At 58.6% G+C, this 54,460-nt stretch carries 43 protein-coding genes and 1 tRNA gene; 30 read left to right on the top strand and 14 right to left on the bottom strand.

Features of this window, described 5'->3' with window-relative positions; all coding sequences use genetic code 11:
- Nucleotides 1–116: 116 nt before the first annotated feature.
- Together VG146_12160 and VG146_12165 are read right to left on the bottom strand one after the other, a co-directional pair.
- Nucleotides 117–1,250 (bottom strand): alpha-amylase family glycosyl hydrolase, encoded by a 1,134-nt coding sequence (locus tag VG146_12160; GenBank protein HEV2393102.1) that lies wholly within the window; start codon nt 1,248–1,250, stop codon nt 117–119.
- A gap of 38 nt (nt 1,251–1,288) precedes the next feature.
- Complete coding sequence (locus tag VG146_12165) at nt 1,289–1,699, bottom strand: hypothetical protein (protein HEV2393103.1); 411 nt, start codon at nt 1,697–1,699, stop codon at nt 1,289–1,291.
- A gap of 182 nt (nt 1,700–1,881) precedes the next feature.
- Between VG146_12165 and VG146_12170 the strand changes: the two genes are divergently transcribed.
- A complete protein-coding gene (locus tag VG146_12170) occupies nt 1,882–2,322 on the top strand; it encodes a CHAP domain-containing protein (GenBank protein ID HEV2393104.1) in 441 nt (146 codons plus the stop codon).
- Nucleotides 2,323–2,552: 230 nt separating this feature from the next.
- Here the strand turns inward: VG146_12170 and VG146_12175 are convergent, their stop codons facing one another.
- The 6 genes from VG146_12175 to VG146_12200 form a co-directional block, all read right to left on the bottom strand.
- Entirely contained in the window at nt 2,553–3,638 is a 1,086-nt protein-coding gene (locus VG146_12175; GenBank protein HEV2393105.1) for an adenylate/guanylate cyclase domain-containing protein, read from the bottom strand.
- A 5-nt stretch (nt 3,639–3,643) separates the two neighbouring features.
- Nucleotides 3,644–4,042 (bottom strand): response regulator, encoded by a 399-nt coding sequence (locus VG146_12180; protein HEV2393106.1) that lies wholly within the window; start codon nt 4,040–4,042, stop codon nt 3,644–3,646.
- A complete protein-coding gene (locus VG146_12185; GenBank protein ID HEV2393107.1) occupies nt 4,002–6,200 on the bottom strand; it encodes an MASE1 domain-containing protein in 2,199 nt (732 codons plus the stop codon). The genes VG146_12180 and VG146_12185 overlap by 41 nt, the downstream gene beginning before the upstream one ends.
- 477 nt (nt 6,201–6,677) lie before the next feature.
- Nucleotides 6,678–9,407, bottom strand: coding sequence for a DUF2341 domain-containing protein (locus VG146_12190; protein ID HEV2393108.1), 2,730 nt, complete (start codon nt 9,405–9,407; stop codon nt 6,678–6,680).
- Nucleotides 9,408–9,794: 387 nt separating this feature from the next.
- Nucleotides 9,795–11,447, bottom strand: a complete 1,653-nt coding sequence (locus VG146_12195; GenBank protein ID HEV2393109.1) for a DUF2341 domain-containing protein — start codon at nt 11,445–11,447, stop codon at nt 9,795–9,797.
- A 12-nt stretch (nt 11,448–11,459) separates the two neighbouring features.
- Nucleotides 11,460–14,504 carry a LamG-like jellyroll fold domain-containing protein gene (locus tag VG146_12200; GenBank protein ID HEV2393110.1) on the bottom strand — a complete coding sequence of 1,015 codons (3,045 nt, stop codon included), beginning with the start codon at nt 14,502–14,504 and terminating at the stop codon, nt 11,460–11,462.
- A gap of 126 nt (nt 14,505–14,630) precedes the next feature.
- On the opposite strand from VG146_12200, the gene VG146_12205 reads away from it, so the two are divergent.
- The 16 genes from VG146_12205 to VG146_12280 all read left to right on the top strand — a co-directional run bounded on the left by VG146_12205 (nt 14,631) and on the right by VG146_12280 (nt 34,332).
- Nucleotides 14,631–18,701 (top strand): two-component regulator propeller domain-containing protein, encoded by a 4,071-nt coding sequence (locus tag VG146_12205; GenBank protein HEV2393111.1) that lies wholly within the window; start codon nt 14,631–14,633, stop codon nt 18,699–18,701.
- A 116-nt stretch (nt 18,702–18,817) separates the two neighbouring features.
- A complete protein-coding gene (locus VG146_12210) occupies nt 18,818–19,444 on the top strand; it encodes a response regulator transcription factor (GenBank protein ID HEV2393112.1) in 627 nt (208 codons plus the stop codon).
- Between the two features lie 77 nt (nt 19,445–19,521).
- A complete protein-coding gene (locus VG146_12215) occupies nt 19,522–21,546 on the top strand; it encodes a tetratricopeptide repeat protein (protein ID HEV2393113.1) in 2,025 nt (674 codons plus the stop codon).
- Between the two features lie 181 nt (nt 21,547–21,727).
- Nucleotides 21,728–22,831, top strand: a complete 1,104-nt coding sequence (locus tag VG146_12220) for a DUF748 domain-containing protein (protein ID HEV2393114.1) — start codon at nt 21,728–21,730, stop codon at nt 22,829–22,831.
- An 11-nt stretch (nt 22,832–22,842) separates the two neighbouring features.
- A complete protein-coding gene (locus VG146_12225; protein HEV2393115.1) occupies nt 22,843–23,559 on the top strand; it encodes a group 1 truncated hemoglobin in 717 nt (238 codons plus the stop codon).
- A 180-nt stretch (nt 23,560–23,739) separates the two neighbouring features.
- Nucleotides 23,740–24,171 carry a hypothetical protein gene (locus VG146_12230; GenBank protein HEV2393116.1) on the top strand — a complete coding sequence of 144 codons (432 nt, stop codon included), beginning with the start codon at nt 23,740–23,742 and terminating at the stop codon, nt 24,169–24,171.
- Nucleotides 24,172–24,581: 410 nt separating this feature from the next.
- Nucleotides 24,582–25,148: an RNA polymerase sigma factor gene (locus VG146_12235; protein ID HEV2393117.1), complete on the top strand. Its 567-nt coding sequence runs from the start codon at nt 24,582–24,584 to the stop codon at nt 25,146–25,148.
- 23 nt (nt 25,149–25,171) lie between these two features.
- Nucleotides 25,172–25,633: a hypothetical protein gene (locus VG146_12240; GenBank protein ID HEV2393118.1), complete on the top strand. Its 462-nt coding sequence runs from the start codon at nt 25,172–25,174 to the stop codon at nt 25,631–25,633.
- 14 nt (nt 25,634–25,647) lie between these two features.
- Nucleotides 25,648–27,258, top strand: a complete 1,611-nt coding sequence (locus VG146_12245) for an RDD family protein (protein ID HEV2393119.1) — start codon at nt 25,648–25,650, stop codon at nt 27,256–27,258.
- 93 nt (nt 27,259–27,351) lie between these two features.
- A complete protein-coding gene (locus VG146_12250) occupies nt 27,352–28,134 on the top strand; it encodes a segregation/condensation protein A (GenBank protein HEV2393120.1) in 783 nt (260 codons plus the stop codon).
- Between the two features lies 1 nt (nt 28,135).
- Nucleotides 28,136–28,867: an SMC-Scp complex subunit ScpB gene (scpB, locus tag VG146_12255; protein HEV2393121.1), complete on the top strand. Its 732-nt coding sequence runs from the start codon at nt 28,136–28,138 to the stop codon at nt 28,865–28,867.
- Complete coding sequence (pheA, locus tag VG146_12260; GenBank protein ID HEV2393122.1) at nt 28,864–29,925, top strand: prephenate dehydratase; 1,062 nt, start codon at nt 28,864–28,866, stop codon at nt 29,923–29,925. The genes scpB and pheA overlap by 4 nt, the downstream gene beginning before the upstream one ends.
- Before the next feature lie 2 nt (nt 29,926–29,927).
- Nucleotides 29,928–30,899, top strand: coding sequence for a KpsF/GutQ family sugar-phosphate isomerase (locus VG146_12265; protein HEV2393123.1), 972 nt, complete (start codon nt 29,928–29,930; stop codon nt 30,897–30,899).
- A 10-nt stretch (nt 30,900–30,909) separates the two neighbouring features.
- Nucleotides 30,910–31,677 (top strand): prolyl oligopeptidase family serine peptidase, encoded by a 768-nt coding sequence (locus VG146_12270; GenBank protein ID HEV2393124.1) that lies wholly within the window; start codon nt 30,910–30,912, stop codon nt 31,675–31,677.
- A gap of 422 nt (nt 31,678–32,099) precedes the next feature.
- Nucleotides 32,100–33,482: a Gfo/Idh/MocA family oxidoreductase gene (locus VG146_12275; protein HEV2393125.1), complete on the top strand. Its 1,383-nt coding sequence runs from the start codon at nt 32,100–32,102 to the stop codon at nt 33,480–33,482.
- A 181-nt stretch (nt 33,483–33,663) separates the two neighbouring features.
- Nucleotides 33,664–34,332, top strand: a complete 669-nt coding sequence (locus VG146_12280; GenBank protein ID HEV2393126.1) for a carbohydrate-binding family 9-like protein — start codon at nt 33,664–33,666, stop codon at nt 34,330–34,332.
- Nucleotide 34,333: 1 nt separating this feature from the next.
- On the opposite strand, the gene VG146_12285 is transcribed toward VG146_12280, so the two are convergent.
- Complete coding sequence (locus VG146_12285) at nt 34,334–35,152, bottom strand: phosphatidylinositol-specific phospholipase C/glycerophosphodiester phosphodiesterase family protein (protein HEV2393127.1); 819 nt, start codon at nt 35,150–35,152, stop codon at nt 34,334–34,336.
- 118 nt (nt 35,153–35,270) lie between these two features.
- Between VG146_12285 and VG146_12290 the strand changes: the two genes are divergently transcribed.
- On the top strand, nt 35,271–36,170 hold the full coding sequence (locus tag VG146_12290) for a PIG-L family deacetylase (protein ID HEV2393128.1): 900 nt from the start codon (nt 35,271–35,273) through the stop codon (nt 36,168–36,170).
- An 18-nt stretch (nt 36,171–36,188) separates the two neighbouring features.
- Here the strand turns inward: VG146_12290 and rpmB are convergent, their stop codons facing one another.
- Nucleotides 36,189–36,458, bottom strand: coding sequence for a 50S ribosomal protein L28 (gene rpmB / locus VG146_12295; GenBank protein HEV2393129.1), 270 nt, complete (start codon nt 36,456–36,458; stop codon nt 36,189–36,191).
- A gap of 322 nt (nt 36,459–36,780) precedes the next feature.
- Here rpmB and VG146_12300 point away from each other — a divergent pair, with 322 nt between their 5' ends.
- The 4 genes from VG146_12300 to VG146_12315 all read left to right on the top strand — a co-directional run bounded on the left by VG146_12300 (nt 36,781) and on the right by VG146_12315 (nt 41,329).
- On the top strand, nt 36,781–38,208 hold the full coding sequence (locus VG146_12300) for a sigma 54-interacting transcriptional regulator (GenBank protein ID HEV2393130.1): 1,428 nt from the start codon (nt 36,781–36,783) through the stop codon (nt 38,206–38,208).
- A gap of 287 nt (nt 38,209–38,495) precedes the next feature.
- The gene (locus VG146_12305) at nt 38,496–38,789 is read left to right on the top strand and encodes a hypothetical protein (GenBank protein ID HEV2393131.1); all 294 of its coding nucleotides are present in this window, start codon (nt 38,496–38,498) and stop codon (nt 38,787–38,789) included.
- Nucleotides 38,790–39,127: 338 nt separating this feature from the next.
- Nucleotides 39,128–40,348 (top strand): threonine synthase, encoded by a 1,221-nt coding sequence (locus tag VG146_12310; GenBank protein ID HEV2393132.1) that lies wholly within the window; start codon nt 39,128–39,130, stop codon nt 40,346–40,348.
- Between the two features lie 12 nt (nt 40,349–40,360).
- The gene (locus tag VG146_12315) at nt 40,361–41,329 is read left to right on the top strand and encodes a hydroxyacid dehydrogenase (protein ID HEV2393133.1); all 969 of its coding nucleotides are present in this window, start codon (nt 40,361–40,363) and stop codon (nt 41,327–41,329) included.
- Between the two features lie 30 nt (nt 41,330–41,359).
- Here VG146_12315 and VG146_12320 read toward each other — a convergent pair whose 3' ends face one another.
- On the bottom strand, nt 41,360–42,385 hold the full coding sequence (locus VG146_12320; protein HEV2393134.1) for a Gfo/Idh/MocA family oxidoreductase: 1,026 nt from the start codon (nt 42,383–42,385) through the stop codon (nt 41,360–41,362).
- 280 nt (nt 42,386–42,665) lie between these two features.
- Between VG146_12320 and VG146_12325 the strand changes: the two genes are divergently transcribed.
- Nucleotides 42,666–44,087, top strand: a complete 1,422-nt coding sequence (locus VG146_12325) for an NAD-dependent succinate-semialdehyde dehydrogenase (GenBank protein HEV2393135.1) — start codon at nt 42,666–42,668, stop codon at nt 44,085–44,087.
- Nucleotides 44,084–45,052, top strand: a complete 969-nt coding sequence (locus tag VG146_12330; GenBank protein HEV2393136.1) for a hypothetical protein — start codon at nt 44,084–44,086, stop codon at nt 45,050–45,052. Before VG146_12325 ends, VG146_12330 begins: the two co-directional genes overlap by 4 nt.
- 2 nt (nt 45,053–45,054) lie before the next feature.
- Here VG146_12330 and VG146_12335 read toward each other — a convergent pair whose 3' ends face one another.
- Nucleotides 45,055–46,392, bottom strand: a complete 1,338-nt coding sequence (locus VG146_12335) for an MFS transporter (protein ID HEV2393137.1) — start codon at nt 46,390–46,392, stop codon at nt 45,055–45,057.
- A gap of 107 nt (nt 46,393–46,499) precedes the next feature.
- Between VG146_12335 and VG146_12340 the strand changes: the two genes are divergently transcribed.
- The 5 genes from VG146_12340 to rpoD all read left to right on the top strand — a co-directional run bounded on the left by VG146_12340 (nt 46,500) and on the right by rpoD (nt 52,632).
- Complete coding sequence (locus tag VG146_12340; GenBank protein HEV2393138.1) at nt 46,500–47,024, top strand: hypothetical protein; 525 nt, start codon at nt 46,500–46,502, stop codon at nt 47,022–47,024.
- Nucleotides 47,025–47,175: 151 nt separating this feature from the next.
- A complete protein-coding gene (locus VG146_12345; protein ID HEV2393139.1) occupies nt 47,176–49,299 on the top strand; it encodes a serine/threonine protein kinase in 2,124 nt (707 codons plus the stop codon).
- A 64-nt stretch (nt 49,300–49,363) separates the two neighbouring features.
- Nucleotides 49,364–50,371, top strand: coding sequence for a DUF1080 domain-containing protein (locus tag VG146_12350; protein HEV2393140.1), 1,008 nt, complete (start codon nt 49,364–49,366; stop codon nt 50,369–50,371).
- 103 nt (nt 50,372–50,474) lie between these two features.
- A tRNA-Ser gene (locus tag VG146_12355) sits at nt 50,475–50,567 on the top strand.
- A 202-nt stretch (nt 50,568–50,769) separates the two neighbouring features.
- On the top strand, nt 50,770–52,632 hold the full coding sequence (gene rpoD / locus VG146_12360; protein ID HEV2393141.1) for an RNA polymerase sigma factor RpoD: 1,863 nt from the start codon (nt 50,770–50,772) through the stop codon (nt 52,630–52,632).
- A gap of 41 nt (nt 52,633–52,673) precedes the next feature.
- Here the strand turns inward: rpoD and VG146_12365 are convergent, their stop codons facing one another.
- On the bottom strand, nt 52,674–53,039 hold the full coding sequence (locus VG146_12365) for a response regulator (protein ID HEV2393142.1): 366 nt from the start codon (nt 53,037–53,039) through the stop codon (nt 52,674–52,676).
- A gap of 278 nt (nt 53,040–53,317) precedes the next feature.
- Between VG146_12365 and VG146_12370 the strand changes: the two genes are divergently transcribed.
- Nucleotides 53,318–54,217, top strand: a complete 900-nt coding sequence (locus VG146_12370; GenBank protein HEV2393143.1) for a hypothetical protein — start codon at nt 53,318–53,320, stop codon at nt 54,215–54,217.
- A 135-nt stretch (nt 54,218–54,352) separates the two neighbouring features.
- Here VG146_12370 and VG146_12375 read toward each other — a convergent pair.
- Nucleotides 54,353–54,460, bottom strand: a 108-nt coding sequence (locus VG146_12375) for a hypothetical protein (GenBank protein ID HEV2393144.1), incomplete at its 5' end; no start/stop codon positions are given.

The following is a 54,460-nucleotide window of genomic DNA, read 5'->3' on the forward strand; positions in this document are numbered from 1 at the left end:
TGGACGGTCTTGGTGCATAACCTCTGGGTGCTGGCGCGGCTCCAGCCAGCGGAAATGGCACAGGCAGAGTCAGAGGCGGCCTGAACCCCGCCGAAAGGATTTTTCCGGCGCAGTAATCACCCGCGCGGTGTGTACTGGACAAGCGGATTTCGACATGCTAACGAGGTGAATTGGCACTGATGCCTAGTGTAGCTTATCATTACGAATACATTCATTAGTTGCATTTCCATCATCGCCAAAAACCCCGCTTTTGGGACAGGCTCTAGATAGAGATAGCTCAGCAGGAGCCGCACATTGGCAAAGCGTTGCCACTCGTCTCCTGGCATTCTGGCCAGAATCGAATTGTGGCCTGGCAGGACGAGTTGGTGCGATAGCGGCAGCACAAAGCGCTCGCTAAAGACATCGCCGGCGCGCTGGGTCAATTTATTGTGGTGAAACTTGCGGTAACAAGGCTCGTGACTGAAGTAATCGAGTGTCTGGTCGATAAAATGCTGGTCCCATTTAGAACTAAACCCTGCGCCGCCGCTCTGAGCAGGATGAGTGAGCATGGGCCAGGCGGTGGTTTCCTGAGCTATGCGCAGGACATCCGGGAAGCGCTGGCTGACCTCGGTGTTTAAGCGCTTGAGGAAATCCAGGCCCGCCAGGTTCTCGCGTCCACCATGGGGATTGGGGACCCATTGGCCGCTTTGCAGGGCGAAATCGAGAAAGAGCATGACCTCCAGCGAGTCGAGTCGCAACCCATCCGCATGGTACTTTTCCAGCCAGAACAGGGCGTTGCTCAAAATAAAACTGCGCACCTGCCCGCGCTCGTAATCGAAGCTGCACGCGCCGGGGTCTTCTGCCAAAGCCAGCCGGCAAAAACCCCGTTCATATAACTGCGTCCCGTCAAAATAAGCCAGGCCCGGCTCCTCGGCGGGGAAATGGGCAGGGACCCAATCCAGGATGACGCCGATAACGTGTTGGTGGAGATGATCGATCAGATACATCAAATCCTGCGGCGCCCCGTGGCGGCTGTCTGGGGCAAAATAGCCCGTGATCTGGTAGGGGTGTCCGGGTGGATGCTCCATGACGGGCATCAACTGGAGATGGGTAAAGCCCATTCGCATGGCGTAGTCAGCTAGTTTGGGGGCTAATTCGCGGTAGGTCAGGGGACGATTGCCTTCCTCTGGCACGCGCATCCAGGAGGCGAGGTCCACTTGATAAAATGCCAGAGGTGATTCGGTTTGATGGCGCTGAAGCCGGTGGGCCATCCAATCCTGGTCCTGCCACTGATAGTCCAGGTTGCAAACTAACGAGGCCTGCTGCGGCTGTTTTTTTGACGGAAACCGAGCGGGTCAAATCGGTCCAGCTCATAGCCGTGATGCCGCGAAATGAGATGGTAGCGGTAAGCCGCGCCGGGGCCGGCGTGCGGGATGAATCCTGACCAAATGCCGCTTTGGCCTAAGGGCCCGAGCGGGTGAGTGCGGTTGTTCCAGCCGTTGAAATCTCCCGCAACAAAGACACGCTGCGCGTTAGGCGCCCACACGGCGAAGTGAGTGCCCTCCGTTCCATTCACCGCAACCGGCTGGGCGTCGAGTTTTTCGTGAAGTTGCACGTGAGTCCCTTCATTAAAGAGGTGCAGATCGAATTCGCTGAGGAGTCCGGCCCCCTCAGCATTCATCGATGTTTGCTGCACCTCCCTGTACACGCTGCTTCCCATTCAAGTTTTTCCAACACCCGAGGCGCCCCCGCCCGGTTAGTGGCGGGCGAGGGTCCTTTTCGGAGATAAATCTCGCCGCGCTTAAAAGCGATGTCAATTCAACGTGCCTGGGATAAAACCCGATGCACTATTCGCCCGGTTGACGTGGTCACTGGCATGGAATTCCAGTTTTCGATAACGGCGTGCTTTTCTTCCGTAGTCACGGCAGGAATTATGCGCCCGATGGTTATTACTTCGGCCAGAAGTGGCAATGCGTGGAGTTCGTCAAACGCTTTTACTACATTGCCAAACACCACAAAATGCCGGATGTGATGGGACACGCGAGGAGCTTTTTCGATGAGGCGGTGCCTGATGGTGGATTGAATGGGCGACGTGGTTTGGTTCAATACCGCAATGGCTCAACTGACAGACCGCGGCCCGATGACCTCGTGGTGTTCACCGACACGAAATATGGGCACGTCGGCATCGTGACGGAGGCAGGGGAAAGCGCCGTGGAAATCATCCAGCAAAACATTCTTGGGCACACCAGGCAGCGGCTCTCTCTGACAGTGACCAATGGGCATTATTTCATCGCTTCACCACGAACACCCGCAGGTTGGTTACGGCTGCCCAATCGTCCATAGTTCTCAATCTGGCCCTTGGTTTTTCGCCTTGTTCCCGTTGCATGCTTGGTTTCAACGCAATGTCATTCCGTTAGGGAATATCGCCAACTGCGTAGAATTAATGTGAAACCCAGCTTCAGCCGTCCCTCCGGGACTAAGGGCTGCAGCATCACCCCCAACGCTGAAGCGTTGGGCTATTGTCGGATGTCCCTCCGGGACAGCCGGTCCCCTGGCTTGGGGACTCGCGGAACTCACCCCTCCGATGCGCGTCCGACAAGGTTGCAGACCACCATGGGGCCGCAGCCTTTTACGTCCAAGGCGCGTTGGTTATCAAAGCGGAAGAGGCCCTTGAGGCGCTGGGAGGTGGCCTGGGAGACCTGGATGCTGCCGGGCTGGGCCATGGATTCGAGGCGGCAGGCCACGTTGACGGTATCACCCCACAAATCATAGGCGAACTTTTTGCGCCCAATCACGCCCGCAATGACCGGGCCGGCATTGAACCCGATTCGGATTTGGATGGAGGTATCGTATTGGGTATTGAATTCTTCGAGGGCCAGCCGCAATTCCAGGGCGAACTGCGCGACGGCCTCGGCATGGTCGGGGCGCGGCGAGGGCAAGCCCGCGGCAACCATGTAGGCGTCGCCCATGGTTTTGATTTTTTCGAGGCGATGTTTTTCGGCCAGCAGATCGAAGGTGGAAAAGATTTCGTTGAGGAGGGAAACGATTTCCTCGGGGGCAACGTGCGAGGTCAAGGCGGTGAAGCCGACGAGGTCGGCGAGCAGGACGGTGACGTCCGGGTGATGATCGGCGATGGAGGTCTGGCCCTTTTTCATGCGCTCGGCGATGGGGCGCGGGAGGATGTTGAGCAAGAGGCGCTCGGAATTTTCACGTTCGAACTGGAGCTTGTCGAAGAGATGTTTGGCATAGACGGCGTTGGCGACGCGCAGGATCAGGTCCTGCATATCGACCGGCTTGGCCAGGAAATCGTTAGCGCCCGCTTCGATGCCCATCAGGCGCTCTTTACGCGCGGAGAGGGCGGTAATCATGAGGATTGGGATGGGGGCGGTCTGGCGGTCGCGTTTGAGGCGGCGGCAGAGCTGGAAGCCATCCATGCCGGGCATCATGACATCCAGGAGGATGGCATCGGGGGGTGAGGTGGCGATGAGGCGCAGGGCCTGGAGACTGGAGTCGGCTTCGAGGACTTCGTAACCGCGAAGAGCGAGGGAATCGCGCAGGAGAATCCGGTTGGGCTCCTCGTCATCGACGAGAAGGACACGGCCTAACCCGCGCTGAGGCAGGGCGATACCAGGTTTTTCGTTGAGGGCAGTGGTTTCCATGGTGATTAATGGGAGAGTTGGACATTGCTGACAGGCGATGTTCGCCGGGCTTGGGCAGCGGCGATGAACTCGCCGACGCGCCCGGCGAAGGTGCGTGTGTCGATAGGTTTGGTAAAGTAGCCATCGCAGCCGGCGGCGGCGGCGAGGTGGTCATCCCCGCGCATGGCGTGAGCGGTGAGGGCGACGACAGAGATGTGAGCGGTGGCGGGGTCGGATTTGAGGTTTTGAGTGGCGGAGAGGCCATCGAGGCCGGGGAGGCCGAGGTCCATGAGGACGATGTCGGGCATGGCGGCGCGGGCCAACTGGAGGCCTTCCTCGGCCGAGTGGGCCTGAAAGACCGTGAACCCGTAGGCTTCGAGGAGATCAGTGGCCAGCTCCAGATTCAACTGGTTGTCCTCGATCACCAATACTCGATGGTTGTGCGTTGGCATCTTTCTTAATAAAGCCGGTGTCACCCTGGCGGTGGAGATTGCTGGCCGGGTGGGATTCGACGGTTAAATCAGGGGGAGGTTCTTTGAAGGGGATGAAAAAGCTAAAGGAGCTGCCGCGCCCCTCGATGCCTTCGCTCTCGACCCAAACGCGACCGCCATGGAGTTCAATGAGCCTCTTGGTCAAAGCCAAACCCAGGCCGGTGCCCTGCTGCTGGCGGCCATAGGAGGAATCGACCTGCTCGAATTCGACGAAGATGCGCTGCTGGTCCTTGGGATGGATGCCGATGCCGGTATCGGTGACGGAGACGATGAGGCAGTCGCCGGCATTAGCCATGTGCGATGACCCGTTAGCTGGCGCATCGGCAGTGTGGCGAGCGGCGGTAATGGTGACGCGGCCATGGTCGGGGGTGAATTTAATGGCGTTGCTGAGCAGGTTGTACATGATCTGCTTGAGCTTGGCTTCATCGGCAAAGAGGGGCGGCAGGTCGGGGGCGGTCTGGACATCGAGGATAATGGATTTTTTGTAAGCGAGAGTTTTGACGATGGCGTGGACGTTTTGCAGGGCTTGCGGGACGCTGAAGAGGGTTCGAGAAAGCTCGACACGGCCAGCCTCGACTTTGGAGAGGTCCAGGATGTCATTGATAAGCTGGAGCAGATGGCGCCCGCTGGTGAGGATGTGGTTGGAGTATTTGACCTGGCGGGGGTTGAGTTCGCCGAAGGTTTTATCGGCGAGGATTTCTGAGAAGCCGATGATAGCGTTGAGGGGGGTGCGCAGTTCGTGGCTCATATTGGCCAGGAACTGGCTCTTGGCGCGGTTGGCGGCTTCGGCGGCTTCTTTGGCGTGCTGAAGGGCATCTTCGGCCCGTTTGCGATGGGAGATGTCCTGGATGACGGCCTGAAATTCAAACGTATCGCCTTGTTCGGCGAAGAGGCGCCGAACGGTATATTGTTGCCAGGTGACCTGGCTGTCCGGGCCGGTGAGGCGGTGGTCGAAAGTGATAACGGGCTTTTCCTTGGGCAGGGAGTTGAAGTGGCTGAGGGGCACATCGGCGTCCTGGGAAGAGAGGGTGTGAAAGAAATTGGAGCCCAGGAGTTGTTCGCGGGTTTTGCCGCGAAACCGGCAGTAGGCGCCATTAACGAAGGTCAGGGCGCCGTCTGGGGTGAAACGGCAGATGAGGTCCGTTTGGTCCTCAACAACGGCGCGGAAGCGTTTTTCGCTGGCGGCGACGGCGCGTTCGGCGGTGCGGCGCTCGGCAGCGGCGGCAGCCAGGAGCATGTTAGTAACGGCTAGAATTCCGATATAACTGCCGATGAGCATCAAGCTGTCGGCCTCGGTATTGGCCAGGAAGGGGCCGCGCCGCTGCAAGAGGGAATAAATGGCCAGGCCAGTGACGAGCAAGGTGCCGGTGGTGGCGCCGCGCTGGCCGAAGCGCAAGGCCCCCCAGACCAGGAAGGGGAAGGGCAGATAGGCTAACGGGTAGTTCTGGATGCCATAAACGAACCACGAATCAAAGGAGATGAGGGTCCCGAGCACCAGGCCGGTTGCGCAAATAACGGCCTCAGCGATGAGTTTGGGATTCCAGCGGAAAGTGGCAGGGGTGGCCCAGACAACAATGAACGGGGCGACGACCAAGCCGGCGAGGGCGTTGGGGACCCACCATTCGAGGACTTTGGGGAAGAGTGCATCCCAGGAGATGGTGCCTGAATAGATAAGGCTGACGACGTTAAAGGTGGCGTTGACGGTGGTGCCGAGGAAGGCGGCCAAGCCGATGAAGGCTGTTACGTCGCGGGTGCGCTCCATGCGGTTATCAAAGGAAGCCAGGTTCTTAAGGAGGAAGGTGCAAACGATGGCGCCAATCGTATTGCCAATAGCCGTGCCGAAAGTGAAAAAGCCCAGGGGCACGCCGTCCATAAGGGCAAACATGACCGCGCCGAGGGCGACGCCGGGCCAAAACCGGTAGCCAAACAGGAGGATGGCGGCCAAAGCGATGCCGGAGGGCGGCCAGACCAGGGCGATGCTGCCCGAAAGGAAGGAGGATTCTTTGCCGAGGAGGCCGCCGAGGAAATAGACAGCGGTGAGGATGACCACTCGGGTGAAGGTCGTCAGGCGTCTTTGTGATGCTGGTGCCACGCTATTAAAAATTCGATTGTTGCGACAGGCGTGGGAGCCGGTGTGGTCCTGGCCCGATACTGCGGCAACAACCACCCGAAAGGCTCCAAGCGCCGAAACTGCAAAAACTCAATACTGCAAGGCTTATGCCAGTTTGGTGGACAATGAATGGGAATGGCGTTTCTCGCGTTTAACGGGACCGGGAAAAAGAGGGTGAGGTTCGGAGGATGCGGCGGGTGTCCTGATCCGGGACAGGAGACTTTAGAATTTTGATTCTCGATTCCCGACAGGTTGAACAGGAGACAACAGAAAAAACGGAGGCCGTGAACAGGAAGCCAAAGCTGTGTCTTGCACCCTTGTGGCTGGTCACTGAATGGTGAGGCCCCGTTTGCGCCTCAGTTGCCCACAAAAGTGCCTCAAGAATCTCCAGAATCCAGAATCTCCGTTTCCTCTTGTTTCTTTCTGCATGTTTCCGCTACGCTCGGCCGCCAGACTCCTTCACTCTTGCAGGCGGAAGAAAGCCGAAACGTTGGTATCGGCAGGAATCTGTGTCTGCCATTGGTTATTGCTAAGGACTGGTTGAATGGGCGCGGGCATCCAATTGAGGGGCGGGGTGAGGTTGGTGGCAGTGTAAAGAGTGAAGCCCACAGCGCTGGCAGGCCATTGAAGGACGATGTTACCGCTACCGGCCACCAGGGACAACAAGGGGGCCAGTTGTTTGATGGCGGAGTAGGTGGCCAAACCCGTATTGGCGGCGCCGGTCATCCAACTGGCCCATGCCCAATTGGAAGAGCACGCCCCCGCCTGGATTCGGGCCTCGTCCATGGCGCCTTGCCAGTATAGGGAGCTGTTGGTAAAGCGAGCCAGGTTGATGCCGGTCTGGTTGGGGAAATCGGTGCGGATGCTGCCGGATTGGGTCTCATCGGCCCCATCGACGTAGAGATGGGCTGTGCCGGCGGCCTCATCAATGGCGGCGGCGACGTAGTGCCAGCCGTTAGTCGTAACGGCATAGCTGGTGGTAGAAGCGGCCAGCCCGAGGGTGCCGTTACCGGTCTCAAGAGTCAATTTTCCATCGGCAGTCTGGTAGCTATTGACGAACAGCGCGAAGCCGGGGGAGTTATAGCCTCCGGGCTTATTAGCCCAGATGGTCTGGATGTTGGTGGCTGCGGGGTCGAGTTTTACCCAGGCCGAGAGTGTGAAAGCGCTGCCGAGGTTGACGGGGCCGGCGTCCAGATACTGGGAGACCCCATCGAACTGGACCCCGCGTCCGACCAAGCCGGGAGTGGAAAGGGGCTTAACGCCGGTTTGGGCCGGATGTTGCTGGGCGCTATCGGCATAAGGGAAGCCATTCTCCTTGAGATGCCACACCAGGTCATAACCTGGGGACCACACGGCGCCGTTGGTGGATGAAGCCTCGGGGCTGGCTGCCAGGGGATTGCCCCAATATGCCCAGATAAAGTCTGTTGGGCCTGAGAGTTGGGGTACCTGGACCCAAACATACGAGGCGCCGTTGGTGTTCCATTCATCGATCTCATGGGGAATGACCATCAGACCGCCGGCATCGGTAAAGCGCAGGTCACCGCCTGTGGGTGAAGCGAAATGGCGATAGGAAAAGCCGGGGAGATTAGTGCTGAGAGTCACGAGCACAGGAAATTTCAGAAGCGCCTCGCCCCGAGCATATCCGGAGAAAGTAATCCGAAAGCGACTCCCATAATCTTGCGGGTTCAGGATGCTGGTGGTGAAAGAGGCGGAGGCGGGCGCCCAGGATTCCGCTGCGGAATTGGTGGCATAAAAGCGGAAGTAATAATTGGTTTGAGGAACGAGGTTGGTCAGGACAGTGGAGAACGTCGCCGGGTTGAAGTGGGTGTTTACTCCCAAAAACCGGCCCTGCTCCCAGGCTGCTCGCGTGACGCCACCATCCTGGCGGCCCCAAAAAACCCAGACGTCGGCCTGATCATCGCCATAAATTCCCTGGGCCAACGTGCCGCTAACCGATGCGGAGGACGGGTCCAGGAGTCGAGCCGGCGCATTGGAGAGGCTGAGGCGGACGGGGGGCGGCAGGGGCTGGTTCAAAAGGGGGATGGTGAACGAGGCGAATTCCGAATCATTGGGCAATTGGCCATGGGTTTCTTTAAACTGGGCAGTGAGCAGGCGGGCATCGTTGATGAACCGTTGGTGGAGGTAATAGGAAGCTACTTTGACATTGTTGGAATCGATGAGACAGTAATTCTTGTTGGTTTCGTTATCATAAATTTCCCAAAACAGGATAAAACGCAGAGGCCCCCAGGCGAGCAAGCGCTGGATGTACGCGCGGGTAAGGGGCTCCTGGGCAGCGGTCGAATAGCTTCCCCCCCAGCCATATTCGCCTATCCAAATGCGCTGGCCAGGCACAACGCTGGCCTTGTTGGTTGGCAGATTGGACTCGATGAAATTGAGGTCAGAATCCAATGTGGCAGCGCTGGCGTTCATCACGTCATAGGAGGAATAGGAGAGATAATCGAGATTCGTGACATAGGGAATGACCTTGTTGATCATGCGCTGGTTGATATTTGTGTTGCCGCTCAGGGCGTCGAGCACGCGAACGACCTCGGCGTAGCCAAAGACGTTGACGTTGGTATATTGAACGGCCTTTTTGGCATCATCAATGGCCTTTTGCCGGTTATTGAGCCAGTTAATCATGCCCTCAATGGCGATGGGGCTCGGATTGGTCGAGGTATTGTAATTGGGCAGCAGGTACCAATCCCCCTCCCAATGGCCGAGGTAAAAGGTTTTGCCGGAGTTGTTGTAGTTGGTCAGGAAGTAACAGGTCAGGTCGAACATTTCCTTGTAATCATCGGCGGCCTCGCTGGCGGAGTAACCGTCGAACGGCCAGGAATTGCCAAAGGGATAGGCCCAGAGGACAAAATGGCGGAAGGGCATATCGAGCATCTGATGGCAGGAGGGTTCGTCGCGTGCCAGCGTCAAGAGATTCGTCACGTTGGATGGCAAGTTGATGTGGTACTGCTTTGAAAAATCGCTTCCGAGATAGCCCTTGATGATGTCGCTCCCCAAACCCTCAATGGCCTGGGCGGTTTCGACCAGGAGCGTGTTTGTGGTGAACTGGTACAGGCCGGCGAAGGTCTGCGTGCCGACATGGACGTTGTATGAGTCCACGGCGGGATCGGAGAGTGTTCCCGCGCGCGCCAAAGGGAGCGTTAGAAAAAGGAGAGCGAATACTTTGGTTGCCAAACGCCAACTTGTACTCGGGCCCGTCGGCGATTGGGGCAACTGGCCTGCCCTCCTTGAAATCAACAAACGATCAATCATCGAAGTATCCTATACGATTTATGTGAATAATGCACATGCGAGCGCCGATCGCGGGGGGGCGAGCTCCTGCGCTAATAGGGCAGGTCCCAGAGCCTGTTTTAAAAATAGAATTGCCGCCATTCGTCCTCGTCCTCGAAAAACTGGAAAATCGAGGACGAAGGACGAGGACGAGGAGGAACGGGAGCCGTCCATTTTCAAAACGCGCTTTCAATATCGGCCCTGCGGGAGCTCGTCCCTCTCTGAGTAAAAAAGCGGCCGGGAATTGTTTCCCGGCCGCTTGAGTTCAACTGGTCCAAAGGTTGGCGGGTTCTACTTGACTAGAACGCGGAAGAACTGTTGCGGGCCGGTCATCTGCACGGGCCATGGCGAGGTAGCATTGGGCACATTGTTATAAGGTCCTTGGGCCTGGCTGGCCGACTGGAGTGTGCCTTGAGGCCAGCTCAGAGTGAGGGCCTGGCCCGAGCCCTGGCCGCTGAGAACCACGGCCGAACTGCTGAGCCCGGTATAATTCTCGAACGTGCTGTTCTGGGCGACGGTCATGTAACTGGCCCAGGCCCAGTTGACGGAGTTTGTGCCCTTCTGAACGCGGGCTTCATCGATAGCGCCGTGCATATAAAGGGCGTTGTTTGTGAACGCACCGAGGAAGAGATCGACGTCATTGGCAAGCGTTGGCACAGCGACCGTGTTGCCTGGCACATTGGCGCCGTCCATAAAAAACAGCACGCTTCCTGCGTTCAGGTCCACCGAGGCGCTGAGCAAATGCCATTGGCCGAAGCTGACGGTTCCAGCGGCGGTTGTCGCCTCGTTGCCTGCGGTGCCATCGCCGCTTGCGAAGTCGATCTTCTGGTCGGTGTTGCCGTAGGTATTGACGAACAAGGCGAAACCGGGCGCGCCATAACCCCCGTGTTGGTTGGCCCAAGTGGTTTGGATGCTGGCGGCGGTGGGGTCGATATTCACCCAAGCCGAGAGGGTAAAGGCCTGACCGAGGTTGACGACACCTGCATCGAGGTAGGAAGCGCCCGAGAACAGCCCAGCCGTCCCAATAATGCCAGGGGTAGCCGCCGGGGCAACGCCGGTCAGAGCCGGGAACTGAGCCGTGCTGTCGGCAAAAGGCAGTGCCCCTTCTTTCATGTGATAAACCACATCGAAAGGAGCGCTGCCGGAGACCGGGACCCAGACTTCGCCATTGGTGGTCCAGGCCAGCGGGGTAGTAGCCGCTGCGTTGCCCCAATACATGTTAATGCTGTCAGTGTTGGTTGCCAATGACGGCACTCGGACCCAGATGGACGAAACGCCGTCCGGATGCCACTCGTCGATCTCGTGTGGAATCTCACGCGTGCCGCTCGAGTCGGTGAACCGGATGTCCCCGCCGTCCGGCGAGGCTAATTGCGAGTAGGAGAATCCGGGCAGATTGGTGCCAATCTCGACCAGGGAGGGGAAGTTGAACAAGGCTTCACCGCGGTCATAGCCGGCGAAGGTGATCTTGAGATGATACGTGTAATCGCCCGGGTTGAGAGTCGGGACCGGAAGCCCGACCAGTTCAGCAGTGCTTGAAGGGGCCGAGCCGTGGGCATTGCTAACGGTGACCATGAAATAGTTGGTGCCGACGGGAGTTCCGACCGTCAAGCTGGCGTTGGTGGCGCCCGGGATTGGCGAGCCGTTCTCAGTCCATACATAAGTGAACGGGGCGGAGCCGCCGGGCACGACAGTATAAGTCATAGGCGTGCCTTGGGTGTTTGTAGCCGTCAGGGGCGAGATGTCCGTCGCGATGAACGGCGGCCCTTGCACGACAAATATCTGGGCCTCAACGCTGGTAGCCTGGCCATAGAGATTCGTCACGACGGCTTCGTAATAATCGCCGGTGGCATTGACGCTGATATTGCTGATCGTCAGCGTGGCATTGGTCTGCCCTGCGAGCGCCACAGGCGAACCGCTGGTCATATCATACCATTGGTAAGCCAAAGGCGGGGTCCCTCAGACACCGAGGAAAAGCTGGGCAGTGGTGTCTTCGTTTACGACGGAATTGGTGGGTTGCACAGTGATGAGCGGAGCGACGCCCGAGCCGTAGTAATGGGCCTGGACCTGGCTGGAACTCAGGGCGTAACTATACACTGCCACATCGTCGATGCTGCCAGTGAACTGGCTGTCGTGAGGCGTGCCTGCCCCGGATTGGCGCGACCCGATGCTCAGCGGGGTGCTGGAGGCGAGCAAGCCGACGTTGGTCTTGATGCTGGTGCTGGCGCTCAGCACCCCGTCCACGTAGAGTCGCACCGAGCCATTAGGCTCGTCGCAAACGCCAACGACATGGTGCCATTGATTGTCATTGGGCGCGCTATTTGCCGTCGCCGCATAGACGTTGCCGCCGGCGTCCCGGACGAAGAAGCGATAGTCGTGCGCCGGGTCTTTGCCGCCGGTATCAAGATTGAACTGCTCGCCGCCGTTGCCGTAGCCCAGGGTGATGATGCCCGCATCCAGGCTTTGGCCATAGCCTCCATTAACCCAGCCTTCAATCGAGAATTCGGCGCTTTGGTTGGTTGGGGTGGAAAAGTTCAGATACGAGGGGACTTGGCCGACGAAACTATCCACGGGGTTCAAGCTGCCGAAGGTAGCGGCCAATTGGCTGGGTTCATTGGTGCTATAACCGGCCTGGCCGAGGAGCACATTGGTGTAGGCGCCGTTGAGGCCGCCGGCATAGTCGTAAGCGGTCGTGCCGCTCGTTTCGTCGAGGCGGAAATAATCCATCGGATGATCGTTTAGAACCGTTCTTGGGTACCGGGCCAGGGGGTCTGCAAGTACCGTCATCGAGATACCAGCGATGGGAGTTGATCCATACGAATTCTGCACGGTGCATCCATAGGTGCCGCTGGTTTGGGCATTGGCAACGGTGTAGGTCGAAGCGGTCGCCCCACTAATGGGGGAACTGTTGAAGGTCCAAGCATACGAGAGAGAAGGACCCGCGGCATTGACATGGAGCGTGGGGCTGGCGCCGGCAAAAATCTGCATTGTTGTGGGGCTTTGTTCGAGAACGATCGGCGTGCTGAAGACCGACACCTGGGCGACCGTGCTCGTCACGGAGCCGTAGGTGCTGTTGGCAATAACGTAGTAGCTGCCGGCATTGGCCGGGACGAGCGGTGAAAAGGCCAAACCCGAGCTTGTGGCGCCGGAAATGGCGGAGCCGTTTTGGTACCATTGGTAAGTGGCGCTCGTGCCGCGGGTGGTGACGCTCAGGCTGCCCGGCGAGCCGGCATTGTTGGTAAATGACACCGGTTGCTGGGTGATGTAAGGAGGAACGCCCGCAGCGGAATAAATCTGGCCAATCTGCGCTGCGCTCAGGGCATTGGTAAAGAAGGCGACCTGGGCGACCTGTCCGTCAAAATTCCGGATGGTATTTGCTGAGGAAGCGCTGGCGACCGTGTATTGGGGATCGCCGCCCAAGAGCAGGTCGTTTGTGGAACCGACAATATCGATGCCATTTGCCGTTGCCGCGGTCTTGGCGAGCAGGCCGTCGAGGTAAAGGTATTCATTTGTCCCATCCGAGACGCCGGCGGCCATATGCCATTTGCCGTCATTGAAGGCAAAACCGTTTGTGGCAACGTCCGGAAGGTTGGCGAACTGCAACTCGGGTCCTGGACCTGGGTTGAAATGGATGTCAGAAGCCCCCTGGCCCAAACCAAAACGGAAAGAACTGTCGCTGTGGCCGAGGATTTCCTGGAAACGAGCGGGAGAATCGGCTGGGTTAGCGCGGAACCAACTTACGACTGTCAGGGGTGCTGTGCTGGTGGGGTTTAATTCAGCCGGGAGATTCCCCCCGCCAATATCGACTGCGCCGTAAAAACCGTTCAAGGCGACGGCCTTCGTCGAGGTCCCGAACCCGGCGTAAGGCGGGCCGTCCACGCCCGGCGTAGTGCCCGGCTGATAAACCCCGCCGGCGCTGGCCCCCAGGGTGCCGAGATTACTGGCGGCCGGGAAGGTCGTGCTGGGGTAGCCCGAGTTGGCCGGACTGATCTTATCATTCAGTCGATAATAGAGAATCGGGGAATCAGCCAGCACGGCGTTGGTATAAACGTTGCCGTAGGTAGCGTTTGTTCCATAGGCGGTTTCGATGTGGGCCTGAATGCTCGACTGTGGCAGAACTTCAGGATAGATAGCAACTTCGTCCAGCACGCCGGAGAAGGGACTCATGCCGGAGGAAACCGAGACATCATTGCCGTTGCCGATCATCAACGGGGTCGTCGGGTCAGGGACATACTTCAAACCCGCTCCGTTGGCAGAAAGGTTCTTCGTGCCGGCCAGGACACCGTTGGTCCAGACTTGCTCGGTGCTGCCGTCAAAGGTGGCAACGACATGAACCCATTCGCCAAGTGCAAAGCCCGCATGCGCATTATAGCCGCTGGTGTCCAACTCGGAGGACTTATTTCCAGTTGCGTTGGTCGCGAAGCAACTAAAATACACATAATCCTGATACTGACCCAGGGCGAAGCCTGCCCAGCCCGTGGTCTTGCCGCCGTAGTAGGGATTGCTGGGGTCCGAACCGCCCACAATAACGGGTACCTGGCCCTGGCTAACCAGGGTGCGATTGGCGCCGTTATTGGCTTGAAACTGGGCCCACACCTCAATCGTAAAGGGGGGGACAAGGGTCACGGCCGGATTCGGGACGCCGTTTGTGTTGCGGGGCACGATGACGTACTGGCCGGGCTGCTGGAGGCAGTTTAATCCCACGTCGCCGTCATTGGCGAAGGTGATGCCGTTTGCTTGAGAAATGTTGTTGGTGATGTAAAAGGAGCTGCCCGAGGGCTGATACCAAGCGCCGTAGTAACCATTACCGGCGGGGCCCAGCGAGCCCATGTTGGTCGCTATAATGTTGAGGGGGGCTGGGGGCTGGACGGTTTCGTTGAGGGGCCAATAGCCCGCAGGATTGAGCGCCTGAACGGCGTTCTGATAAGGTTGAGCCTGGCCGCTCTGGGCGGCCAGCAGCGCGAGGCATGCAAACGCTGCACCGAAGATGGGACTTTTACGCATGAGCTTTAATTAAAGTTGAGGCACTTTTCGCGCACAGGATGGCAGAAGCTGTCGAAGGGCATAATCATATGTTTATATGGGTAAACACTTGGCATGAGCCGGCCTCCTCTGTAGCCTGTGATGCTGATGAGTCGGCAGGTTTTCCTCCTTTTGTTGCTGCTGGGCCTCGCCAGCCGCGCTGCCGCGGACCCTCGCACCGCCCAGCCGGTCGTCGGGAGAAATGCAGACGGGTATCTCGAGGTCTTTAGTGTCGGGCCGGATGGTCAATTGCGCCATCGCTGGCAACGGGCTTCCAACGGCGACTGGTCTTTCTGGTTGAGTCTGGGCGGGCCGTTTTTGCCGGGCCTCGCCGTCGCCACCAACCGCAATGGCCAATTAGAGGTTTTTGCCGTTGAGCGAATTCGTCACACCCTTAGGCAAATCACCCAAACCATGCCTAACAGCCGCGACTGGACCACCTGGAAGGATCTTGGCGGGCCTGTCGGCGCGCCGATTGCCGCCACCCATGACCTGGACGGGAGGTTGGAGGTTTTCGCGCCGGATGTTCAAGGGAGCGGCGTCAAACATTTGTGGCAAACCCAGGAGGGAAGTTGGTCCGCCTGGGCCAACCTCGGAGGACACATCGAGCCGGGCCTGGTAGCAACCCCAAACCTCGATGGCCGCCTTGAACTGTTCGGAGTTGAACGCGGCACCCATGAATTGGTTCATTGCTGGCAGCGCCAGACCAACAGCGACAGCGATTGGGCGCCATGGGCGAGCCTGGGCGGCTCCGTCTTACCGGGCATCGCCGCAGGCCGGAATGCGCGTGGGATTTTGGAAATCTTCGCCGTAAACCGCAACAGCCGGGCCGTGCAACGAATCACCCAGAGGGCGCCGAACGCCAGCGCGCGCTGGTCGGATTGGGTGGACTTTGGCGGCAACTTTAAAGATGGCCTGGCCGTGGGGCAAAGCGCCGACTTGCGCCTGGATGTCATGGGGGTCGATACCGGAGATAATATGCTCATGCATCGTTGGGAGACGCTTGTCGATGGCTCGGACCAATGGTCCGCCTGGTCCGGGTTGGGTCAGCGGGCCCAGCCCTATTGTGGGGTGGGCCAGAATGAAGATGGGAATCTCGAGGTGTTCGCGGTGGATGTGAATGACCCAACGGTGCTCAATCACCGCCGCCAAATCAGCAAAGCCAGCGAATGGCTGGATTGGTCAAGCTTGGACCACCAGACTTTCCAGTACGGCTCACGCCTCTGGCAAACTGACGAGGGCCTCCCCCATAATAACGTTCAGGCCATCGCCCAGACCCGCGATGGCTATCTTTGGATTGGCACCCAGGCGGGCTTGGCGCGCTTTGATGGTGTGGAGTTTACGCCGCTGAACCTTGGCCCGTTGGGACCAAAGAGCCCGTCAATTACCGCGTTGTGCGCCGATTCCCAAAACGCGCTTTGGATCGGGGCCGAGGGCTTTGGCTTGCTCAGGTATGATGCGGGCGTTTTCTCAAGGTTTACCACCACCAACGGACTGGCCGGAGACGATTTGCGCGTCATTTACCGAGCACGCGATGGGGCGCTCTGGATTGGCACAACCACAGGAATGAGTTGTTACAGGGATGGCCGATTTATCAACTATACCACCAGGCAGGGCCTCTTATCCAACATTGTCCGCGCTATCAACGAGGACCGCGACGGCAACCTGTGGATTGCCACCGGCGCAGGCCTCAATCGCTTGCGAGGCGGGCGAATGGACTCGTTCCCCATGCCCAACGGCCTGCCCAACGATTCGGCCCGCGCCATTTGCCAGGACCGCGGCGGGCGGATTTGGATCGGCTCCAACAACGGCATGCTCTGGTACAACGGATATTGGAAATCATTTTACGCTTACAATACGCGTTATGGACTGTCCGATACGTTCGTCAGTGCCATTTGCGAGGATCATGAGGGCAACCTCTGGGTCGGCACTTATAGCGGTTTGAACCGTTTCCATGAAGGCCGCTTTTTCCCACAGCTTAACAACGAAGGAGCGCCCTTTGATAAGGTCAATGCGTTGTTCGAGGACAGCCAGGGGAATCTCTGGGTCGGTTCGCACGAGGGATTGGTGCGCCTGACGCCCCAGCGATTTGTCACCTACACCCAGCGCCAGGGGTTGACGCATAACAATGTCATGTCGGTGCTCGAAGACCGCGCCGGGGCGGTGTGGCTGGGGACTTGGGGTGGTGGCCTGGACCGTTTAAAAGATGAAAAGGTCACATCTTATACCGCAACAAACGTCTTTTCGCAGGAATTGATTTTGTCTTTATGCGAAAGCCGGGACGGTAGTTTGTGGGTTGGAGAGGATTTTGACGGTGGCCTAGCGCGGCTTCAGAACGGGGTCTTCAGACATTATGACATGAAAGAAGGGTTGCTCCCAGCTTCTGTGCGGGTGATCTATGAGGACCGTTCGGGCAGACTTTGGGTCGGGACCAGCCAGGGGCTGTGCTGGTTGAAGGACGGCGGGTTCATCACTGAGACGAACCTGGCAGGCAAGGTTGTGCGGGCGATTTGCCAGGATACCAACGGCGCCCTCTGGGTCGGCACCGAGAGCGGCTTGTTTGAGCGCCAGCAGGACCACTGGATTGGGTTCACCAAACGCGACGGGCTCAGCAATAACGAAGTGACCGCGCTGCTCGATGATAGTGGCGGCTCCCTTTGGATTGGGACTGCCGACGGCGGACTGAACCGCTACAAATCTGGCGCGTTCAAGGCCTATACCACTAGCCAGGGACTCTTTAGTGACGAGATTTTTGAAATCCTGGACGATGGCCACGGCTGGCTTTGGATGAGCTGCTCAAAAGGTATTTTCCGGGTGCGCAAGGCGGATTTAAGCGCTCTGGATTCCGGCGCCTTGGAGACTATTTCCAGCGTTGCCTACGGCAAAGCCGACGGGTTGGAAAGCACCCAATGCAGCGGCATAGCCAAACCGGGCGCTTGGGCTGCTCACGATGGCCGGCTCTGGTTCGCTACCAGCAAAGGAGTTGCTTCAGTTGATCCAGCCAGCATCAAAATCAACCTCGTTCCGCCACCTGTCTTTATCGAGCAAGTTCTGGCGGATAGAAAGGTGGTCCAACAAAAGGCAAAAGCACCACGACGGCTATCTTACCCTCCAAACCCCACGAAAACCTTGTCAAGTCCGGCGGTCCAGCCTGACCCGGTAGTGGTTCCCCCGGGCCGCGGGGAGCTGGAATTTCGTTACACGGCTCTGGATTTCCAATCCCCTGAGAGCACACGGTTCAAGTACAAGCTCGATGGGGTTGATACGGACTGGATTGAAGCGGGCGCGCGGCGAATGGCCCATTACAACAATGTCTATCCGGGTGATTACATTTTCCGCGTGATTGCCTGCAACAAGGACGGGATTTGGAATGATGCCGGGGCGGCACTGGCCGTGGTGGTACGCCCGCATGTATGGCAGACCCTCTGGTGGCGTGGCATGGTGGTCATGGTGGTTATTGGCGGGGCCGGTGCCGCCGTCCGCTACATCACCCGAAGAAAGATGCAGCGGCGTATGGCGCTGCTGGAACAACGCAACGCAATTGAACGCGAGCGCGGGCGCATCGCCAAGGACATCCATGATGACCTGGGTTCGAGCCTCACCCGGATCATGATGCTAGGCGAACGCGCCGAGGAAGGACTGGCGAGCCAGGAGGATGTCGGGGTACATGTAGCCAAAATTGTTACCTCAGCGCGCGACACCGTTCAGGCGCTCGACGAGATCGTATGGGCCGTGAACCCCGAGAATGACACCCTCGAAGGGCTTATCGAGTATATCAGCCATTATGCCGATGAGTTTTTCGAAGAAGCCCCGATAAGTTGCCGACTCGAGATGCCCGGGGCCTTGCCTGAGTGTGTGTTGCCGGCTGAAGTCCGGCACGATTTGTTTCTCATTGTGAAGGAGGCCTTCCATAATGTGTTGAAACATGCAGCGGCTTCGCAGGTTTGGGTGCAGGTCTCGGTGAACGGCTCGACCCTCGCAGTTGCGATAAAGGACAATGGACAAGGGTTCTCCCCCGGGCCCTCAAACAATGGCCGGAGGGGCAATGGCCTGCATAATATGCGCCGGAGGATGGGGGGTCTGGGCGGCACCATCGAAGTTAGGAGCGCGCCTGGAAATGGCACGGAAGTCAGAATCGCGCTCCAACTGCCGAAGAGGGAAGGGTGTGAAAGGTCTTAAGGCTCGTATTCAACGCGCGCTGTGGCGGACCTTGTCTGCTCCCTCGTATGTTCCTACGGTTGGCCCAGATAGCCAAAGCCTCCTAAGATGCCCGCGTGATCGCCCAGACTGACTCCATGCCGATTCAAGTTGCCATTGTCGAAGATGATGAGGAAATTCGAGCCAACCTCACTCACCGGATTGGAGGGAGTGCTTCCTTTCGCCTGCTGGCGTCTTATGGGGATGCCGAGTCTGCTTTGGCCAATCTGCCTCAATTCCAGCCGGATGTTGTTCTGATGGATATCAATCTGCCTGGCATGGACGGAGTGGAATGCGTGCGCCATTTGAAGGCCAAATTGCCGAAATCGCAGTTTGTGATGCTGACAGTGTATGAGGACAGCAACCGGCTCTTTAAATCGCTCATGGCCGGAGCCAGCGGCTATCTGCTCAAGCGCACCCCTCCGGCGAAACTCCTGGCCGCCATCAAGGAGGCCCATGAAGGCGGTTCGCCTATGACGCCGCAGATCGCCCGGCGTGTGGTCCAGCATTTCCGACAATCGCCCGAGCGTGCTTCCGAGTTGCAACGGCTGACGCCCCGCGAGGCCGAGGTGCTGAACCAGCTCTCGAAGGGGTTCCGTTACAAAGAAATCGTTGATAACCTGGGCATCAGCTCCGGCACGCTCCACAGCTATATCCGCAGCATTTACGATAAACTCCACGTCCATTCCCGCACCGAGGCAGTGGTGAAGTATTTGAACCGTTGATGTCGTTGAGCCCAGGTTAATTATTTGATTGATAATGCCGGTCCTTGCGGTTTAACCTTTGGGCACTCAGCCCTCAAATGCGCAAGCACAACCGGAAGACCCACTCCGGCCAGGCAGGGTCGGCTGCTCCGCGCAGCAGGCCTGTTGCCGGAGGGGCGCTGACCCTTGAGGCCCGCTCTGCGTACGCCCGGCTCAAAGGATGGCGGCTGTGGCTGGGCCGGCTGGCCCTGGCTATTTTATTACCTGTCTTGCTGCTGGGCGCCACCGAGGGCCTTTTGCGCCTGGCAGGTTACGGCTACCCCACGGGCTTTTGCCTCCTGCAAAAGAAGGATGGCGTCTTCATCCAGAACGACAAATTTCTCTGGCAATTCTATTCACGCAAAACCAATTTGCGGCCCAACCCCTTTTCAGTTTCCATCAACAAACCGCCTGGAACAGCGCGGATTGTAATCCTGGGGGAGTCGGCGGCGGCGGGCACACCGGACCCGGCTTACAATTTCGGGCGCATATTGGAGCGCATGTTGCGCCGGCAATTTCCCCAACACCGCATCGAAGTCATTAACGCGGCCATGCCGGGGGTCAACTCGCACATTCTTTTGCCAGTAGCGCGGGATTGCCTGCGGTTCAAGCCGGATTGCCTGGTGATTTACATGGGGAACAACGAAGCGGTGGGGCTCTACGCGCCCGGCCCGCACAGCGGGCGCTTAACGGGTTGCCTGCATCTGTTGCGCCTGATGCAGCGGGTACGAGCCAGCCGGCTGGGACAGCTCCTCGAGCCGCTGTGGCTTCGTTTGCAACCCGAAGGGGCGGGGTCGGATGAGCAGGATGAGAGTTTTTTCCTGGCTCACCGGGTTGCGGCTAATGACCCGCGGCGCGAGGCTGTTTATGAGAATTTTCGGGCCAACTTGCGGGACATTTGCGCAGCCGCCAAACAGGGCGGGGCCAGAGTGGCACTGATGACTGTGCCGGTGAATCTGAAGGATTGCCCGCCGTTTGGGTCGCTGAATCGGCGCGGCCTAGTGGGACACACAAAGGGGCACCTCTCCCCAGCGCTCTCCCCTTCGGAAGGGGAGAGGGAGACTTCCGGGCAGGCTAGGGTTGGAGCGCATGTTACAGAGTCCTCAGCAGGTGAAACCGCGCTGTCCAAATGGCAAAGCGATTATGAGGCGGGGCAGGAGGCCCAGGGCCAGGGGGAATATTCGGAGGCGCTCGTGCATCTTTCTGCGGCAGCAGCGATTGACGATGACTTCGCCGACCTGCATTTCCGGCTCGCTGAAACCTGCCTGGCACTTGGCCAGTTTGATAAAGCCCGCCAGGAGTTTATCCAGGCGCGGGATTGGGACGCATTGCAATTCCGGACCGATTCGCGCCTGAACAACATCATCCGGCAAACGGCTGAGCATTTCGGCGCGGAGGCCGTGCGGCTGGTGGATGCTGAGGCAGCTCTGGCTGAGGCGGAAAAGGTCGAACCGCGCGTGCCGGGTGGGGCGTTCTTTAACGACCATGTGCATCCGAGCTTTGAAGGGGATTATCTCCTGGCCAAGACGCTGGCGCCTGCGGTTTCCAGCGCGCTGGGCGCGCGCGTTGGAAGGCCAGTGGAGGGCCTCCTTTCCCGGGATGAATGCGCGGCGCAGCTTGCCTTCACCCGAGTCAATGAGGGGCAGATAGCCGTGCAGATGCTTAGAACCACAGCCCTGGCGCCCTTTACGGCGCAGTTGGGACATGACCGGCGGCAAAAAGCGGCGGAAGAGCAACTGGCCTTGCGTTTTGGCAATGTTACATGGGACGATGTCGAGGCGGCCTCGGATGTTTATCGCGCGGCTATCGAGCAATTCCCGGATGACTGGTACTTGCCATTCAATTATGCACGGCTGCGCCTGCTGCGGGGCGATTACAAGACGGCCATCGAGCAGTTCGAAGCTGCGCGCCGGCTTTTGCCGCAGTGGGTGCCCCTGCGTGTCGGCCTGGCTACGGCCTTGAGCGGCGCGGGGCGAGAGCGCGAGGCGTTGAAGGAATTGGCCGCCGCGCAGGCGCGCGAGCCGGAGTCGGAGGCGATCAAGTCGGCGATTCAACGGCTTTCTGGTGGTATTGGACCCCGTTGACGGGTGACTGGGGGCCAATAGGTTAAGCCGAGCGGGTCTGTGGGGAGGAAACGTTTTTCCGAGCCGACCCGAAGGGATGAAGGAAAGGGAAGAACCAACGAAAGCGCCCGGGAAGGGCAAAGGGCCGGGCGGGGAGCATGGGGTCAGGGAGGCGGCGGGGCGCAAGAAGCGCAGACGCTGGATGGCTCTGCTGTTGGTGGCGGGCGGGCTTGCCGTCATCTTGGGCGTAGGCCGGGCCATCCTGCCCTGGGCGGTGCGGGATTACGTGAACCGGACGCTGGACCGGAACCCGCTTTACTCGGGGACGATTGGGCCGGTGCGGATTCATCTGATTCGGGGTGCTTACTCGATTGAGGAAGTGAGGTTAAGCAAGACGACCGGGGACGTGCCGGTGCCGTTTGTATCGGCCAAGAGCGTTGAGTTTGCGATTCAATGGAAGGGGTTGGTGCATGGGAGGATTGTGGGGGAATTCGTGATGAACGAGCCGGAGTTGAACTTTGTGGATTCCCCGAGCGAGGGGGCGTCGCAGAGCGGGACCGGGGGGCCATGGCTGGAGATGATACGGGATTTGTTCCCGTTCCAGATTAACAGGGCGGTGGTGCGGGAAGGGTCGGTGCATTTCCGTTCCTATCTGGGGGCCAAGCCAGTGGATGTGTATCTGTCGCATGTGGAGGCCTCGATAGATAACCTGTCGAATATCCGAGGGGAGACGACGCCGCTGCCGGCGACGGTGCAGGCGAGCGCGCTGGCGATGGACCAGGCCAAGCTGCAGTACCGGATGACCTTGGATCCCTTTTCGTATCACCCGACCTTTCACATGGCGCTGCAGCTTTTAGGGCTGGATGTGACGCGGCTGAACGAACTGGCATTGACTTACGGGAAGTTCGATTTCAAACGCGGCTGGCTGGACCTGGTGGTGCAGACCGATTCGAACGAGGGCCAAATCAGCGGGTATATCAAGCCGCTGTTCCGGGACCTGAAGTTTTTCAGCCTGAGCCAAGACATCAAGGAAGATAGCGCGCTGCAATTTTTTTGGCAGGCGCTCATTGGGGCGACGACGACGGTATTCAAGAACCAGCAGCGGAACCAGTTTGCGACGCTAATTCCATTTACAGGGGAGGCTTCGGGGACAACGAGCGCGGACATTTTGGCGACGATAGGCAATGTGTTGCGCAATGCATTCGTGCGGGCATACCTGCCGCGGCTGGAAAACGGGGAGCAGGTGCTGGGAGGGATGCAGTTCGAGCCGCCGGACATAACGGCTTCGCCGATTGAGACGCAATGAGGGAGGAGTTTATGAAAAGATGGATAGCCAAGAACGCGAGCTGCCGGTCAGCAACGCTGTTGCTGTGCGCGGCGATAGCCGGGATTATCGGCTGCAGCACGCGAAAGGCGGAAACGCAGCAGGCAGGCTACTTTACATCCGGCAGCAAGGAAGCCGATCAACGCGCGGCGCAGGAGATGGCCAAGGCGCAGCAGCTATCCGGGTCCGGAGAAGGGGCCGGGGAGGCTGGGGTCAAGAAGGCCAAACCGGCGGCGCCCAACGCCCAGGGGACGGACGGTCAGACCAACGTGGCGGCGCAGGCAACCGGGAAGCTGACGCTTTTTGCGAGGCTGGGCGGCGAGGCGGGCATATCAAACGTGGTTGCGGATTTTCTGCCGCGCGTCATCCAGGATCCCCGTGTGAACTGGGACCGCAATGGCGTGGTGCGGGGGGGATTGTCGTTTCACAGGAATCGGTCCGAGACGTGGAATCCCACACCGCAGCATGAGGCAATACTGAAGAAACACATGGTGCAGTTCCTGGTGCTGGCGACCGGGGGGCCGGCGCATTACACCGGCATGGAGATGGGCGCGGCTCATGCCAACCTCCACATCAGCAACCCGGAGTTCGACGCGGCAATGGGGGATTTGAAGGAGACGCTGGACAAGTTCAAGATTCCGAACATGGAGCAAAAGGAACTGCTGGCAGTCATCGAGACGACGCGTCCGGAAATTGTCACCGAACGTTGAAAAAAAGGAACCGCCATGATTTCAAGAAGCTGGTTAGGGAATGGGGCGGAGGCCAAGCGCTTAATCTTACCGCAAGAGAACGCAAAGCACGCAAAGAAAACGAGGGGTTCTGCCATTCTTTGCGGTCCCGGTGGACTTTGGCGGGCGCTTAGCAATCGCCTCAAGGCTCTGAGGTTTCTGATGCTCGCTGCGTGTTTGCTGTTGACCGGGTGCGCTGCTCTGGCGCCTTTGAGTTCTTTGATGGGCGGGTCCGGGGGCGGAGCGCCGCCCTTGCAGGTGCATGAGCAGACGGCGGTCGAGTTGGAGGAGGGCAATTTTGCGCTGATTAAGACGAACGTGATGGGGCACAGCAAAGGGTTCAGCCTCCTGGGGTTTATCACGATTTATCCGGCGACATTAACCAAAGCGATGAGCCGGCTTTACGGGGCGGCCCAGATGAGCGAAGGGGACCCTCAAACGGTGGCCCACCTCATCATCGAGCAGACCAGCAGTTATTATATACTGTTTGGAATCCCCAGGATCGATGTGCGGGCCGACATCGTCGAATTCAAGCCGGAAGTGGATCGCCCAAGGCCTCCGCCGCGCCGCCCTCCGCCAGATTCGGAGCGGTAGAACCGCCTTCTCGTAAACTTTGAGCTTGTGGTGAGCGAGCATTCGGTCCTGGGCTTGACCAAACCAACCGACGAAGTTTCCGACAAAGGAAGGCAAATGGCGCCTGCTAAATGTCCAAACTCCTGAGCGCCAGAGGACTTTAGAGGACTGGCGCAGTCCAAAGCCGGCGCGCGCACCAACACCGGCTTGAAAAGCCTGAAACAAAAGGCCCTTTTGCCGGGTAATGAAATCGGAACGGCAGCAATATGAAAACGATTTCAATGGTGCAGCACGGGGCCATGTTCAACATGGGATTGGCGCATCACATCCCATAAACCCATGCGCCGCAAGCTTCCAAATCTGTATGCAAGAGTTTTGCTTTCAACAGTGCCTCGAGGGTAGGATAGCCCTCGAACCGGTGCGGCGAACCCATGCCAGACGCACAATCATTCGAGGCGTTCATGCTCAAGCACCAGGATATGGTCTTTAGTACCGCTATGCGTTTGCTCGCCAATAGCACCGACGCCCAGGATATCTCCCAGGAGGCTTTTCTGCGCGCTTACGAGCATTTTGATGAGTTGCACACCAGCCCAACGGCGGCGGGCTGGCTCAAGACCGTGGCCCGCAACTTGAGCCTCAATCATCTCTCGCGCTACCGCGCCCGGTGGCGCTTTTTCTCCGAACTCTTTGCAACCCCCAATGAGGAGGCTGAACCCATCGAGATGGAGTTTGCGGCGCCGGGAAGCCTCCAAGAGGAATTGGCAGACGCGGATCGGCATCGACTGGTCGAACAAGCCCTGCAGAAGCTGCCCGTTGCGCAGCGCGTCCCGCTGGTGCTTTATCATCTCGAAGGCATGAAATACGAAGAAATCGCCACCAAACTAAAGGTCTCTCTTGGCAAGGTGAAAACAGACATTTTCCGCGGGCGCGAAGCGCTGCGGAATGCCTTGAGTCCGCAAATGGCTGAGATTTGCCAGGACATGGGATTGACCGGATGAGACTCGAAAACCTGGAGTAAGACGTGTTGGATTATCAAAACAAATTGGAAGCCGCGACCGACCGGCAATTAAAGGCCTTGCCGGCGCTGCTGGCGCCCCGTTCTTTGCGCGCGCAAGTGATGGCTGCCATTGAACGGCGAGCACAGGCGCCATGGTATCGGCGGTCCTGGTCGATGTGGCCTCTGATACCGCGCATCGCCGCGTTGAGCGCCATGCTCCTGTTGTTCGGGGGGCTTTGTTTTGAGTTGTGGCGGCTGGATCAATATCAGGCGATCGCCACGGGCACGCACCAGGTCTCGCTGTGGCTCTCGAGCGCCGCGGCCATCTTGAATGTCATCGGGTCGCTTCTCAGTGCGGTTGTTGTCTTGCTGAAACATCTTGGCAACGGCGTGCTCCTTGGCTGTTTTGCCGCTTTGGCTCTGGCTTGGGCCATGTGCATGGGTTTGGGGTCGCTCTGCGTAAGGTTAGCGTTTGCGCGGCGTTAGGAAGATACAGTTTTATGATTACAAAAAGCTCTTTTTTAAACTCGCGCCTAGCCGGGCTGCTCGCAGCCTTGATAGCTTTTGGCTTTATTCAGGCGCCTCTGATGGCGCAGTCCAACGATGACTTCCAAACCGGCGGCACCAACAACACCGGCGCGCAAGCCGAGCCGGCAGAGGCTGGGTCAAACAGTACAGCGCAGGCCAGTGAGAGTTCCGCGAGCGGGTTGGAAGCTCGTGGTGTCAATCGTGACGCATTGGTGTCGATCGGGCACGATGTGGAACTGAAGGCGGGCGAGTCCGCTGAGGTGGTCGTTGTGGTTGGCGGCTCAGCCACCATTCACGGCAAAGTGCGTAGCGCGGTGACGGTGATTGGCGGCAACGCGTATGTGGATGGGGAGGTAGGCGAGCAAGTCGTGGCCGTCATGGGCAACATCAAAATGGGAAAAGGCGGGTTGATTAAAGGCGATGCCGTGGCGGTGGGGGGCAAAATTGATGTCACCGAGGGTGGCTCGATCAAAGGGCAGGCCCAGGAAGTGGAGCTGGCCGGTGTGAAATTGCCCAAAATCCAATGGCTGAAGAATTGGGTCATTCATTGCGCGCTCATGTTAAGGCCCCTTGCGCCCCAAGTCGGTTGGGTTTGGGTTGTGGCGGCGATTTTCCTGCTGTTCTATCTCTTTCTCGCGGCGGTGTTTCCGGGGGCTGTGCAGTCCTGTGTGAACGAACTGAACCGGCGGCCAGCGACCACCTTCCTGATGGGTTTGCTGACCAAACTCCTGCTGCCCTTGGTCCTGTTGATATTAATAGTCACCGTCATTGGAACGATAGTGGTCCCGTTCGTTTTGGTGGCCTTATTTCTGGGCGCAATTGTCGGCAAAGTGGGGTTGCTCGAATGGCTTGGCTTTAGAATTGGGCGGCTGTTTGGAGGCGGGGGTCTGCAGAAGCCGCTGGCGGCGTTGCTGGTGGGCTGGGTTGTTGTCACCTTGCTTTACATGGTGCCTGTGCTGGGGTTGCTGGTTCTGGGAGTTACCAGCATCTGGGGGTTAGGGGCCGCGGTGACCGCTGCCTTTGGCGGCATGCGCCGGGAGATGCCGGAAAGACCCGCGCCTCCGCAAATGCCCGTTGAAGAGTTTGTTCCAGCAGCGGCCACATTTGCCTCACCAACGGGCGCGTCCGCCGCCGCTATGGCGGCCCCCGAGGGGCAGAGCTCTTCGGCTACTATCCCGGCCCAACCACCCGTGATGCCGGAGGTCCTTGCCTATCCGCGCGCCGGTTTTTGGGAGCGCATGGGCGCCGGGTTCCTGGACGTGGTTCTCGTCTGCATTCTGGGGGCCGTGGTCCAACCGTTCGCGCCGCTGGTTGCTTTGGCCTATTTCTCTGGGATGTGGGCCTGGAAGGGAACTACCATCGGGGGAATTGTTCTGGGACTCAAGGTGGTGCGAACCGACGGCCAACCGGTGACTTTCCTTGTCGCGCTTGTGCGTGGTCTGGCGGCGGCATTCTCGATTTTTGTGCTGTTCCTGGGGTTCTTATGGATTGCGTGGGACCACGAAAAGCAGGGCTGGCACGATAAGATTGCCGGCACAGTCGTCCTGCGCACGCCCCGAGGCACACCACTGGTTTGCCTTTAAGCAGAAGCGCTTCGGATTCGTTCCGGCGTTGCAAAACACCAGCGCCGTCCCTAACATCCCGCTTGACCCGGGCCAGACAAGCCACGGGTTGCGATGGCAGATTACAAAGTAAAATTCGACGTTTTTGAAGGGCCGCTCGACTTGCTCCTGTACTTGATCAAAAAGGAGGAAGTGGACATTTACGAGGTCAACCTGACCAGTCTGGCCACGCAATTTATCCAGTACATCGAGACCATGCGCCTGCTGGACCTGGAAATCGCAGGCGAGTTCCTCGTTATGGCGGCCACGCTCATGTATATCAAAAGCCGCGAACTCCTGCCTGTCGATCAACAGGTGCAGACCGAAGGCGAGGATGAAGGCCAGGACCCGCGCTGGGAACTCATCCGCCAACTCGTGGAATACAAAAAGTTCAAGGACGCTGCCGCCCAGCTTGCTGTGCTGGAAGACCGGCAGGAGCAGGTATTCCCGCGCGCCCCGGTCAAATTGGAATTTGACTCCCACGAGCCTCGCCGGGCAGATGCCTCCATTTTTGACCTGCTCAATGCCGTCAACGCGGTCCTGCAACGCCTGGCCCAGCGCCCTGAGCAGCGCGATATTTTCGAAGATAAATGGTCGGTCAGCGAAAAGATCGAATCCCTCCTTCGCGCCATAGCCGAACGTGGGCGCCTGAGGTTCTCGGAATTGTTTGCCAACGTCGCAAGCCGGGCCGAAGTGGTGGTGATATTCCTGGCCCTGCTCGAATTGATCAGGCTCAAACAACTGGCCGCCACTCAACTGGAACCCTTCGGCGAGATTGAAATCTGCCGGGTCGAAGCGCCTCCGCTAGACCCAACCACCACCCCTGGGACCTTGGTCCCCGCCCACCATCCCGCTTAGCATGGAACTCAAATTCATTTTGGAAGCCATCCTTTTTTCGGCCCAAAAACCGCTCAGCATTAAGGAGCTGCGGGATATCTTTGCCGCAGCGGTGGAACACGCCGAAGGAAACGACACCGTGCGCGGGTTAAAAAAGGTCAAGGAAGAGCAACTGACTGGCGCCCTTGAAGAACTGGCGCGGGAACACGAGGGGGCGAATCGTTCTTACCGCCTTGTCTGCGTGGCCGGCTCGTGGCAATTCGTTACTCAACCGGATTACGCGCCGTGGCTCAAGGCGCTCGTGGGACACCGGGCCCGTCCGCCGCGTCTTTCTCAGCCGGCGCTGGAAACCCTGGCCATTATTGCCTATCGCCAACCCTTGACCCGCGCCGAAATCGAACAAGTCCGCGGAGTGGCAGTGGATGGTGTCATGCAAACCCTTCTGGAACGCGGGCTCATCGAGCAACTGGGGCGCGCCGAGGTGGTCGGCCGGCCCATGACTTACGGCACGACTTCTCAATTCCTGGAGTACTTCGGGATGCGGAACCTGGAAGACCTGCCGGCCGCCGACGAGTTGCGCCGCATCCCCATTACCAAGCCCGAGAGCCTGGCCACGGTGGACCCCGGTCTGGCGACCGCGCCGCCCGAGCAGCTCTCCTTGCCCGCCACGCAACCGGAGGCCGAACATCTCCAAGGGCCGAACGCTGCCACCCCCCCACCTGCTGGCGCCTCGCCGGAACAATCGCCCTCGTGAATATCCCCGAACATCGCAAGGCCATCGATAAACTCGACGCCCATATCATCAAGCTCCTGAACGAGCGCACCCGGCACGTCCTGAGCATAGGGGAAATCAAACTCAAGGCGGGCGAGGAAATCTATGTGCCACACCGGGAGCAGGCGGTGCTCAAGCGCATTTGCCGGCTGAACGGCGGTCCGATGACCAACGAGTCGCTCGGGGCGGTTTATCGCGAGATCATGTCCAGCGCACTCTCTCTTGAAAAGTCCATGAAGGTGGCTTACCTGGGGCCCGAGGCCACTTTCACCCACCAGGCAGCCATCCGGCGATTTGGGTCGAGCTTGCGCTACTCGTCGCAAAAGACCATCGCCGATGTGTTCACCGAGGTGAGCAAGAAACGCGCGGAATACGGTGTTGTGCCAGTCGAGAACTCGACGGAAGGCGTGGTGACCCACACACTGGATATGTTTGTGGACAGCGATTTGAAAATTGTCGCTCAGATTATCCTGCCGGTGCAGCATTGTCTCCTGAGCAACTGGCCCAGGTCCCAGCTTCGCAAGCTCTTTGGCCATCCGCAGTCGCTGGGTCAATGCCGCGTCTGGCTTCAGAACAACCTCCCGCGAGTCGAGATTATCGAGACCTCCTCGAACGCGCGTTCGGCTGAATTGGCCGTCCATGAGAAAGGCACTGCCGCCATCGCCGGCCTCCTCGCAGCGGAGAAGTATCATTTGGGCGTATTGGAATATGACATACAGGACAACGCGGCCAATGCCACGCGGTTCCTGGTCCTTGGGCGCCTATGCGGTCCCCCGACTGGCCGGGACCGCACGAGCATCATGATCAGCATCACCGATAAGGTGGGCGCCCTGCACAGCGCCCTGGCGGCCTTCCGCCGCTACCGGATTAACATGACAAAAATTGAGTCGCGGCCCAGCAAACGCAAGGCCTGGGAATACTTCTTCTTTATTGATTGCGACGGCCACATCCAGCAGAACAAAGTGCAAAATGCCCTGCAGCACCTGGGTGAGCACTGCAATTTTGTAAAAGTCCTCGGCTCCTATCCCAACAGCGACTAGCAATGCGCCATCTCATTAGGGCCCGGAAAGTTTTTGACATCGAGTTGGCGGCGCTCAAGGCAGTGCGCGCCCAACTGGACGGCGAGTTTAGCGAGGCTGTGGACCTGATTGTCGAAACGCTCCGCGCTCGCGGCAAGGTGGTTGTCGCCGGCATCGGCAAATCGGGCAATATCGGTCAGAAGATAGCCGCTACTCTCACCAGCACCGGTTCGACCAGCGTGGTGTTAAATAGCGTGGATGCGCTGCATGGGGATTTAGGGATTCTCAACGATGGGGATGTGGCTCTGGTGTTGAGCTACTCGGGGGAAACGGAGGAATTGCTCAACCTCTTGCCGGCATTGAAGCGCTTTCCGCTTAAAATAATCGCCATGACCGGCGCGCCCAAATCGTCCCTGGCTCGGCACAGCAACCTGGTCCTCAACGTGCGCGTGCCCAAAGAGGCCTGCCCTTTCAACCTTGCCCCAACCGCCAGCACAACCGCTATGCTCGTGATGGGCGATGCCCTCGCCATGGCTGTCCTCCAGGCCCGCGGTTTCAAGCAACAGGACTTTGCCCGCTTCCATCCTTCGGGCGCCATTGGCCGGGCAATGCTCGTGAAGGTGGAGGAGATCATGCGGACCGGGCCGCGCAATGCTGTGGCGGACCAGCACGCGACCGTGCATGAAGGCTTGCTGTTGATGACCCAGGCCAAGTCCGGCAGCCTGAGTGTGGTCGGCGCCCGCGGCAAACTGGTGGGCGTCTTCACCGACGGGGATTTCCGCCGCCGCATGACCGAGGATGGACACCTGTTGACCCAGCCTTTGAAACAGGTCATGACCCCCAACCCGGTCTGCATTCGACAGGAGGCGCTGGCGGTGGAGGCTTTGAAGATTTTTAACGAACGCAATATTGACGACTTGATCGTCGTTAACGCCCGGTGCGAACCTGTGGGGCTGGTGGATTCGCAAGACCTGCCCAAATTGAAGCTGATGTGATACTGAATGTATGAAAAACCCCAAGCTCCTGCTTACCATAGCAGGTCTGCTCACCTTCACCGCGTGCTCTCTCGGCCAACCCACTAATCCCAACTCGCCCCCAATGCAAACCGCCAAACTTTTCACCTTCCGGCAAACCCAACGCCTTAAAATCAATTACCTGCTGTTTTTGCCCAAGAGCTATAAAGATGCCGCACGGAAACGATGGCCTTTGATCTTTTTCCTTCACGGCGCCGGCGAACGCGGGTCCGATGTGTGGAAGGTCGCAGCTCATGGCCCTCCAAAGCGTGTCACTCAAGACCCGGATTTCCCGTTCATCGTCCTCTCTCCTCAGTGCCCCGAGAACCAGGTTTGGTCCAGAGAACCTTTGCTCGGACTCCTGGACGCGATCACGCATCAATACGCTGTAGATACGAGCCGCATCTATTTAACTGGCCTCAGCATGGGCGGTTACTGCACGTGGGACCTAGGTTTGGCTTACCCGGAGAAGTTCGCCGCCATCGTCCCAATCTGCGGCGGAGGCGAATTGATCAACGTCCTGCTCGCCAACGGCGAAGAAGCCAAAGCCCTTAAGACCCTGGGTATTTGGGCATTTCATGGAGGCAAAGACCCGACTGTGCCGCTCGAAGAATCTGAGCGGATGGTCACCCTGCTCAAACGGTTCGGAATCCCGGATGTGAAGTTAACGGTGTACCCCGAGGCCGGTCATGATGCTTGGACCGAAACTTACAATAACCCCGCTCTTTACGAATGGCTGCTCGAACACCGCAGACCATAACGGGAACCCTTTTTTTAGCGTTCGATTAGCGAATTTCAAGGAGAGGGCTGGCGGCCCCAGTTCCCGGTTGTACGAGCCTGGTTTACGCCGCCAGCCCCAAACTTCACAACCAAACACGACCAAATTGTGACAGTCGCTGGACTCCCTTTTTAATCCTTTTACGGCTGTTTGTGAAGTGTGCGTTTCAACGCACACCCCCTCGATCTCACATTCAGGGGAAGCTCAGGTTCCGGGACCATTGATAAGGGGCCAGAGGTCAGGTGTCCTGAATCATACCGCGGTCCATCCAAGTGTTGCACATGCTGACGATAGAACGTCAAAATGATCCGGACAAAAATTCAGATTGAGAAATTCCTTTAACTCTCTATAAGGGATGAACAAAGCATCACCAGAATGCGTCAGACGACCATATCAATCCAATTATGAAGACACTGACTCGGCGTGAGTTTATCAAGCGCACTTCGGCGACCGCCGGCGCGGCGGCCATTACCTTTCCCTTCGTGGGAAACGTCCTGGGGGCCAATGACCGCATCCAGATCGCCTGTATTGGCGTAGGGGGAAAAGGTGACAGCGACAGCAGCGATGCCTCCCGCTGCGGGGGGGCCATTGTGGCCATGTGCGATGTGGACCGCAACAACCTGGACGCGAAGGCCAAGCAGTTTCCGCAAGCCAAGCAATTTCAAGATTATCGAAAGCTTTTCGATGAAATGGCCAACAGCTTCGATGCCGTAACCGTCTCCATCCCCGACCACAACCACGGCATGGCCGCCTCGCTGGCCATGAAGCTGGGCAAACATTGCTTCTGCCAAAAACCATTGACCCAGACGGTTTTTGAGGCCCGCACCCTGCGCAAGCTGGCTAATGAAAAGAAACTGGCCACCCAAATGGGCAACCAGGGCAGCGCTTCGAGCGGCTTGCGCCGCGCCGTCGAGGTTGTCCAAGCCGGCGTTATCGGCACCCCCCACGAGTTGCATGTCTGGACCAACCGCCCCATTTGGCCCCAGGGCATCAACCGGCCTCCGGGCCAAGATCCTGTTCCGCCCAATTTGGATTGGAACGTTTGGCTCGGCCCCGCTCGCGAGCGGCCCTACAAGCAGGATGTTTATAACCCGTTCAAGTGGCGCGGCTGGTTCGATTTTGGGACTGGCGCCTTGGGCGACATGGCCTGCCATACGGTCAACATGCCCTTCCGCGCCCTCAAGCTTGGCTACCCCAACGTCGTTGAATGCGAGGTTGCTTCCCGAATGTACCCCGAAACATTCCCAAAGACTGCTCGCATCCGGTTCGAGTTCCCAGAACGCGAGGGGTTGCCTCCGCTCAAATTCTGGTGGTATGACGGCAATCCAGGCGACCCATTGCACCCCTTGCGCCCACCGGCAGATGCCACCAAAGAAATCGTCGCCACCATGGGCAGCCCGCCCGAAAGCGGCGCCCTTATTATCGGTGACAAAGGCAAGTTGTTCTCACCCGATGATTACGGCGAAAGATTCTTAATCGCCCTCAAGGGCCAGGATGAGCTGCGCCAAGGCGAGCAGGTCGAGGCCTGCAAAGCTGTCCCGCAGACCATCCCTCGCTCACCTGGTCACATGGAGGAATGGTTCCGCATGATGAAAGAGGGCACACCCTCCTATTCCAATTTCGATATCGCGGCTTATTTGACGGAGATCATCCTGCTGGGCTGCATCGCGGTGCGCGTCGGCGAAGGCATGCGCATGGATTGGGACGGCCCGAATATGCGTTCCACCAACCTGCCTGAAGCCGAGCGTTTCGTTCGCCGTCAGAACCGAGCCGGTTGGGAGGCCTGAGGCGCAGCAACCGAAGAGCGCGTCGTTTTGGACTGCGGCAGCCCTCTGCCGCTTTAGGGCGCCACTGTGCGTGGCTTGATAGCAAAGTGACTTGCGGGCAGTGCACGCGGAATCAATGTGCAAAATCCGACCACACCTTACACTATGTTTGCTCATGGGCACGAGCCAGTTTTCCTCGAACATGGCTGCTGAATCAACAGTCCCCAAACCCGTCCTGCAAGCCGGGCGGATCAGCCGGGATTTTGTCCTCACTGGCCACGCCGACGATGGGCCGTGGCAGATGGCTCGGCCCGCGCTCATCGAGCAGTCCTCCGCCGATGCCGCCGCGCGACCCGAGTTGTCCACGGCTGTGCGCGCCCTGTGGTCTGAATCTTCCCTTTACCTCGCCTACGACTGCCCCTACACGAGGCTGACTTTTTTCGACCCGCCCCAGTTTGAGCACAAGCGTTTTGACCTCGACCAAGCAGGCGAGAGTCTGTGGGACCGTGATGTGGTCGAGGCCTTTATCGGCTCAGACCCGCATCAAATCCGCCACTACACCGAATTCGAAGTCGCTCCGACCAATGAACGCCTGGACCTGATGATCGTGAACTTGCCCCAAAAGGATTTCAACTGGAACTCAGGTTTCGAATCCAAAGTGACGGTGGACAAAGAACGAAAGCTCTGGCGCTGCGAGGTGCGCATTCCCTTAACAGCGCTGAGCAAAGTCAAACCCACTCCTGGCACACGCTGGGCCTTGAACCTTTACCGGATGGACAAGGCCAACAATGCCGCTTTGGCATGGAATCCTACGCTCGCCCCCTCGTTTCACACTCCAGAGAGGTTTGGAATTCTGCAGTTTGGGGAGTGATTCATTTTTGCGCCTGATTGCGCGCCTCTTCGAGCAGGAACTTCTGGGCTCCGTCGAGGTCATCGGTATTAATCAGGTCCACGCCGCTGTCGAGCAGTTGACGCCAGAAAAACGGCGTGTCTGGCGCACCCCAGAACCGCACCTTGCGCCCCTGCTGATGCGCCCGGGTGACGATCTGCTCCAGCTTGAGCTTCTCGTCTGGAGGTATCGGCCCAACCCCGCGCCACTTGAAGGTCTTATACCAGTTGCTGCTAATCCAGGGGATTAGGTTCACCGGCGCGCCGGAGTCCAGGTCCGCCAGATCACCGTCCAGCGCGGCGTAACGGATGGGATCGCGATTGAACATGTCCTTCGAGCGATTCCCAGTAAGGATGACAGTAATGGCATTGGGACTTTTGGCGCCCAAACGGAACCGGCTCAGCATTTGGGTATAGCCCATCAACACGTGCCTCAAGACGGGATAAATTACCTTCCAATCGCCCTTGATATCGATCAGTAGCGTGAACTCGGGGCCATTCGGATAAACGTGGCCGCCGTTCTTCTTCACCCGCTCGCGCAGCGGGTCCAGGTAGAGCGCCTCAAGCGTTCGCTGCGGCTTAACTTGATTGCGTTGATGGGCCACCAGGAGCCGGCCATCCACAAGGTAAATGTCCGCCTCGACGCTGCAAAAGCCGTGATCGAGGGCATCAAACAGCGGGCGCTTGTGCTCATAGTCGTTGTGGGCATGGACGCGGGTAAGGGGTATGGGTTCGGCTGCGGTTGCCATGGCAGCGCAGCCCGCAACGACGGCAACCATCCAGAGAAAGTTTCGTTTCATCATGTTACACCGAAATATGATGCGAAAGGCGACGCGTGTATCAACTTCAAACCTTCTTTTTGCTTTACAAGTTCAGGCATTCTTTTGTAGGCTCCTGGCAAACTCGATGCTCAGCTTGCTTATGAAGCCTCTGACCTTCGCCTGCCTTTTCATGCTCAGTTTGTTCACCGTCTCCGCCGCTCCGGCGCCGCCAGATGATGGGAAGTTGCGCGTCATCTGTTTCGGGGCGCACCCGGACGATTGCGAGCTCGGGGCGGGTGGGGTGGCGGCGATGTGGGCCGCTCGCGGCCATCATGTCAAATTGGTCTCAGTCACGAACGGCGACATCGGCCATTGGCGCGAGGGGGGGGGCCCTCTGGCCCGGCGGCGCAAGGCTGAAGCCGAACGGGCCGATGAAATTCTGGGAGTGACTTCCCAGGTGCTGGACATTCATGACGGGGAATTGCTGCCGACCCTTGAGAACCGGCGCACCATTACACGACTTATTCGCGAGTGGAAGGCCGATATCGTCATTGGCCCGCGCCCAAACGATTATCATCCCGACCATCGCTACACAGCAGTCCTGGTCCAGGATTCCGCTTACATGGTCACCGTTCCGTTTTTCTGCCCGGATGTCCCTTACCTCAAGCGCAACCCGGTTTTCCTTTATGTTCCGGACTCGTTCCAGAAACCCAACCCGTTCCAGCCGGACGTGGCAGTGGGGATTGACGAGGCGATCGACAAGCGGTTGGACGCTTTGGATGCGCTGGAATCGCAGTTTTATGAAGGCGGCGCCAACGGCTCGGCGCAACTGATTCCCAGCGACCCGGCCAAGCAACAAGAGCGGCACCGGCAGGTCCGCGCCGGGTTCCAAAAGCGTTATGAGAACCTCGCCCAGCGTTATCGCTCGACTCTGGCTGAGTTCTACGGACCAGCGAAGGCCGGGACGATCAAGTACGCGGAAGCATTCGAGATTTGCGAGTATGGCCGCCGGCCCGACCAAACCGAGTTGAAAAGGCTCTTCCCCTTTTTTGGAGAGTAGCCTTGCAGAGAGGCGCTCTTAACTCTTGGCCGCCGCTTGTTCCTTCTTCCAGGTGCGCCGGGGGGCTTTGGTGATGAGCCCCTTCTTGAGCGCTGAAGTCGAAACCCGAACGTAACGCACTTCCCCGTTGATGATGGCCTTAACGCGCTGGAGGTTGGGCATAAATCGGCGCTTGGTAATCGCTGTAATATGCGTTCCAATGCCGCCGCTCTTCTTCGACTTGCCACTGCGCCAGATGATGCTGCCCTTCATCGGGCGTTTGCCGGTTAACTCGCAAATTCGTGCCATACGCGTCCTGTTTAGCTATAAAAGAGCCAAAAACATACCGGCTTTGACCTCGGTTGCAAGCCATATTTCATTCCCTCTCTTTTGCCACTCGGGGCTAATGACAGAGTCGAAGCAACGATCCGCCATTCCTGAGTGCAGGAGACGACGTAAGGAGTCTCTGATCGGTAACTTCCGGGTCAACCAAAGGTGGCCATCCGACAATCTTGATCAGAGACTCCTTACGTCGTCTCCTACAAACGTTTGGGGTGGTAGTCACTTTAAAACGTTGCGACGGCAACGATGCATCGTTGCGCCAAAACCTCTCTTGGGCCATGTTGCTGCCATGAATTCAGTTGCCGAAGCACAATCGACCAGTGGCGCAGCGCCGGAAATCGCCTCCGGCACGGAGGCCTTCTACCGCACAGCGCTCGAGAGCCTGTCTGAAGGGGTAATGATCCTCGACGCGGATTGCCGGATTATTTACGCCAACCGCTTGGTCAGCGACATTACGGGTTATTCGCCTGAGGAATTGCTGGGCCAAACGCCGTGCCTGTTGCGGGCCGACCCCGAGCCGGGCGATTGCGAGGCCAGCAAAACCCTGACGGACGAGCCCCGGTGTTTCGAGCTGGAGATGAAGCACAAGGATGGGCGGCTGCATTGGATCAATGTGAAATCCACCCCCTACCGCAACGATAGCGGGGAAGCGGTTGGCCGGGTAGTGGCCATAAGCTGCATCGCCAAACAGAAGAACCTCGAATTCGAGAATGAATTTCTCCAGGACGAGTTCCGCGCCACGTTCGGCAACATCATCGGGCACAGCCCCGCCCTGCAGAAAGTCCTGGCCCAGATAGCCACGGTGGCGCCGACTGAAGCCAACGTCCTGATCCTGGGGGAATCGGGCACCGGCAAGGAGCTGGTGGCGCGGGCCATTCACGACTTGAGCCCGCGCAAGGACCATGCGCTGGTGCGGGTCAATTGCGCCTCGATTCCCAAGGAATTATTCGAGAGCGAGTTCTTCGGCCATGTGCGCGGTTCGTTTACCGGCGCGATCAAAGACCGGGTAGGGCGATTTGAATTGGCCGATCAGGGGACACTGTTCCTGGATGAGGTGGGTGAAATCCCGCTGGATTTGCAGAGCAAACTCTTGCGCGTCCTGCAGGAAGGCCAGTTCGAAAGGGTGGGAGACGAGCGGACGCGGACGGTCCAGGTGCGCTTGATAGCCGCCACCAACCGGGACCTGCTGGCCGAAGCCAAGGCGGGCCGGTTCCGCCTCGACCTGTATTATCGGCTGAGTGTCTTTCCCATAGAAGCCCCGCCCTTGCGCGAGCGCCTCGAGGACATCGCCGAGCTGGCCGAGCATTTCATCAGGCAAGCCGCCCGCCGCCTGGGCGTTCCCCGCCCGCGCTTGACCAAGCTTCAGGCGCAGGAGTTGCAAAGTTACGATTGGCCCGGCAACGTGCGCGAACTGCAAAACGTTATCGAACGCGCTGTTATCCTGGCAAAAGGCGGCAAGGTCCACTTCGACTTGCCTCATCGCATCACGCGGGATGGTCCTGCAAACAGCCTTGCCCACTCCCCCGCCAATGATGGCGAGGAGGATCTGTCACTGGACGAATTGGAAGTGCGCGAGCGCGAGATCGTCCTGGCTGCTTTGGGCCGCACCAATTGGAAAATCTATGGCGAAGACGGCGCGGCGGCGCTGTTGCGAATCAAACCCACGACGCTGGTTTCCAAGATGAAGCGGCTGAATGTGCAGAAGGACGGCGGGTGAGCAGAGATACTTGTCCCCGCTCGACGTGACTACCGCGAATGGCCGGAACGACCCACGAAACCGAGCCCGAATATGTTCCACGCTCACTCCAGTCAGTTTCGGTCCGCTCTTTTCCTCGTCAAGGAAATGTCCTGCTCCCAGGCGAGTTAGCAGGTCCTGGTAACCCCCGCGGATTTGGCGCTCTGGGCGGAGCCGGCAGGCGCGGCGGGGCCGGCAGGCTCGGGGGCGCAGGGAGATTTGGCGGGGCCGGCAAGCGCGGCGGTCGGAGCGGACTGGGTTGTAGCGGCATGACCGGAGGCAGGTTTATCGGGGGCGCAGAAGGGGGCGCCGGGGGACGTCCAATGGGCGGCAGCACGGGGGTTTGCGACGGCGCCGGTGGCTGCGATGGCGGCGGCAGGGCGGGTTGCGGCGGCATCGGAGTCGGCCCCGCCGGATTCATCGGCATCGGCGGGGGTGTGTGGGATCCGGGAAGCGACGGCCCGGTCGGCAGTGGTTGCGCCGATGGCGCTGCGGATGCCTGCTCGCTGATGCCTTGCAGCCCCAGCATCAGGGCTATGCCGGTGGCAATGAGGCCGGCCTGAACTGCATTCTTTCGTAAAACCTCCATGATTCAATCTAAGCCCGTTCCGCTGTTTGTCGCCCGTGGGCGCACGGAGGCCTTTACCCCATATAGCGGGGCTAATGACGGAGTCGAAGCAACGAGCCTCCATTCCTGAGTGTAGGAGACGACGTAACGAGGTCTCCGATCAGCAACTTCCGGGTGAACCAAAGGGCGGCCAGATGACAATCTTGAATCAGAGACTCCTTAGGTCGTCTCTTACAAAGGTTTGGAACTGACCTCGTCATGGGCCCTGCCCCACATAGACGACCCGCGCTCGAAAGCTTGACGATGTCCGTCGTGGCCGCTTGACTCCTTCGCATGAATTACGTCACCCATCTCGAATGCGCCCATTGCGGGCAGCGGTATGATGCCGCCCAGGTCCACAACCTTTGCGCCGCTTGTCAGCGGCCACTCTGGGTCAAATACGATCTGCCGGCGCTTAAAAAATCATTCCCCAAAGAGAAGCTGGCGGGCCGGCCCTGGACGCTGTGGCGTTACCTCGAGATGTTGCCCATTGCTGATCCCGCAAAAATCATTTCGCTGGAAGAAACCGTCTCGCCGGTGCTGGAAACCAAACGCCTGGCGGCTGAGTTTGGGGTCCAAAACCTTTTCGTCAAAGACGAAAGCCGTCTGCCGACGGGCAGTTTCAAAGCGCGCGGCATGGCCCTGGCGATTTCCAAGGCGAACGAATTTGGCATTAAGCAAGTGGCCGTGCCCACAGCGGGAAATGCGGGCGGCGCGCTGGCCGCTTATAGCGCGCGGGCGGGAATGCAAGCCTCGGTGTTCATGCCCGAGGACACACCGGCCATCAACAAGAAGGAGTGCTACCTCACCGGCGCAAGGACCTACCTGGTCAATGGCCTGATCACCGATTGCGGACGCATCGTCGGTGAAGGCAAAAAGGTCAAAGGATGGTTTGACGTTTCCACCCTTAAAGAGCCCTATCGGATTGAAGGCAAAAAGACCATGGGCCTCGAACTGGCCGAGCAATTTGACTGGGAATTGCCCGATGTCATCCTCTATCCAACCGGGGGCGGCACCGGCCTCATTGGGATGTGGAAGGCATTCAATGAACTTGAGGCCATCGGCTGGCTCAAAACCTCCCGCAAACCTAAGATGATCTCCTGTCAGAGCGATGGATGCGCCCCCATCGCCAACGCCTTTGCCAAAGGCGAACGATTCGCCGCCAAATTCGAAAATGCCGCCACCATTGCCAGCGGCATCCGCGTGCCGGCTGCCGTCGGCGATTTCATGATCTTGGACGCCGTGCGCCAAAGCGGGGGCCTCGCCCTGGCTACCCCGGAAGCGGACATTCCCAAGTGGATGCGATTGGCTGCGTCGAAGGAGGGCCTGGCTGTTTGCCCGGAAACGGCTGTTTGCCTTGGCGCCCTCGAAGTCCTGCTCAAGCGCGGCTCCATCCAGCGCGCGGATCGCATCGTCATTTTTAATACGGGCGCCGCGCAAAAATATCCGGAGGCTGTGAACGAGCAACTCGAGCGAATTGATATTGGCAAACCGCTGGACTGGTCGCGCCTTTGACAGCTCGGGTTTATGGACATCTTGATTTCTGAGGAGCTGCGCGCCCCGGCGATCGAGCGCCTGGCCAAAACTTACCAGGTCGTTGCCGAACCCAAGCTGTGGCAGCAACCAGACAAGTTGCGGGCGCTCATTGCAGAAGCAAGGGTGCTTATGGTGCGAAATCAGACCCAGGTAACAGCCGAGTTGCTGCACGGCGCTCCCAAGCTGCTGGGCATTGGGCGGGTTGGGGTTGGCCTGGACAACATCGACCTGGGGAGAGCCTCAAGCCTCGGTATTGTGGTGGCCGCCCCGCTGAATGCCAATGCCACCAGCGTGGCCGAGCTGGCCCTGGGATTCATGCTGGCGCTGGCGCGAAAGATTCCAGAGGCGGACCGCTCGACCAAGGCGGGCAACTGGGACAGGAAAGGTTGCACGGGCATTGAACTGGCAGGCAAAACATTGGCCGTTTGCGGCCTGGGCCGCATCGGCGGCACGGTTGCCCGGTTGGGACGCGCCTTTGGAATGCGCGTGGTGGCCTTCGATCCCTTTGTGAAAGCCGATTCAGCCGTGGTCCGCGAGAGCGGAGTGCTGCTGTGCGGGCGCATCGAGGAGGCGCTGGCGATGGCCGATTTTGTGAGCGTTCATTTGCCTTCAACCCCCGAGACCCGCCGCCTGTTTGGGGCCTCGACGTTTTCCGCCACCAAGCCGGGCGCCTATTTTATCAACACTTCCCGTGGAGCGGTGGTGGATGAAGCGGCCCTGCTCGATGCCTTGCAAAGCGGGCGCCTGGCAGGGGCGGCCCTCGATGTGCGGGAATTCGAGCCGCCCGCTGCGCGAGGGGCTTTGGAATCGCTCTCTAATGTCGTTCTCACACCGCACATCGCCGCCTTTACCGTTGAGGCTCAGGAAAGGACCTTCGAAGCTGTCGCGGCAGATGTCGAGCGGCTGCTCTCGGGCCAGCCAGTTCTGAATTTTGTGAATTTCGATCGCCCGAAACGCTGAAGGCATCCATTGCTCAAACACTCGCCCCAGTCAAAGCGAGACCGCACAACCCCGGTCCACGGATTCCTGGGCTTTGAGGCACATTTTGACCGACCACAGGCCATCCTCGCCGGTTGCACTCAGAGCGCCGGTCCCGCGAACTGCTCGCGCCATTTGGGCAATCTCGTCCGTTAATTCATAAACCTCGCCGGTGATTTTAGTAATCGGAACATCAGAAACTTTATCGCCGTTGAAGTATTTGAGTGAAAAGGTCGGTTGAAAGGTGCGGTCCATCGCCCCGCTCCAACTGGCCCAAAGGGCGCCGCGGGTTCCGGTAACCTTGGCGACCTGGTGATGCTCGAAGCCGCTTAAGGTCTGCGAAATAACCGCATAAGCGCCGCGCGGGAAATTGACAATGGCGCTGAAGTTGTCCTGAAGTTCCGGGTGGTCTGGGCGGCGGGCACTGGCGCGGGCAAAAATACTTTGTGGCGCGCCCAGGTTTGAAAAATACCAACGAGCCAGGTCGAAGAAATGGATGGGTTCTTCGAGAATCCAGTTACCGACCCGATCAATTTGATAGCGCCACCCATCCGCGCCGGTACGATAGGGATTGCGCCACAACTCGATGAGCGCATAAAGCGGGTCTCCGATGGCCCCTGCATCAATCATCTCCTTGACCTTGCCCCAAAGCGAGGAGAGGCGGAATTCATGGCCAATGGCCAGCAATCGCTGCTGTTCGCGAGCGAGCCGGAGCAACTCTTCACAATGCGCCAGCGTCAGCGCCATGGGTTTTTCCAGCAGCAAATGTTTGCCCGCCCGCAGCACATCAGCGGCAACGGGGAAATGCAGGTCGGTCGGCAGGACCACATCCACGACGTCAAGGTCAGGCCGAGTGAGCAATTGATGGTAATCAGCCACTATCTGCGCCTCAGGATGGCGCTCGCGCGCCTCCGCCTGGCGCGCCGTCGAGCGCACCGCGATGGCGGCCAAGTCTGCCTCAGGCGATTCGGCAATGGCGCGGGCGTGATGACTGCCCCAGGCGCCAAAACCGATTAAGCCAAAACGCACTTTTTTCATGAACCCGAGAGAGGCTCTTGCAAAACCGGCTGTTCGAGCAACGATGTATGCGCCATGACCTAAACCTGACAGAAAGAGCCCACCCCCGCAAGAGGCGCGGCGCGCCAGCGTCTTGGACTGCCTTGGACCTGCACCGGCGTTCCCACGCCTCAGTGACTGAGGCGTTAATCCTGCGCATTGACATCTTGCAAAAAGGGAACTTACGTTGGGTTGAAATGAAATCGTCTGTTAAAAAACCGGGGTTGAAAACAGCCTGGACCCCTGAAAGGGACCGAAGCAAGTGAAGACCTACCCGCTGTATTTGAATGGCGCCTGGGTGAACAACGAACCGGCTTTGGCCGTGCGCAACCCAGCTACAGGTGAGCCGTTCGCGTCCATCAGCACTGTCACACGGGCGCATGTTGCGCAGGCCCTGACCGATGCCCATGCCGCCTTCCAGGGCTGGCGCCGGCAAACCGGAAAAGCGCGCGGCGAGTTCCTTGAAAAAATTGCCGCTGAACTCGAACGGCGTCGCGATGAAATCGCCCGGCTTATTACCCTTGAAAATGGCAAACCGCTTGCCCAAAGCCTGGGCGAACTCGCCATGACAGTGGACCACTTACGCTGGTTTGCCGGCGAGGCGAGGCGCGCCTACGGGCGCGTTGTGCCGCACCAGGTCGAAGGCAAACGGCACCTGGTGATTAAATCCCCGATGGGCGTTGTGGGGGCGATCAGTCCTTGGAATTTTCCGCTCGTGCTGGCGGTGCGGAAAGTGGCGCCCGCCCTGGCCGCCGGCTGCACGGTTGTGTTGAAACCGGCGCGCCAGACGCCCATCTGTTGCGTCGCATTCGCCGAGTGTGTCGCTGCGGCGGGACTGCCCAAAGGGGTATTCCAATTGGTGTTAGGTTCCGCTTCGGAAATTGGCGAAGAATTTCTCAAAAACCCGCTTTGCCGCAAGATTACTTTCACTGGTTCAACGGAGGTGGGCAGACATTTGATTCGTGGCGCCGCCGAGCAGGTCAAACCGCTATCTCTGGAATTGGGCGGGCTGGGGCCGGTTCTCATTTTCGCTGATGCCGATTTGGACCGGGCCGTCGAAGGGGCCATGCTGGCGAAGTTCCGCAATACCGGCCAATCCTGCATCGCGGCCAACCGGATTTATGTCGAGCGCGCCATCTACGAGAAGTTCCTCGAAATGTTCGTTGCGAGGACTCGGGCGCTCAAGGTTGGGGATGGCCTGGAAGCCGGTGTGGAAATTGGACCGCTGATCGATGAGGAAGCGATGAACAAAGCGCTTGCCCACGTCGAAGATGCGGTCCGCTGCGGCGCCCGCTTGCTCTGCGGCGGCAACCGCCTCGAGAGAAAAGGGTTTTTCTTTGAACCGGCGGTTTTGGCCGATGTGCCTCCTGCTGCTCTTTGCATGGGCGAAGAAACCTTCGCCCCGGTTGCGGCGATTGCTCCTTTCGACAAGGAGTCTGAGGCGCTCGAATTAGCCAATGGCTCGCCGTTCGGCCTGAGCGCCTATGCCTTTACCCGGGATTTGGGCCGGACTTTTCGGTTAATGGAAGGACTGGAAGCTGGGATCATCGGGATTAATGATGGAGTGCCCACGGCCACCCAAGCCCCCTTCGGCGGCGTCAAACAAAGCGGCTGGGGCCGTGAACTCGGCAGTGAGGGGCTGGATGCCTTTTTAGAGACTAAACACATTTCCCTGGGAATATGAGTTCCTCGATCTCGTCCCTTCTGGCTCAAGGCAAAATCATTCGGCACCCGGTCGGCAATGAACCTGGCTATTGGGCCGGCGCGCCGGGCATTTTTCACGCTGTCGCTGAAGGCGCCTGGTATCTGACATACCGGATTCGCCGCCCGCGAGGGGTGGCACCCGACCGCGGCGGTGAGGCGAGGATCGCCCGCTCAAGCGATTTGGAAACGTGGGAAGACATTTGGTCTGTGACTAAAGATCGATTCGGTAGCGCTTCGATTGAACGTTGCGCGCTGCATCGCGGAGCGGACCACCTATGGCGCTATTTTATCAGCTATGTCGATCCGGCAGACGGGCGGTGGTGCGTCTCTGTGCTCAAGAGCCGTGAAGTGCCACAACTTTCGCCTGAGAACACCGAACCGCTCTTCAAGGCTCGACAACTGGGACTGGAAGGCCTCAAGGACCCCTGGATTTTTGAATGGCAAGGTCTCTTCTTCATGGTTCTCAGCGTGGCGCTGCCCACGTCCGCCACCAACGCGCGTTCCCACGAGACGCTGGATATTTTCAACACCGGCCAATGCGTCTCGGCGACGGGTTTGGCGCAGTCGCGCGATCTGGACTGCTGGGAATGGCTCGGTGTCGTGTTCGCTCCCGAGCCTTCGGGATGGGACCGCTATTGCCGCCGAATCAACAGTATTATCCCGCGCAACGGGAAGTTTTATGCGTTTTACGATGGGAGCTCCGGCTACGAAGAGAATTACGAGGAGAAATCGGGTTGGGCAGTCTCGACAGATTTAAAAAGCTGGCAGTCTTTAATCCCCTCTGCGCCGCTGCTCATCAGCCCTCATGGCTCCGCGTCGCTGCGTTATGTGGATGCCCGGGTTCGCGGGGGGGATGCCGCACTGTTTTATGAATTCGCCCGGCCAGATGGCGCGCACGACTTGCGGCTGGCAACCGTGCCTTTGGAGGGCCTCCCTTTCGTTTAGGACTACTCCGGCAGCGGTTTGCCTTTGGTTTCGGGCAGGAACCAAATAACGATGAGCCCCAACGGGAACAACAGCCCCAGCAAAGTAATGGCAAGGCGCAGGTCCATTCCTGGCAGGGCCTTGAGCCAGCCCGAAACCAGCAGCGCCGAGGCGGCTACAATCCGTCCGCCATTGAAGCAAAAGCCGGTTCCTGTAGCACGCAAGTGGGTCGGGAACAGCTCCGGAAAATAAATGGCGTACCCGGCATGAATCGCCAGGGTCAAAAAGCCGAATAGAGGCAGGAGGGCTAAGAGTTGACCATAGGTTGCAGGCAAATAACAGGTGATGGGAACAATGATAAATGCGCCGATATGAAACAGGGCGAAAGTGCGCCGTCTCCCCAGGCGGACACAGATGGGTCCGAAGGACAGCAGGCCCAAACCGCCGCCAATCGTTTCCACAATCCCATAGGCAAACTTGGCTCGCTCCGCAGCCGCCGCTGGGGCACTCCCGGTCCGAACCAGCAACTCCCGCGCAAGGTCCTGTCCGGCGACGGTGACTCCCCAAAAGCTCCCAAGCCCGATGGCGGCCAGCAGCATCCCTAACAACGCGCGCCGGCGCCACAACGGGTCGCCGAGCAGGTCGAAAAAACTCCCCATTTTCGGCCCCGAAGAGGCGGCGGCCCGGACGCCCGCCAATCGCCAACTCTCGGGCTCTTTGACCTGGGTCATAACCCAAAGCACCAGCAAAGCCGGCAGCAGCCCTACCAGATAGGCGTAACGCCAATGCACGCCCACGGCCAGACCGGCTAGAGCAGCGGTCCAGGTCCCTAAAACGCTTGTCGCGTGAAAAATTCCCGAGGCGTGGGCCCGGGCGTGCTGGGGAAATACTTCGGCAACGAGGCTGGCGGCCACCGCCCATTCGCCACCGACGCCCATGGCCACCAGGAACCGCGCCGCGCCGACTTGCCAGAGGGATTGTGTGAAATAGGTCAGGCCCGAGAAGATCGAGTACATCAGGATGGTGACGGCCATGCTGGGCCGCCGCCCCCAACGATCGGCCAGCGCACCGAACAATAGGCCTCCCACAGTGCCGCCGAGCAGGAAAACAGCTAGAAACAGGTCGCCATAATGCTTGATTGCCGAGGGGGTCGCCCCCTGATGGAGGATGTCGCCGAGAAGTTGTTGGCGGGTGATGTTAAAGATTTGTCCTTCGAATGCATCGAAAATCCATCCCGCCGAGGCAATGGCCAGGATGAGCCATTCGTAACGGGTGACCCCGTGATACCAAGCTACATCCTGTTCCGGCTCCACAGCAGCGGCTGGCGTTGGCTGCGAGCGGGACGGCGTTTTTGGCATCATGTTCGCTTTAGCAAAACGGCAAACAAAACTCCAATTCAATTTACCAGCCAAGCCAACTTGCCGCTTGAAGCCGATGCAAACGCATTCAGGACGGCGCGCTGGGTGAGTTGACCCTGCTGCGTTGCTATTGGGACGGCGGGTCGCGGGATGGCGTCGAGCGGCAGCCTGGGGAAACCGAGATGCATTACCAAATCCGGAACTGGTATTATTTTACCTGGCTCTCCGGGGACCACATTGTCGAGCAGGACGTCCACAATATCGATGTGGCGAACAGGATAAAGGACGGGCATCCGGTGCGCGCCCAGGGCATGGACGGACGGCAGTTGCGCAAGGCCAAGCGCCACGGCCAGATTTTCGATCATCATTTTGTCGAGTTCGAATACGCCGACGGCACGCGTATGATGAGCCAATGCCGCCAAATCCGCGGCTGCTGGCCAAAAATTTCCGAACATGCGCGTGGGACCAAAGGTGAAGCCGACCTGAACAACGACCGCAATGGCTTTGTCATCAAAGGGGCCAATGCGTGGCGTTATCCCCGGCAAGCGCGGCGGATCGATCCCTACCAGCAGGAACACGACGACTTATTTGATGCTATCCGCAGTGACAAACCCTATAATGAAGCCGAATTTTAGATTCGATTGTAGGAAGACCATCCGTGGTCAATATGGCCCGGTTCCGCCCGGCGCCACCGCACCGGGACAGCCATGATAGCCAACGGCGGTTCGCAAGCTCGGGTTGACAAGGAAAGCGCGCCGAAAGACCATTAATCAGGTGCGTTTCAATATGACAGGTTCAACCACCGCCTGGCTGGCCCGGCGGCTGGCGCGCCTCCCGCTATTGCTCTCGAAGCATCTTTGGGTTTGGCCGATGCTGGGGGCGGTCTTGTTGAGCCTGACCGGTTATTGGGTGCGCACGCGAGTCGAGGAGGTCACACGGGCCGAGTTGGCGTCGCGATTAAGCGCCTTGTTAAGCGCTGACGTGGCGGCGTTGCGCCTATGGTTTTCGGAGCAGGAATCCGATGCAAAATCCTTCGCGTCAGACGTGCGCATCGATGGGGCAATTGTCCAATTAGCCGCGATGGCCAAAGACTCGAATACGCCGCCAGAGGTATTGGCCCAGTCGGAGGCCGCCCACACGCTGCACCTTTACCTAATACCTTTGCTGCAGTCCCAGCATTACCTGGATTACGTGGTTCTAGGCACTGATGGAAGGATTCTGGCCTCCCCCCATGCGCGCCAAGTTGGTCGTGTGGTCCCGCGCGGTTACCAGTTTCTGCTGCAGCGGGGGCGTGGAGGCCGAACGGCGGTCTCCCGGCCCTTTGCCCGGGAAGGCAACCTGAGCCAGCGCGCCGAAGGCCCGACGATGTTCGTCTCTTCGCCTGTGCGCGCAACCAATAACGCGGTCGTGGCGGTGCTCTGTTTGCGCATGAAACCGGAGGGGGAATTCAGCCAGATTTTCTCCGTCGCGCGCATGGGAGAAACGGGCGAGGCCTATGCCTTTGACCATCGGGGAGTGATGCTGACGGCGTCCCGTTTTGACCGCGAATTAAAAATACTTGGCTTGATACCCAAATCGCCCGAGGCGACCTCGATACTCAATCTGCAACTGCTCGACCCGGAAGTGGACCTCGAGACGGGCGACCGGCCAGACCGGCCAAGGCGGTTTCTCAGCCTCACGCGAATGGCGGCTGCGGCCATTCGCGGCGACGACGGCGTGGATGTGCAGGGCTACCGCAATTACCGCGGGGTGCGTGTGGTTGGGGCCTGGGCATGGTTGCCCGAATTCGGCATAGGGGTTGCCACCGAGGTATCGGCCGAGGAGGGCTTTCAAACGCTCTACATGCTGAGGCGCGCGTTCACGGTATTGTTTGGGCTGGTGGTATTGAGCGGGGTGGCGATTTTTGCGTTTGGCCTGCTGGTTGAGCGGCTGCAGGCCTCATTGCGCAAGAGCGCCCTCGATGCGCGGCGGGTTGGCCAATACGTTCTCCTGCAGGAAATCGGCCGAGGGGCGAATGGAATGGTTTATCGCGCGCGGCATGCCTTGCTGCGCCGGCCTGTGGCCATCAAGCTGCTCAGCCCGGAGTTGACCAACGAGGCCAGCGCCGCTCGCTTTGAGCGCGAGGTGCAAATGACAAGCCAGCTTACTCATCCCAATACAGTAGCCATTTACGATTACGGGCGAACGCCCGAGGGTCTGTTTTATTATGCAATGGAGTACCTGCACGGCATCGATTTGGACCAACTGGTCCGCAAGTTCGGTCCCCAACCCGAGGGCCGCGTCATCCATATCTTGCGCCAGCTTTGCGGCTCTCTTGCCGAGGCGCACCGGATTGGACTCATCCACCGCGATATCAAGCCGGCAAATATTCTCCTAACCCGGCGCGATGATGCCTGTGATGTCGTCAAGGTGCTCGATTTCGGCCTGGTCACCACACTCCAGCGCGACTCGCCGGACCGGGCGCCTTCCCATGCGGTGGTGGGCACGCCGCATTTCATGTCGCCCGAGGCCATCGCGGAGCCCGCGCGCGTCGATGGCCGCAGCGATGTCTATTCCGTTGGGGCTGTCGGCTATTGGCTTCTGACTGGAAAAACCCTGTTCGATTCCGAGAGCGTGGCAGAACTGCTGGAGAAACAGATCAAGGTCGTGCCACAGCGCGCTTCCGACCGGCTCGGCGACCCCGTCTCGGCCGACCTGGAGCGGTTGGTTATGCGTTGCCTGGCCAAAGAGCCGGAGGGCCGGCCCGCCGGGGCGCGTGAGTTGGATGAGGCCCTGGCACGCTGCTCCGCTGCCCAGACCTGGACGATGGTGCAGAGCGAACGCTGGTGGACCGAGCATGCCAACCATTTGGAGACCGTCTCGGCGCCCAAGATGGCCGAAAAGACCCTCGTCATAGCAGACCGCCTGTGATCGTCCCTACCCAAGCCGCCGCTTTGCTCTTGCAATGCTCCTTTGGCCAGAGCATAAAAAACCCATGTTTCGACCAGCAAAATCATTCCTGTGTTCTCTTCCAATTGTTCTCATCACCCTGGCTGCTTCAGCCGCAGACAACCCGTTCCTGGGCCAGTGGGAGCTGACAATACCTGGCGGTGCGGCCGGCTGGCTCGGCGTTCAGGAGACTGATGGCCGGTTGGGCGCCAGTATGCTCTGGGGCTGGGGTAGTGTCGAGCCGGTCGCCGCCGCGAAAATCGAGGACGGCAAGCTGGTCCTGACCCGCAACTACACGGTTCAGCGCAAGAATGCTGAAGGCAAAAGGGAGAAGGTGAATCTCTCTGAAACAATCACGGGCAGCGTGGATGAAGATAAGGTCAATCTCACCAGTGTGAAGCCTCGCGAGAATGGGCAGGGGGAGGATGTCGCGGAATTTAGCGGCCGCCGGCAACCCCCGATGCCACCCGCACCCGACCTGACGAAAGTCAAATTCGGCCGTCCAATGCGGCTTTTTGATGGGAAAGACCTCAAAGGCTGGCGGCTGACGGACCCTAACGCGCTGAATGGGTGGAGTGTCCAGGACGGGCTGCTCGTCAATAATGCTGTCCAGGAGAAAGGGCAGCCGCATAAGAATTATGGCAACCTGCGGACCGACCGGGAGTTTAATGATTTCAACCTTAAGGTCGAGGTGCGAGTGGATAAAGGCGAGAATAGTGGCGTTTATTTACGGGGGATTTATGAATGCCAGGTCGAAGACAGCTATGGGGAGGCACCCGACTCGCACCACATGGGCGCTATTTATAGCCGCATCACACCGACTGTGGCGGCCGAGAAACCACCGGGGCAATGGCAGACGATGGACATCACCTTTGTCGATCGGCACGCTACAGTGATTTTAAATGGAACCAAAATCATCGATAACCAGCCGGTTATGGGCTGCACCGGCGGGGCTTTGTGGTCGGATGTCTCGCGGCCCGGCCCCATCTACCTCCAGGGCGATCACACCGGCATTACGTATCGCAGCCTCGTCCTGCGCCAAGCCCTCGAATGAGGCGCGCCGGTCGTCCCGTAATTCAAAGCGCCAATCATCATTCCCTTGACTGGTGGGCAGCAGGCTTTATGCTGCTGCGGCAAGCGCAAGCTTCAAAGGCTTTGGAGAGATGGCCGAGTGGCTGAAGGCGGCGGTTTGCTAAACCGTTGTACGGTCAAAAGCCGTACCGGGGGTTCGAATCCCCCTCTCTCCGCCAGTTTCATTTCGTTTCACCATTTCGCACGTCTTCCTTCTTGCTGTTGCTATCAGGCGGCAGTAGTTTGATAAAAGCCATGATCGCAGTTGCAGACGATATAATATTTTTGCAGACACGGCGTTGCTTGCTTGACTCATCGAGAGCCTCTTCTCATATTATGCTCTCAATTTTGATTGGTGTTTTGATTTGAATTTGAAGTCGTATGGCCAGAACCAAGGTTAGCAAGCCGGCAGCAAAACCAACCCTTCAAAAAACCTCGGCAGCGGCTTCCAACTCTGCGGACCATTCACCCCAACCGCCGGCCAATGGCGCAAGCACCCAGCCCTGCGCCTCAGCGCATCAACCAGGCACAGCCGCCGGAGTTGAAAACAACGGCAGGGCCGGCATTGGGCTTTCGATGGCGAAAGGCGAACTGCTCGGGGCGCATTCGAAAAATCATGCGACTGAACTGGCGGAAAAGATCAAAGAGCTTGTTCGTCTGGCCCAGGAACAGGGCTACCTGACCTACGGTGATATCAATGATGCTCTGCCCGATACGCTCATCACCCCGGAAGACCTGGATGAGATTTATATCAAACTGCGCAATCTGGAAGTCGAGATCGTCGATCAGGCGGAAGTGGACCGAATCAAACAACCCGAGCCTGAGGAGGAAGATGAGCGTTCGAGACTGGACATCCTGGATGATCCGGTCCGCATGTACCTCAAACAGATGGGCCAGGTCCCGCTCCTGACCCGCGAGCAGGAAGTCGAGATTTCCAAGCGCATCGAAAGCGCCGAAAATGACCTCAAGCGCGCCATCTACCGCCTCGGTTTCACCGCCAAAGAGCACATCGCCCTAGCCGAGAAGCTGATTTGTGAGCCTCCCAAAGAGCGCTTTGATCGAGTCATCCTCGACAAAAAAATTGAAGGCCGTGAGAAGCACATTCGGGTCTTGCGCAAGATGGTCAAGCGCGTGCGCGCCCTGGACCAGGAGATCGATGAGCACTACACCTGCTGGCAAAAGGAAACCTCTCCTTCCGCCCGTGACCGGGTTTGGTCCCGGTTCAAAAAACTGGATCGCAAGCTGCAGAATGTTTTCGGCAAGTTCTATTACAAGCAAAAAGTAATCGAGGAGATGGCCCTGGTAGCCGAGAATATTCAGGAAAAAATCCAGCTTAGCGCCCGAACCCTTAAGGAACTCCAGGCCCAACATCCAAACCACCCCTACCAGGCCATTCTCGAAGCGGAGGAGCAAAAAATGCTGGCCCTCGAGGAATTCGTCCGGATGCCGCATTTGGACTACCTGGAGGCTTACAAAGAATTGAAAGAGGCCGCCGGCAGGGCCCTTGAAGCCAAAACCGAAATGGTGGAGGCCAACCTGCGCCTGGTCATTTCCATCGCAAAAAAATACACCAACCGCGGCCTCTCGTTCCTGGACTTGATACAGGAAGGCAACATGGGCCTCATGAAGGCAGTGGAAAAGTTCGAATACCGCCGTGGATATAAGTTCTCGACCTATGCCACCTGGTGGATTCGCCAGGCCATTACCCGGTCCATCGCCGACCAGGCCCGAACGATCCGAATCCCGGTGCACATGATTGAAACCATCAACAAGCTCATGCGCACTCAAAAACGCCTGCTCCAGGATTTCGGACGCGAGCCGAGCCCGGAGGAAATCGCTGACGAAATGCAGTTTCCCGTCGATCGAGTTCGTGCCGTTCTGAAGATGGCCCAGCAACCGATCTCCCTGCAATCACCCGTGGGCGATAACGAGGACGCCAATTTCGGCGATTTTATCGAAGATAAGAATACTGAGAGCCCGTCTGAGGTGACGAGTTTTAGCTTGCTACGAGACAAATTGAGCGACGTGCTTTCCAGCCTCTCGGAACGGGAGCGCAAGGTGCTCGAATTGCGCTTCGGCCTGGGAGACGGCTACTCCCGGACACTCGAAGAGGTCGGGAAACAGTTTCGGGTGACGCGTGAGCGCATCCGACAGATCGAGGCCAAAGCCCTCCGCAAGATGCGCCATCCGACGCGCATTCGCCAACTCCACGGCTTCCTCGAAGTTCAACCCGTCGAACAGTAACGCCGGGCCTGGCAGTTTATGTGGAGTTCCGCATAAACAGCTTAGTTCTTGGGCAAATGCCGGTTCACCTCGGCAAAAAGTGTTTCGAGCGATTCTGTTTTTCGCATGAATCCATCAGCGCCGGCCGCGCGAGCTTTATCAATAAGGTCCTCCCCTGTCAGACCCGTGAAAATAATGACTGGGATGTTGGGGTGGCTTGTTTTGAAATGACCCAATAGATGCAGCCCGTTTTCCCCGGCGAGGTTTACATCGAGAATGGCAAGACTCACCGGGAATTGGCGCGCCTTGGCTTTGGCTTCGTCCCCGTTTGTGGCGGTCGTAACCTCCAAGCCTTTCTTGCGAAAATAGAGCGAGAGCAACTCACGAATCGGAGCTTCGTCATCAACAAACAGGATGTGCGGCTTCACGCCCGCTTCTTAACAGGCTGCAGTCCCAAATGCAAGCCACACCGCACCAAAACGAACTACCGTCGCGAAAAATCGAGGTGCCGGTCAACTCCGCCCCCCGTCCTGAGCGTCGCTTTTCCTTGCCTTCGGAAAGTATAAAGACAAATTAGAGGCTGAATGCAGCTTGCGATTTGGAAAGAAAGCCCCTTGAAAGTTCTTTTGATAGCTGGCGCTTGTGTCGAATCTTCTGCAATTGGGGCGAATGCGTTCAGCTTGCTGGGGCCTTTTGAGCCGCTCAGATGAAGAATCCGCTATTCATAATCGCCGGCGCTCTCATCGCTTTGACCTTGGCGACGGGCGCAGCCACGCTTTCCGAGATATACTCCAGCCAAGGCCACCTCATCATGGCCCAACTCGCCTCAGCTCCATTCCCCCATCCTCAACGCGGCCAAGGCCGGGAGTATAAAGGCCAGGTTTACTCCGCAGAAAAGCATTATGCCGACAGCACGGTGGCCATTTTCATTCCCCAGGGCTTTCGTGAAACGGGCCGAATCGATTTTGTGGTCCACTTTCATGGTTGGCGAAACCACGTGGCGCAAGTTTTGCCGCATTACCAATTGATCGAGCAGTTTACCGCGAGCCGCCGAAATGCCGTGCTGGTGGTGCCGCAAGGCCCATACGATGCCCCCGATTCCTTCGGGGGCAAGTTGGAAGACCAGGAGGGCTTTGGCAGGTTCATGCAGGAAGTGATGGCGACCTTGCGCGACAAATCACCTTTGACCAACCGGCATGCTGTCCTAGGCAACATTATTCTTTCGGGGCACAGCGGAGGTTACCAAGTCATCTCCTCGATTCTTGACCACGGCGGATTGAGCGACCACGTCAAGGAGGTATGGCTCTTTGACGCGCTCTATGCATACCTTGACAGATTCCTGGCTTGGTTCGAAAAGGAACATGGCCGGTTGTTGGACCTTTACACCGACCATGGTGGGACCAAAGAAGAAACCGAGCGGCTCATGGGGATTCTCAAGGGCCGTGGAGTGCCCTTCTTTGCTGGGAAAGAATCCGAAGTAACGGCCAGCCAACTGCATCAATCCCAGCCCATATTCCTCTACACGGGCTTGGAGCACGATGCGGTCATCCAGGGGACCCGGGCATTTCAACGCTTCCTGGAGTCGAGCGGCCTGGAAAAGTTTTGAGCCTCTGCTCCATCTACGCTGCCCTTCGTATAGGCAGGCTGGCAGCAAAATAGCGGGCAATGGCCTTGATAGCCCGTATTTATGCGGACATCTGCGCAACCAGGGTTAGGGCACGTCAATAAATAACATTTACAACTAGTGAGGGCGAATAACATAGTTCCATTCGCCGTGGAAGCGTGAGGGTGTAATGTTAATCCTAGCCATCTCCTCATCGGTAACCTTCCGCCCGGGACTGTAGGTGCG

It is taken from the genome of Verrucomicrobiia bacterium (assembly GCA_035946615.1).
Classification (GTDB): Bacteria; Verrucomicrobiota; Verrucomicrobiia; order Limisphaerales; family UBA8199; genus DASYZB01.

Coding starts and splice junctions, on each gene's coding strand:
- VG146_12160 (HEV2393102.1), bottom strand. CDS start 1,250: ATGGCCCACCGGCTTCAGCGCCATCAAACCGAATCACCTCTGGCATTT.
- VG146_12165 (HEV2393103.1), bottom strand. CDS start 1,699: ATGGGAAGCAGCGTGTACAGGGAGGTGCAGCAAACATCGATGAATGCT.
- VG146_12175 (HEV2393105.1), bottom strand. CDS start 3,638: ATGGAAACCACTGCCCTCAACGAAAAACCTGGTATCGCCCTGCCTCAG.
- VG146_12200 (HEV2393110.1), bottom strand. CDS start 14,504: ATGCGTAAAAGTCCCATCTTCGGTGCAGCGTTTGCATGCCTCGCGCTG.
- VG146_12205 (HEV2393111.1), top strand. CDS start 14,631: ATGAGTCGGCAGGTTTTCCTCCTTTTGTTGCTGCTGGGCCTCGCCAGC.
- VG146_12210 (HEV2393112.1), top strand. CDS start 18,818: ATGCCGATTCAAGTTGCCATTGTCGAAGATGATGAGGAAATTCGAGCC.
- VG146_12215 (HEV2393113.1), top strand. CDS start 19,522: ATGCGCAAGCACAACCGGAAGACCCACTCCGGCCAGGCAGGGTCGGCT.
- VG146_12220 (HEV2393114.1), top strand. CDS start 21,728: ATGGCTCTGCTGTTGGTGGCGGGCGGGCTTGCCGTCATCTTGGGCGTA.
- VG146_12225 (HEV2393115.1), top strand. CDS start 22,843: ATGAAAAGATGGATAGCCAAGAACGCGAGCTGCCGGTCAGCAACGCTG.
- VG146_12230 (HEV2393116.1), top strand. CDS start 23,740: ATGCTCGCTGCGTGTTTGCTGTTGACCGGGTGCGCTGCTCTGGCGCCT.
- VG146_12235 (HEV2393117.1), top strand. CDS start 24,582: ATGCCAGACGCACAATCATTCGAGGCGTTCATGCTCAAGCACCAGGAT.
- VG146_12245 (HEV2393119.1), top strand. CDS start 25,648: ATGATTACAAAAAGCTCTTTTTTAAACTCGCGCCTAGCCGGGCTGCTC.
- VG146_12250 (HEV2393120.1), top strand. CDS start 27,352: ATGGCAGATTACAAAGTAAAATTCGACGTTTTTGAAGGGCCGCTCGAC.
- scpB (HEV2393121.1), top strand. CDS start 28,136: ATGGAACTCAAATTCATTTTGGAAGCCATCCTTTTTTCGGCCCAAAAA.
- VG146_12265 (HEV2393123.1), top strand. CDS start 29,928: ATGCGCCATCTCATTAGGGCCCGGAAAGTTTTTGACATCGAGTTGGCG.
- VG146_12270 (HEV2393124.1), top strand. CDS start 30,910: ATGAAAAACCCCAAGCTCCTGCTTACCATAGCAGGTCTGCTCACCTTC.
- VG146_12275 (HEV2393125.1), top strand. CDS start 32,100: ATGAAGACACTGACTCGGCGTGAGTTTATCAAGCGCACTTCGGCGACC.
- VG146_12280 (HEV2393126.1), top strand. CDS start 33,664: ATGGCTGCTGAATCAACAGTCCCCAAACCCGTCCTGCAAGCCGGGCGG.
- VG146_12285 (HEV2393127.1), bottom strand. CDS start 35,152: ATGATGAAACGAAACTTTCTCTGGATGGTTGCCGTCGTTGCGGGCTGC.
- VG146_12290 (HEV2393128.1), top strand. CDS start 35,271: ATGAAGCCTCTGACCTTCGCCTGCCTTTTCATGCTCAGTTTGTTCACC.
- rpmB (HEV2393129.1), bottom strand. CDS start 36,458: ATGGCACGAATTTGCGAGTTAACCGGCAAACGCCCGATGAAGGGCAGC.
- VG146_12300 (HEV2393130.1), top strand. CDS start 36,781: ATGAATTCAGTTGCCGAAGCACAATCGACCAGTGGCGCAGCGCCGGAA.
- VG146_12305 (HEV2393131.1), top strand. CDS start 38,496: ATGACCGGAGGCAGGTTTATCGGGGGCGCAGAAGGGGGCGCCGGGGGA.
- VG146_12310 (HEV2393132.1), top strand. CDS start 39,128: ATGAATTACGTCACCCATCTCGAATGCGCCCATTGCGGGCAGCGGTAT.
- VG146_12315 (HEV2393133.1), top strand. CDS start 40,361: ATGGACATCTTGATTTCTGAGGAGCTGCGCGCCCCGGCGATCGAGCGC.
- VG146_12320 (HEV2393134.1), bottom strand. CDS start 42,385: ATGAAAAAAGTGCGTTTTGGCTTAATCGGTTTTGGCGCCTGGGGCAGT.
- VG146_12330 (HEV2393136.1), top strand. CDS start 44,084: ATGAGTTCCTCGATCTCGTCCCTTCTGGCTCAAGGCAAAATCATTCGG.
- VG146_12335 (HEV2393137.1), bottom strand. CDS start 46,392: ATGATGCCAAAAACGCCGTCCCGCTCGCAGCCAACGCCAGCCGCTGCT.
- VG146_12345 (HEV2393139.1), top strand. CDS start 47,176: ATGACAGGTTCAACCACCGCCTGGCTGGCCCGGCGGCTGGCGCGCCTC.
- VG146_12350 (HEV2393140.1), top strand. CDS start 49,364: ATGTTTCGACCAGCAAAATCATTCCTGTGTTCTCTTCCAATTGTTCTC.
- rpoD (HEV2393141.1), top strand. CDS start 50,770: ATGGCCAGAACCAAGGTTAGCAAGCCGGCAGCAAAACCAACCCTTCAA.
- VG146_12370 (HEV2393143.1), top strand. CDS start 53,318: ATGAAGAATCCGCTATTCATAATCGCCGGCGCTCTCATCGCTTTGACC.